Here is a 57,671-nt window from a genome sequence, read left to right as displayed (position 1 = left end):
GACTTCATCGAGTCGACGGTCGACCTGGTCAAGTCGCAGCGCGTCCTGGTCCTGCTGCTCACTTCCTACCTGCCGTGGGGCTTCCTCGGCCTCGGTGTGCTGCTGCTCGCCCTCTCGCTGTGGCTGGAGGCGCGCAGCCGGCGTCCCGGTGAGCCGGAGGAGACGCCGGTGACCGAGCCGGAGCCCGACCCGGTCAGCGTCTGAGGCGGGCGTTCGTGTGCCGCGTGGGCTCGGCCGCCGCCGGGTCCTCCGGCCACGGGTGCTTGGGGTAGCGGCCGCGCAGATCGGCCCGCACGGAGCGGTAGCCGTCGCCCCAGAACGAGGCCAGGTCCGCGGTGACGGCGGCGGGCCGCCCGGCGGGCGAGAGCAGATGCACGAGCACCGGGACCCCGGCCACGCGCGGCGTCTGTCGCAGCCCGAACATCTCCTGCAACTTCACCGCGAGCACGGGCTGTTCGGGATCGGAGTAGTCGAGCCGCACCCGCGAGCCGCTGGGCACCTCGAAGCGCTCCGGCGCCAGCTCGTCCAGGCGCGCTGCCTGGCCGCCCGCCCACGGCAGCAGCCGCCTCAGGGCCGACCCGGCGTCGATCCGCCCGAGGTCCGCCCGGCGCCGCGCCGCGCTCAACTCCGGCTCCAGCCACTCGTCCACGCGCGCGTGCAGCGCATCGTCGCTCACGTCCGGCCACGGCTCCCCGACGTGCCGCCGCAGAAAGGCCAGCCGCTCCCGCAGCGCCACGGCGTCCTTGCTCCACCGCAGCAGCCCGAGCCCCTCGCGCCGCAGCCCTTCGCGCAGAGCGTCCCGTACGAGGCCGGGGGCGGGGCTCTTGAGGGGGCGTACGGCGAGTTCGACGGCGCCGAGCCGGGTGACGTGCCGGGCCACCAACTCGCCGCCCGCCCACGCCACTTCGTCGCCCTCCTGGAGCAGTGACGCGGCGGCCCGGCGCGCGGTCCCCTCGTCCACGACCGCGCCGAGCCGCACGCGCGCGTGCCCGGCCCCCACGGGCCGGTCGGCGACGGCGACGGCGACCCACTCGGCGTCCCGCAGGGCGGACCCGTCGGGAACGTCGGCGCGGGTGCCGGACACCATGAGCAGCGAGCCGCCGGTGCGGCGGGCGACGCGCTCGGGGAAGGCGAGCGCGGCGACGAGCCCGGCCACGTGGTCGTCGGTGCCGCCCCGGCCCCGGTCCGTCCCGGACTCGCTCACGAGCCCGGAGAGCCGCCGTACCTCCTGACGCCACCGGGCCGCGTAGGCGTCACCGCCGCGACGGGCCGCGCGCAGCGCCCCGCCCAGGTCGTCCCCGTAGTCGCGCGGCGGCTCGTCGCCGAGCAGCGCCACCACCTCCGCGGCCCGCCGCGCGGACACGACGGGCGCCGCGTCCACCAGCGCCCGTCCGAGCCGTGGATGCAGCCCGAGCCGCGCGAGCCGCGCACCCCGCTCGGTGGCCCGGCCCGCGTCGCCCTCGACCGCTCCGACCGCTGTCAGCACGGACCGCGCCGCCGCCATCGCCCCGCCCGGAGGAGCGTCGAGCAGGGCGAGCCCCGAGGCGTCCGGGTCGCCCCAGCACGCCACTTGCAGTGCGAACGCCGTCAGGTCCGCCACCTTGATCTCGGGGGAGGGGAAGCGCGGCAGCCGCCCGTCCTCCGCCTCGTCCCAGCACCGGTACACCACACCCGGCGCCTCACGTCCGGCCCGCCCCGCCCGCTGGGTCCCGGCCGCCCGGGAAGCCCGTACGGTCGTCAGCGCGCTCAACCCGCGCGCGTGGTCCACCCGCGGCTCCCGCGCGAGCCCCGCGTCCACGACGGACCGCACCCCGGGCACGGTCAACGACGACTCGGCGACGGCCGTGGCCAGCACGACCCGCCGCCGCGGACCCGCCGAGAGCACCGCGTCCTGCACGGCGGCCGGCGCCCGCCCGTGCACCTGAAGCACGTCCACATCGCCCAAGGCGCCCAACTGCCCGGCCACCCGCGCGATCTCGCCGACGCCCGGCAGGAAACACAGCACGTCCCCGTCCCGCTCGGCGAGCGCACGGCGCACCACGGACGCCACATGTGCGAGCAGCGCCGGATCCACCCGCATCCCGTGCGGCGGCCGCACCGGACGCGCGGGCGGCGCCCACACCACGTCCACCGGATACGAGACGCCCTCGGCCTCGACGACCGGAGCGCCCCCGAGGAGCGTCGCCCACCCCTCGGCGTCCGTGGTCGCTGACGCCGCGACCAGCTTCAGCTCCGGCCGCAGCGCCTCGCGTACGTCCCACAGAAAGGCGGCCACGGTGTCCGCGTCCAGGTGCCGCTCGTGCACCTCGTCGAGCATCACGGCATCGACGCCGCGGAGTTCCTGATCCCGCTGCAGCCGTTGCAGCAGCACGCCCGTCGTGACCACCTCGACGCGGGTGCGCGGCCCGACGACGCGCTCGCCGCGCACCGTGTAGCCGACCCGCTCCCCCACCTTTTCGCCGAGCAGCCACGCCATCCGCCGCGCCGCGGCCCGGGCCGCGATCCGCCGCGGCTCGGCGACCACCACACGGCGATCCGGAGCGTCCTCGTCGAGCAGCCCGGCGAGCACCAGCGGTACGAGGGTCGTCTTGCCGGTGCCGGGCGGCGCCACGAGCACCGCGGTCCCGTCACTGTCGAGCGCGGAGCGCAGCGCGGGCAGCGCGGACCGTACGGGAAGGGCCCGCAGAGCGTCGTCACGCACAGAAGAAGGGGGTGAGGTCACACCTTCAGTCTCGCTCGCACACGAAGATCGACGTCCCCGGGATCAGGTTCCCGCGCAGCGGCGACCAGCCGCCCCACTCCTGCGTGTTCCACTCGGGCCACTCGGGCTCCACGAGGTCGACGAGCCGGAAGCCGCCCGCCACCACGTCCCGCACCCGGTCCCCGATGGTCCGGTGGTGCTCGACGTACACGGCCCGCCCCTCCTCGTCCTGCTCCACATAAGGAGTGCGGTCGAAGTACGAGGCGGCGACGGACAGGCCCTCGGGGCCCGGCTCGTCGGGGAACGCCCAGCGGATCGGGTGCGTGACGGAGAAGACGAACCGGCCGCCGGGGCGCAGCACGCGGTGCACCTCGCGCAGCACCTGCACCTGGTCCGCGATGAAGGGGAGCGCCCCGTACGCGGAGCAGGCGAGGTCGAAGGAGCCGTCCTTGAAGGGGAGCACGCTCGCGTCCGCCTCCACGAGCGGCACCTTGCCGCCGTCGATGCGCAGCGCGTGCTGGAGCTGGCGGTGCGAGAGGTCGAGGGCGACGGGGCGCGCGCCCTGGGCGAGCAGCCAGCGCGAGCACTGCGCGGCGCCCGCCCCGATCTCCAGGACGTCCTTGCCGGCGAGCTCGTCGAGCGGGCCGAGCAGCTCGACCTCGATCTCGTCGAGCCCCTCGGGGCACCACACGAAACGGTCGTCGCCCAGAAACGTGCCGTGCTCCACCTGGTAGTCGTCCGCGTTCCTGTCCCACCAGCCGCGGTTGGCCCGCGCGCTCTCCGTGGTGTCCGAGTCCCGGCGGGTGGCCGTCGAGTCGTCGTCGACGGTGGAGGGGGAGTCGTGCGCTTCCATTGGTCCGGACTCTTGGATGATCGGCTCCCTCGTAATAATGTGCGGTCCCTGCGGCGCCAGTGGCCTCGTGCGACAGGTTTTGTGCCGGGTATGCGGCGTTCGCCCCGGGTGTGCGCCTTCGCGCATTGACCCTGTCGTGCTGCCCCCGTATGCTACAAGTTGCGCTGCGGGCCTGCGCACCTCAGACATAGCAGGCTGTGCTCGCATCTGTTGCATGTCCCCTCGGTTATCGAGGCGCCACCGGTTCCTTACGGAAGTCCGGATTCGGCGCTTCCTGGGCTGTCCGGCTTCTTCGGGTGCGAAACAGGTCCCCGGCGTAGCAGTACCCCCCGACTTTCAATGTCCGCCGGAGCCCTTTCCCACATGACGAGCAGCACCGAGACCACCGCCACCACCCCGCAGGTTGCGGTCAACGACATCGGTAACGAGGAAGCATTCCTCGCCGCCATCGACGAGACGATCAAGTACTTCAACGATGGCGACATCGTCGACGGCGTCATCGTCAAGGTTGACCGGGACGAGGTTCTCCTCGACATCGGTTACAAGACCGAGGGTGTCATCCCGAGCCGCGAGCTCTCGATCAAGCACGACGTCGACCCGAACGAGGTCGTGGCCGTCGGCGACGAGATCGAGGCCCTGGTTCTCCAGAAGGAGGACAAGGAAGGCCGCCTCATCCTGTCCAAGAAGCGTGCTCAGTACGAGCGCGCCTGGGGCACGATCGAGAAGATCAAGGAAGAGGACGGGATCGTCACCGGTACCGTCATCGAGGTCGTCAAGGGTGGTCTCATCCTCGACATCGGCCTCCGTGGCTTCCTGCCGGCCTCCCTCGTCGAGATGCGTCGTGTCCGCGACCTCCAGCCTTACGTGGGCAAGGAGCTCGAGGCCAAGATCATCGAGCTGGACAAGAACCGCAACAACGTGGTCCTGTCCCGCCGTGCCTGGCTCGAGCAGACCCAGTCCGAGGTCCGCCAGACGTTCCTCACGACCCTGCAGAAGGGTCAGGTCCGCTCCGGCGTCGTTTCCTCGATCGTCAACTTCGGTGCCTTCGTGGACCTGGGTGGCGTCGACGGTCTCGTCCACGTCTCCGAGCTCTCCTGGAAGCACATCGACCACCCGTCCGAGGTTGTCGAGGTCGGCCAGGAAGTCACCGTCGAGGTCCTCGACGTCGACATGGACCGCGAGCGTGTCTCCCTGTCGCTGAAGGCGACGCAGGAAGACCCGTGGCAGCAGTTCGCCCGTACGCACCAGATCGGCCAGGTCGTTCCCGGCAAGGTCACGAAGCTGGTTCCGTTCGGTGCGTTCGTCCGCGTCGACGAGGGCATCGAGGGCCTGGTCCACATCTCCGAGCTGGCCGAGCGCCACGTGGAGATCCCGGAGCAGGTCGTCCAGGTCAACGACGAGATCTTCGTCAAGGTCATCGACATCGACCTCGAGCGTCGCCGCATCAGCCTCTCGCTGAAGCAGGCCAACGAGGCCTTCGGCGCCGACCCGTCGGTCGTCGAGTTCGACCCGACCCTGTACGGCATGGCCGCGTCGTACGACGACCAGGGCAACTACATCTACCCCGAGGGCTTCGACCCCGAGACCAACGACTGGCTCGAGGGCTTCGACACCCAGCGCGAGGCCTGGGAGACCCAGTACGCCGAGGCGCAGCAGCGCTTCGAGCAGCACCAGGCTCAGGTCATCAAGTCCCGCGAGGCCGACGCTCAGGCCGAGGCCGAGGGTGCTGCGGCTCCCGCCGGTGGCGCGGCTCCGGCCGCCTCCTCCGGTGGCAACAGCGGCGGCGGCGGTGGCGGCGGCTCGTACTCCTCGGAGACGGCCGACAACTCCGGCGCGCTCGCCTCGGACGAGGCGCTCGCCGCGCTTCGCGAGAAGCTGGCGGGCGGCCAGAGCTGAAACGCTCTGCGCTAGCAGGTAGTTAGCGGTTGGGTCGCACCTTCTGGTGCGGCCCAACCGTTTTTTTGTGCGCCCTGGGCAACGGATGCCTTTCCGGTCGTCCGAAACTTGGGGGATACATCCAGTGGTGCTGGGGCGTAATACGGGGGTGCCACGCTCTGCGGGTCGTTCATGATCTCGTGCGATCCGAGGGAGCTGGGCACCGTGGCAGCAGTACAGGCAGGGGTCGGGGGCAGTCGGCGGGCGTTTCTGCGGAACGTGGGACTCACCGGGGGTGCGGGGGCCATGTTCGCCACTATGGGGGCCCTTGGGCTCGCACCCAGTGCGCAGGCGGCTCAGCGTGAACTGCCGTATCGGGCGCCTCGGTCGGGGGACTTCTCGCTGAGCGGGCGCGGGGCCGCGAAGGTGGTGATCGTGGGTGGGGGCATCGCCGGGCTCGCCACCGCCTACGAGCTGGGCAAGGCCGGCTACGACTGTACGGTCCTGGAGGCCAGGGGCCGCGCCGGTGGGCGCAACTTCACGGTGCGGGGCGGGGATTCGACCGTCGACACGTACGGGAACAAGCAGACCGCGCGGTTCGGCGACGGGCAGTACATGAACGCGGGACCGGCAAGACTTCCGCAGTGGATGGTGACGCTCGACTACTGTCGCGAACTCGGCGTGCCCATCGAGGTGTTCACCAACACGAACGCCGACGCGTATCTGTTCAACGAGGGCGCCGGGATGACCGAGCCCGTGCGGCACAGGACCGCCAAGGCCGATGTGTACGGATACGTGGCCGAGCTGCTCGCCAAGGCTTCCGACAAGGGGGCACTGAACAAGGAGTTGACGGCCGGCGATCAGGAGCGGCTCGTCGAGTTCCTGAAGGACTTCGGGTCCCTCGGGGACAAGCTCACCTACGAAGGGTCCGACCGGCGCGGGTACTCCACCGTGCCCGCCGCGACCGGGACGCCGGGCGTGGTGCTCGGCGGTGTGCCCTCCGCGTCCGAGGTGTTCGCCAGCGGGGTCGGGCGGTACTTCTCCTTCGAGTTCGGCTTCGATCAGGCCATGTTGATGTTCCAGCCGGTCGGCGGGATGGACCGGATTCCGCAGGCCCTGGCGAAGGCGATAGGGGCGGACCGGATACGTACGGGGGCCGTGGTCGGGAAGATCATGGACAAGGAGGACGGTGTTTCCGTCACCTATACGCAGGGTGGGCGGACGCGGGTCGTCGAGGCGGACTTCTGTGTCGGGGCGCTGCCGCCCAACATCCTCGCCAAGGTTCCGCACAACCTCGGCTCCGGCGTGCAGGGCGCCCTGGAGGCCATCAAGCCGCAGTCCGCGGGGAAGATCGGCCTGGAGTACGGCAGCCGCTGGTGGGAGACCGACCACCGGATCTACGGCGGCATCACCGAGACCGACATGGACCTCAGCCACATCTGGCACCCCTCGTACGGCTTCCACGGTGAGCGCGGGGTCATGATCGGCTACTACAACTACGACGGCGATGCCGACGCGTACGCGAAGCTCACGCCCGCGAAGCGGGAGGCACGGGCCGTGGCGCAGGGCGTGAAGATCTACGGCGAGAAGTACCGGACCGAGCTGGCGTCCTCGTTCTCGCACCACTGGCGGCAGACGCCGCACCTGGAGGCGGCCTGGCACGACACCCCGGGCGGGCCCGACGACCCCCGCTACAAGCCGCTCAACGAGCCGACGGGCCGCGTCTACTTCGCCGGGGACTGGCTCAGCTACACCGACGCCTGGCAGCACGGGGCGTTCACCTCCGCCCGGAGGGCCGTGACGAAGCTGCACGCGCGCGTGATGGCCAACTGACATGGGCTGATGTGCTGCTTATCCGCGTAAGAGACTGCTGAGAAACGGTGCGGGCGGGAATGCCCGCACCCGCTCCGTGCGTTCTTGTGGTGGAACACGAGGAGGAGCGGTCACTGTGCTTGATCCGCAGGATTTGTACTCATGGGAGCCGAAGGGGCTCGCCGCCGTGGACATGGCGCTTGCCCAGGAGTCGGCCGGTTTGGTCATGCTCTACCACTTCGACGGATACATCGACGCCGGTGAGACCGGCGACCAGATCGTGGAGCGGCTCATCGACTCGCTGCCGCACCAGGTGGTGGCCCGCTTCGACCACGACAGGCTCGTGGACTATCGGGCACGTCGCCCGCTGCTCACGTTCCGGCGCGACCGGTGGACCGAGTACGAGGTGCCGGTGCTCGAGGTACGGCTGGTTCAGGATGCGACGGGGGCGCCGTTCCTGCTGCTCGCCGGGCCCGAGCCGGACGTCGAGTGGGAGCGTTTCGCGGCCGCGGTGCGGCAGATCGCGGAGCGGCTCGGGGTGCGCCTCGCGGTGAACTTCCACGGGATCCCGATGGGCGTCCCGCACACCCGCCCCGTCGGCCTCACCCCGCACGGCAACCGCACCGATCTGGTGCCCGGGCACGCCAGCCCGTTCGACGAGGCGCAGGTGCCGGGGAGCGCCGCGGCCCTCGTCGAGTACCGCCTCATGGAGGCCGGGCACGACGTCCTCGGCGTCGCCGCACACGTCCCGCACTACATCGCCCGCTCCGCGTACCCGGACGCCGCGCTGACCGTCCTTGAGGCGATCACGGCGGCGACCGGCATGGTGCTGCCGAGCGTCGCGCACGGGCTGCGCACGGACGCGCACCGTACGCAGACGGAGATCGACCGGCAGGTGCAGGAGGGCGACGAGGAGCTGGTCTCCCTGGTCCAGGGCCTTGAGCACCAGTACGACGCGGCCGCGGGGGCGGACCAGCGGGGCAACATGCTGGCGGAACCCTTGGACATCCCGTCGGCGGACGAGATCGGCCAGGAGTTCGAGAAGTTCCTGGCGGAGCGCGAGGGCGACGCCTGAGTACGGCCCCTGGGCGTTTGTTGATTTCCTGACGGAACGCCAAGGCGATCGCCGATCTCAGGGCCTAAGCTTCCGCTTATGTTGAAGGTGGGGCTGACCGGCGGAATCGGTGCCGGCAAGAGTGAGGTGTCACGGCTGCTCGTGGAGCGGGGAGCCGTGCTGATCGACGCCGACAAGATCGCGCGGGAGGTCGTCGAGCCCGGGACCGAGGGGCTCGCCGCCGTCGTGGAGGCGTTCGGCGACGAGGTGCTCGCCCCGGACGGCAGTCTGGACCGGCCGAGGCTCGGCTCGGTGGTGTTCGCGGACAGCGACAAGCTGGCCACCCTCAACAAGATCGTGCACCCGCTGGTCGGCGCCCGCTCCGCCGAGCTGGAGGCCGCCGCGGGCCCCGACTCCGTCGTCGTCCACGACGTGCCCCTGCTCACCGAGAACGGTCTTGCTCCGCTCTACGACCTGGTGATCGTCGTCGACGCGAGCCGCGAGACCCAGCTCGACCGACTCACCCGGCTGCGCGGCATGAGCGAGGAGGACGCGCGGGCCCGGATGTCCGCGCAGGCCACCCGCGAGAAGCGGCTGGAGATCGCGGACATCGTGATCGACAACGACGTACCGCTGGAGCGGTTGAGGGAGCGGGTCGACGCGGTCTGGGCGGAGTTGGCGCGCCGGGCGCGTGCCGCGACCGCGTGATCGTCCTCGCCGCCTGCACCGCGCTCGGCGGTCTGGTGGCGCTGGTCGCGGGGGCGTACGGACTGCAGCGGAGCCGTCGCGTCCAGGCCGCGGGGAACATCGCGCAGGCCCTGGTCAAACCGCCGCAGCCGGGATCCGAGAGGCCTCTGCTCCAGTTCGAGACGGACGACGGGCGGGTCGTGGAGGTCGTCTCGCCCGTGCCGCCGAGCAAGCGTCGGCCGCTGCCCGCCGGCGGGGTCGTCAGCGTCGCGTACGACACCGAGGACCCGCGCGAGACCGTGCTGCTCGGTGGCGAACGGCCCGGCGTGGACCGGGCCTTCATGATCGCGGGGGCCCTTCTCGTGCTCGTCGGCATGGTGCTCACGGTGTCCCTGAGCCGCTCGCGCTGATCGCGCCGCGTGTTCCGCGGACGGGCCGCGGGAAGGAATAGCCCTCACGGTCCACGGTGTTGACCTGGTCGACACCAAGAGGAGGTTCGTCGTGCCCGAAGCCACGCCGGAGACACACGTCATCGACTATCGCGCCGCCGAGCAGCTCCTGGCCGCGCGCGATCCGCGCGGAGCGGTGAAGCTTCTGGACGACGTGCTCGCCGTCTACCCGGAGCACACGGCGGCCCGGCTGCTCAGGGCCCGCGCCTTCTTCGCCGCCGCCCAATTGCGGGCGGCCGAGCTGGAGTTCACGATCGTCCTGGAGCGCGAGCCGGACAACGCGTTCGCGCATTTCGCGCTGGCCAGGACGTACGAGCGGTGGGCGCGCCCGCAGCAGGCCCGGCGGCACTTCCGCCTCGCCGCCGCGCTCGACCCGCAGCCGGATTACCTGGCGGCGGCGCGCTTCGACGAGTAAGCGCTGGTCCGGGCGGACACGGCCTAGCGGGCCCTGCGGTACGGCGGGACGTCCCGGCCCGGCTGGTAGTGCGGGCCCTGGCGGATGTGCCGCAGGATCATGAACAGGTCGACCGTCGTGACCAGCCACAGGACCCCGCAGGCCAGCGCCCACCACGGGCGGTGCGCGAGCAGGAACGCGACGGTACCGAAGACCGTCCACACGAGCCCGAACAGCGCGAGGCCGAGCCGCAGGCGCAGCGGGCTGCGGGCGGTGACCGGCTCGTCACCGGTGCGGACGAAGTGCGGCGGGTGTGGCGGGTGCGTCGGGCGCATGGTCACCATCCCCTCGGGTGCGGCACCTTCCAGGATGCCACTCACGGGTGAAGTGGCGGGCGGCGGGAACGGGGCCGGTGGGCGGTTCGTTGGGCCTACATGGGTCTTGAGATGCGTACGGGATATGAGGGCACGGGGCCGGGCGCCATCACGCCGGACGGCTGTGCCGTGGAGCTCTACTCGCGGCTCGTGGTCGAGGACGAGCCGGATGTCGTCGCGGGCGCCGTGCCCGCCGGTGCGACCGTGCTGGAGCTCGGCTGCGGGGTCGGGCGCGTGACGCACGGGCTCGTCGAGCGGGGCTTCCAGGTGACGGCGGTGGACGAGTCGCCGGAGATGCTGGAGCGGGTCAGCGGCGCGCGCACGGTGCGCGGCGCCATCGAGAGCCTCGACCTCGGCGAGACGTTCGACGCGGTGCTGCTCGGTTCCATCCTCGTCCACACCGGGGACCCGGAGGTGCGTGCGGGGATGCTCGCCGCGTGCCGGCGTCATGTCGCCGAGGGTGGCAGCGTGCTGATCCAGCGCGAGCGGCAGGGGGCGCACGAGAACCTGCCGCGGGAAGTGACCGGGCCCGGCGGTGGGTTCACGATCCGCAAGCTCTACTCGGAGCCGGTGGGCGACGGCGTGCGCTCGGTGAAGGTCGAGTACGAGTTCCCGGACGCGGTGTGGACGCAGACGTACCGGGTGTGTCCGCTCAGTCCGGCGGAGTTCGAACAGGCTCTGGCGCAGGCGGGGTTGGCGGTCGACCGGGTGCTGACGGAGGACGGGACGTGGGTGCGGGCGGTTCCCGTGTGACGGTGCGGTTGGCGTGACGGCGTGCGGTGCGGCGTCCGCGGTTCCGTTGCGGGATGCCGCTCCCACGCCACGGGGCTCCGCCCCGGGCCCCGCGCCTCAATCGCCGGCGGGGCTTGATTTGCGCTTGGTATTTTAAGCCCCTGCGGCGATTGAGCAGCGGGGTATGGGGCAGAGCCCCAATCCTTCGCCCCGGGGGGGGGCCGGGCCTCAGTCGTCGGTCGGGCCCTGGCCGAAGATGCCGCGCAGGCGTTCCAGTTCCCGGCGGTCGCGCTTCGTTGGGCGGCCCGTGCCGCGGTCGCGGATGCCGACCGGGGTGATCACCTCGCGCGGGGGCGGCGGCGGGGAGTTGTCGACGTAGGCCTCCGCGGCGACCGGCGCCCCGACCCGCTTGCGGATCAGGCGCGTGACCTTGACCAGCCGCTCGTGCTCGCCGGGCCTGCGCACCCGCACCTCGTCCCCGATGCGCAGCGCGTGGGCGGGCTTGACGCTCGTCCCGTTGACCTTGACGTGCCCGCCCTTGCAGGCGGCGGCCCCCGCCGAGCGCGTCTTGACCAGGCGTACGGCCCAGATCCAGCTGTCGACCCGCACGCTCCCGCCGCCGCCCGTCCCGTCCGGCGCCTGTGGTGTCCCCGGTGTCTGCGATGCCATGCGTCCGACGATAGTCCCGCGCGGGCCGCGCCCCGAACCCGTTGTCGCGGCCCTCGGCGAGCCCCGGCCGAACTGCCCCCACCCTGCCCGGATAATCCGGGCGAAAGGAGCGTATTCGACAGCGAGGGGTGCATGAACACATGGACGGCACGGATGCCATCGACCCGAACGGCGACCCGCGGGCCGCGGTCGACCGACTGATGGACGGGCTGCGGTCCGACCTGGAGCGGCTGGCGGCCATCCCCTCCATCGCCTTCCCCGGCTACCCGGCGGAGCCGGTGCGCGAGGCACACGATCTGCTCGTCGGGCTGCTGCGGGGCGCGGGCGTGGAGCACATCGAGACGCTCGACCTGCCCGACACCGCGCCGGTGATCTTCGGCGAGATCCCGCCGCCCACGCCCGACGCCCCGACCGTCCTGCTCTACTCCCACTACGACGTGCAGCCGCCCGGCGACGAGAGCCTGTGGAAGTCGCCGCCCTTCGAGCCGACCGCGATCGAGGGCGGACTGCGGGCCCGTGGCATCGCGGACGACAAGTCGAACGTCATCGCGCACCTCGGCATGCTGCGGGCCTTCGGAGGCCGTCCGCCCGTCGGCGTCAAGATCGTCTTCGAGGGGCAGGAGGAGTACGGCAGCCCCTTCGACGCGTACCCGCCGACCGACCCCGACCGGTTCGCCTGCGACGCCATGGTCATCGCCGACCTCGGCAACCTTCGCCCCGGCACCCCCACCCTCACCACAGGGCTGCGCGGCGCCGCCGAGGTCACCGTCGAGGTCCGCACGCTCGAAGAGGCCCGCCACAGCGGCGAGTTCGGCGGCGCGGCCCCCGACGCCCTGCTCGTCCTCCTCAAGGCCCTGGCCACGCTCCACGACGTGCACGGGGACGTCGCCGTCGAAGGGCTGCGCCGCGACCCGTGGACCGGCGCCGGCTACACCGACGAGGAGTTCCGCGAGCTCGCCGGCGTCGAGGAGGGCCTCCCGCTCCTCGGCAGCGGCACCCTCGGCGAACGCCTCTGGAGCGGCCCCGCGATCACCGTCATCGGCCTCGACGTGCCGAGCGTGGCGGGCGCCGCCTCGGCCGTCGTCCCGCACGCCCGCGCCAAGCTGAACCTGCGATTCCACCCCCAGCAGGACCCGCGCGAGGCCCAGGACCTCCTCGTACGGCACCTGCGCTCGCTGCGCCCCTTCGGCATCGCGCTCACCGTCACCCCCGGCGACACCGGCCCCGGATACGAGGCGTCGACCGGCGGCCCCGCCTACCGCGCCGCCCGCGCCGCGCTCAAGGAGGCCTGGGGCACCGACGCCTCGTACGTCGCGACCGGCGGCTCCATCCCGCTGGTCAACGGCCTCGCGCAAGCCGCGCCGAACGCCGAGGTGCTGCTCTTCGGCGCGCAGGACAACCTCTGCAACCTGCACGCCCCCAACGAACGCGTCCTGTTCTCCGAGCTGCACGCCACGGTCGTCGCGATGTGCGCGTTCGTGCGGGAGTACGCGGCCGACTTCCGGAGTGGATCATGAGCACCGCCGACACGACCGAGGCCCCCGAACAGCCCCCGGCGAAGAAGAAGTTCACCTTCCCCAGCGCCCTCACCGTCCTCGCCGTCGTCACGATCGCGATCTGGCTGCTCGCGTTCCTGATCCCGTCGGGGGAGTACGACAGGAACAGTGACGGTGCCCCCGTCGAGGGCACGTACCAGCGCGTCGACTCGGGGCAGTCCTTCGTCGACCGCCTCAACGACCTCTTCCTCGCCCCGGTCAACGGCCTCTACGGCATCCAGGACCCGAAGACCGCGCTCGTCTCGCCCGACAACTCCGGTGATCTGTACGGCAGTGCGGGCGTCTTCCTCTTCGTGCTCGCCATCGGCGCGTTCATCACCGTCGTCTTCGCGACCGGCGCCCTCGACCGCGGCATCGGCCGCCTCGCCCACCGGCTGCGCGAGCGCGGGGCGCTGCTCATCGCGGGCGTCATGGCCGTCTTCTCCGTCCTCGGCACGGTCGAGGGCTTCGCGGAGGAGACGCTCGGGTTCTACGGGCTGATCGTGCCGCTGATGCTCGCGCTCGGCTACGACCGGATGACGGCGGTCGGCGCGATCATCCTCGGCGCGGGCGTCGGCGTGCTGTGCTCGACCGTCAACCCGTTCGCGACCGGCGTCGCCTCGTCGGCCGCCGACATCTCGCTGGGCGACGGCATCGCGCTGCGGTTCGCGATGTGGATCGTGCTGACCGCGGTCACCATCGCGTACGTCATCCGCTACGCGAAGCGGGTGCGGCGCGACCCGGAGCACTCGATCTCGGGCTTTCTGCCGGGGGACCGGGACCTCGACGAGACGGCGACCGAGACGGCCGAGGTTCCCGAACTGACCCGGCTGCACAAGGGAGTTCTGGTCGCCACGGCGCTGGTCTTCGCCTTCATGATCTTCTCGGTGGTGCCCTGGGCGAGCGCCCTGACCGGCGACGCCGACGCGAGCCCGTACGGCTTCGAACTCGACTGGTCCTTCCCGCAGTTGGCGGCGCTGTTCCTGGTCGCGGCCGTGCTGGTGGGGATCGTCGCGCGGATGGGCGAGCAGAAGCTCAGCTCGACGATCATCCAGGGCGCCGCCGACTTCGTCTCGCCCGCGCTCGTCATCCTGCTGGCCCGCGGTGTCACCGTGATCATGAACAACTCGAAGATCACGGACACGGTGCTGCACGCGATCGAGGGCGTGGTGAAGGGCACCTCGTCCGGCGTCTTCGCGATCATCGTCTTCCTCGTGAACCTGCCGCTCGCCTTCCTCATCCCGTCCACGTCCGGGCACGCCACCCTCGCCATGCCGATCCTCGCGCCGCTCGCCGACTTCGCGGGTGTCTCGCGCGCGGTCGTCGTCACCGCGTGGCAGGCGGCCAGCGGCTGGATGAACCTGTGGGTGCCGACGACCGCCGTCACCATCGGCGGCGTGGCCCTCGCCAAGGTCGGCTACGACCGGTACCTGCGGTTCGTCTGGCCGCTCCTCGCCATCCTCTTCATCCTGATCTGCGCGTTCGTCGCGCTGGGGGCCGCGTTCACGTAGCCCCTATCGTCGGATGCATGGACGGTCTCGGTGAACTCGACGAGCGCATCAGCGGGTGCCGGGCCTGCCCGAGGCTCGTCGAGTGGCGGGAGGAGGTCGCGCGCACCAAGCGCGCCGCCTTCGCCGACTGGACGTACTGGGGGCGCCCGGTGCCCGGCTTCGGCCCGCACGACGCGCCGCTGCTGATCGTCGGCCTCGCGCCCGCCGCGCACGGCGCCAACCGCACGGGCCGCATGTTCACGGGGGACCGGTCGGGCGACGTCCTCTACCGGGCCCTGTACGACATCGGGCTCGCCTCCCGGCCGGACGCCGTCAGCGCGGACGACGGGCTGACCCTGCACGGCGTCCGGATCACTTCGCCCGTGCACTGCGCGCCGCCTGCGAACAAGCCGACGCCGGCCGAGCGCGACACATGCAGGCCCTGGCTCGTCCAGGAGCTGCATCTGCTGCGGCCCACCCTGCGCGCGGTCGTCGTGCTCGGCGGGTTCGGCTGGCAGGCGGCGCTGCCCGCCTTCGCCGAGGCCGGCTGGGCGGTGCCGCGCCCGCGCCCCGCCTTCGCCCACGGCGCCCGCGTCGACCTCGAAGGGACCGAAGAGGCCGAAGCGCTGGCTCTCTTCGGCTGCTTCCACGTGAGCCAGCGCAACACCTTCACCGGCAGGCTCACTCCTCGGATGCTGCGCGGCGTGCTGCGGGACGCGGCGGGCGCGGCCGGGTTGCACCCGTTCGGCCCAGCTCAGGAGGACCGGGACGCCCCCGCTTCCTAGCGTGGCGGTGTGGCAGCACAGACAGCGCAGGAGACGACGTCCAAGCCGCCCGCGGCGGCCTATCGCAACCTCATCGTGGCGACCGTGGGCTTCGCGCTCACGTTCTGGGCCTGGAATCTCATCGCCCCGCTCGGCAGCGCCTTCGGCGAGTCCCTGGGACTCAGCTCGTTCGAGCAGTCCTTCCTGGTCGCCGTGCCGGTGATCGTCGGTTCGCTGGGCCGGATCCCGGTCGGCGCCCTGACCGACAAGTTCGGCGCCAAAATGATGTTCCCGCTGGTCACCGCGGCGACGATCATCCCCGTGCTGCTGGTGACGGTGGCCAGGGACTCGTACCTGGCCATGATCCTCGTCGGCTTCCTGCTGGGCCTCGGCGGCACCACGTTCGCCATCGGGGTCCCGCTGGTGAACTCCTGGTTCCCGCCAGCCAAGCGCGGCGCGGCGGTCGGCATCTTCGGCATGGGCATGGGCGGTGTGGCGCTGTCCGGGTACTTCACGCCGCGCATCGCCAAGCACGGCGAGAACCTGCCGTTCTACATCGTCGCGATCGCGCTCGCCGCGTACGTGGTGATCGCCTGGCTCTTCATCAGCGACCACCCCGGCCGCACCATCCCCACGACCTCGCTCGGCGAACGCCTCGGCGAGGCCGGGAAGCTGCGGGTGACCTGGGAGCTGTCCGCGCTCTACGCGATCGGCTTCGGCGGCATCGTCGCGTACGGCACCTATCTGCCCACGTACCTGAAGACCTGGTACGACCTCGACCCCATCGACGCGGGCACCAAGGCCGCCGGGTTCGCCCTCGTCACCGTCATCTTCCGGCCGCTCGGCGGCTGGCTCTCCGACCGGATCCACCCGGCGGTCGTCACCGCCTGGGCGCTTGTCGTCGTCGCGCTGTTCGCCATCGTGCAGGCCTTCAATCCGCATATGGCGCCCGGCGGCACGATCGACCTGCTCGTCATGGGCGCGGGCCTCGGCACCGCGAGCGGCAGCGTCTTCGCCCTGGTCGCCCAGGTCACGCCACCATCCCAGGTCGGCTCGGTCACCGGCATCGTCGGCGCCATCGGCGGCCTCGGCGGCTTCGTTCCGCCGTTGGTCATGGGCGCGATCTACAGCGCGCAGAACTCGTACTCCATCGGCTTCATGCTGCTGTCCGACCTGGCGCTCGCGGGCTGTGTGTACGCGTACGGGCGGATGCGCAGCATCAACGTGCACCAGCAGTAATCCGGAGGCGGGGCGCGGCGGGCCGGTAGTAGGTTCGCCGGATGCCTCTGTACCCGCCCGCCGAACCGTATGCCCACGGCCTCCTCGACGTGGGCGACGGCAACCGGATCCACTGGGAGACCTGCGGCAACCCGCACGGCAAGCCCGCCGTCGTGCTGCACGGCGGGCCCGGATCCGGAGCCACGCCCTTCGCCAGGCGCCTGTTCGACCCGGAGCGCTACCGGATCGTGCTGCTCGACCAGCGCGGCGCGGGCCGTTCCACGCCGCCGGCGAGCGCGTACGGCACCGACATGAGCGTCAATACGCTGCCGAAGCTGATGGCCGACCTGGAGCTGCTCCGCGCCCATCTCGGCATCGAGCGCTGGCTGGTGTGGGGCGTGTCCTTCGGGTCCGTCCTGGCCCTGCGGTACGCGCAGACGCACCGGGACGCCGTCTCCGAACTCGTCCTGACGGGCCTGGCGACGGGGAGCCAGGAAGAGGTCGACCTGTTGACGCGGGGCCTCGGCAAGGTGTTCCCGGAGGCGTTCGCCGCGTTCCTCGACGGGCTGCCCGAGGGGGAGCGGGACGGCGATCTCGCGGCCGCGTACAACCGGCTTCTGGAGTCGCCCGACCAGGCCGTGCGCGAGCGGGCGGCGCTGGCCTGGACCGACTGGGAGACGGCGTGCGTCTCGCAGCCGCCGCGCTCCGTGCCCCGCTACCAGGACCCGGACTTCCGGTACGGCTTCGCGCGCACCGTCACGCACTACTTCTCCCGCAACCACTTCCTGGACGGGCCCGACACGGTGCTGCGCGACCTGCCGCTGCTCAAGGGGGTCCCGGCGGTGGTGGTGCAGGGGAAGGTGGACCTGGGCAATCTGCTCGGCATCCCGTGGCGGCTCGCCCGAACCTGGCCGGACGCCGAGCTGATCGTCGTGGACGACGCGGGGCACAACGCGGGGGCGCCTGGCATCACGGATGAACTGGTCGCGGCCCTGGACAGGTTCAGCGGCCCGGACCGGTTCAGCGGGAGCGGCGCCGTCTGACGCGCTCTCCCTGCGCCTCGATGAACTGCAGCTCCAGGGCGATCGGAGCGGGCGCCAGGCCGGGCCCGCCGGCCTCCGCCCACGCCAGGACCTCGTCGGTCGCGTCGTCGCCCATCGACCAGCCGATCCACGCGGCCTTGCCGCCACGGGCGCGGCCCTGGGCGGAGGGCTGGAGGACGACGACGTTCGCCTGGTCGCACGGCCCGAGACAGTCGACGACCCGCACGGCGAACCGCCCCCGCGAGGCCCGCGCCGCCGCCTGCCAGCGCTCCAGCTGCCAGTCGTGGTCGTAGCCGGGGTACTTGCGGGCGTCGCCGCAGCAGCAGCCCCGGCACACGACGAGGGTGCAGGGGCGGGTGCGGGCGGCGCCGATGAGGGTGGGCACGGGGGTGGGGCTCCTGGGTTACGGGTCGGTGGTTACGCGGTGGGGGCGTCGTCGAAGAGGTGACGCACGGTCGAGCGGTAGTTGGTGCGGACGTGGGTGAGGGCCATCGACCGCGCCCGGTCCGTGTCACCCTCGGCCATCGCCTCGTACAACTCCCGGTGTTCGGCGAGCTGTTGGGCCCACTCCTCGCCGCGCCGGGTCAGCCACCGCAGCCGTCCGCTGACGGGCTGCATCACGGACACGATGAGCTCGTTGCGCGCCATCTCCAACAGCCGGTCGTGGAAACGGGTGTTGACGTCGGTGTTGGTCTCGGCGTCACCCTCGCGCGTCGCACGCGTGGCGCGTTCGAGCAGCTCCGCCAGCTCCGCCAGGTCGTCCTTGGTGGCCCGCTCGGCCGCGAGCCCGGCGGCGTAGACCTCCAAGGCCTCGCGCAGTTCGTAGAGTTCGGTGACATCGGTGCGGGTCAGGGTGCGCACGACGGCCCTGCGGGGCGTCTCGTACGTCACGAAGCCCTCGGCGAGCAGCGCCCGGATCGCCTCGCGGACGGGGACCCGGGACACCCCGAACCGCTCGGCGAGGTCCCGCTCGACGAGCCGGTCGCCCGGTCGTCGGCGCCCGCCGATGATGTCCTCGCGCAAGGCCGCGAGTACGCGCTCGCGCACCGCGCCCAGGGGCTCCACCGATCCTGCCGTCGTCATGGGTCCATCTTCGTCGATGTCCCCGAGGGGCAGGGGAAGTGGGGTGGGTTTACGGAGATGTAACCGCACGGACATTGCCGGATGGGGTCGGCGGCGGGACGATCGCGCGGTATTGGTATACCAAACCTTCTCGCCGGAGGACCGCATGTCCGTGGCCGAGCCAGTGCACTCCAAGACCACCACCCCCGTGCCGCCCGATCCGCGCCTGACCAACGAGGACCTGGCGCCGGCCCATGAGCGTAAATGGAAGGTCTACGACCTCTTCGCCCTGTGGATGTCCGACGTCCACAACCTCGGCAACTACACGTTCGCCGCAGGCCTGTTGGTGCTCGGCCTCAACGCCTGGCAGGTCTTCACCTCGCTGCTCATCGGCTTCGTCCTGATCTACATCGGCTGCAACGCGATGGGCCGCATCGGCCAGCGCCACGGCGTCCCGTTCCCGGTCGTCAGCCGGATCAGCTTCGGCGTCTGGGGAGCCAATATCCCGGCCCTCATCCGGGCCGTGATCGCCATCATGTGGTACGGAATCCAGACGTACCTGGCGTCGGTGGCCGTGAACGTGATGATGCTGGCGGCGTTCCCCGCGACGAAGTCGTGGACGGAACACTCGTTCCTCGGCCTGCACGCGCTGGGCTGGGCGTCCTTCCTCACCCTGTGGCTGATCCAGTCCCTGATCATCACGCGCGGCATGGAATCGGTCCGCAAGTTCCAGGACTTCTGCGGCCCCGCGATCTGGGTGGTGATGCTCGCCCTCGCGATCTGGGTCTGGGCGAAGGCGGGCTGGACGATCTCTCTGACCTCGACGCCGCACCCGGTGTCGACGGGCGAACAGTTCCGGCAGTGGTTCGGCGCGATCGGCCTGATCCTGGCCACCTACGGCACCCTGATGCTCAACTTCTGCGACTTCTCGCGCTTCGCGCCGGACTACCGGACCGTGCGCCGCGGCAACTTCTGGGGCCTGCCGATCAACTCAACTGCCTTCATCGTGCTGTCTGTTGTGGTGACGGCGGGCAGCGTCGAGGTCTTCGGCGAGGCGATCACCGACCCGGCGCTGCTGGTGGCGAAGATCGGCAACACCTGGGTCCTGGTCTTCGGCGCCCTGACCTTCGCGGTCGCCACGATGGGCGTGAACATCGTCGCCAACTTCGTCTCCCCGGCGTACGACTTGGCGAACGTCTGGCCGCAGAAGATCACGTTCAAGGTGGGAGGCGCGATCTCGACGGTCCTGGCCCTGCTGGTCACACCGTGGAACCTGTACTCGAACCCGGACGTCGTGAACTACTTCCTGGGCGGCCTCGGCGCGTTCCTCGGCCCTCTCTTCGGCATCCTGATGCTCGACTACTTCTGGGTGAAGCGCGGGCGGGTGGACACGGAGGCGCTGTTCGACGCGCGTCCGGGCTCTCGCTACTACTACCGGCACGGGGTGAACCCGAAGGCTCTGGCGGCGTTCGTCCCGTCGGCTGCGCTGGCCGTGGTGCTGGCCCTTGTCCCGTACTTCGACTCGGTGGCGGCGTATTCGTGGTTCATCGGGACGGCGGTGGGGGCGGGGTTGTACGGGGTGGTGTGCCGACGGGAGCGGGCGGAAGCCCTGCTCTGAGCGGGCCCGGAACTGCTCACCATGTCTGGCCCGGGCAATGGTGAGCAGACCGCGCGTCAGGCCGCCAGCAGAGGTTCCAGGAATCGGCTGGGCGTCCCGTGCCAGAAGATCGCCAGTGAGTCGCGGGACCGCGTCGCCGCAACAAACAACAACGAACGCGCACGAAGCAATTCGCGCTTGTAGCGCAGTGTGTCGGTGCGCTGAAGCCGGATCACCGCCTGCCGGGGGACGAGGCCTTCGCTCACACCGGCAATGATCATGCGCTGGTATTCGAGGCCCTTGAACCGGAACATCGTGCCGATGTGAACGCCCTCGCTCCCGCGCGGCCCGTCGGGGCCGATCTCGACAGCCCGGATGCCCGCGTGGGCAAGCGTCACCGCAACCTCCTGTGCCATCTGGTTGGTCGGCACGCAGATGGCGATCTGCTCGTGGGGGATGTCGTCCCACGTGGCGATCAGCTCGGCGATGGCATCCCGCTCCGATTCCCAGTCCTTGCTCGCGTGCAGTTCAGGGCGTCCGCCGCTGAGCACGGAGCGATAGCCCGCAAGGGTTTCGGAGTTCCCGTCGAGGTCGTCGAAGGACTCGCCCTCAAGTACCTCCAGCGCCTTCTCGAGGATCTGCCTGGTCGTCCGGTAGCTGAGGGTGAGTCTGGCGCTGCGGCCGCGGATGTTGATGCCGAGGCTGCCGAGCGTCACCTGTTGCTTGTAGATCCGCTGGTGTGTGTCACCGACGAGGAAGATGTCGTTGCGGTCCCGCGCGACCATCGACCGCAGCATCTTCCAGTGACCGGGCTGCAGATCCTGTGCCTCGTCCACCACGATGTGCCGGTAGCGGTATCGCAGCCATGCCGCCGACCCGTCCTGGAGATGGATGTTGTCCAGGCCGCCGGCCTCCTCCCGCTGCCGCTCGATGGCCTGGATGCGCTGCTCGCGGCCCATCTCCAGGCGTGCCGCCCGTTCGGCGACCTGAGCCCATGTCTGGCGTCCGAGCCGGTCGAGTCGTTGGGTGAACTTCTCGGTGAGCTGCCAGATGTCGGCACGCTCTGCACGGTTGACGTTGCGGCCGCGGCCCGCGCGCCGTGCGCGGAAGTACTCAGTACGGGACACGACGGCCTGGCCGAGAATCACCTGGGTCCACTCGTCGTGCAGGAAGTCCGCGTCCCAGCCCGATTCGCCGAGCTCGTCGAGCATGGCTCGCCACTCCCGCAGGGCCTGATTGTCGTCGATGGTCTGCTTGCTGCTGCCGGGCTCCGCCTCGCGGACGACACGCAGGGCCAGCTGGTCGACGTGGCTGATGTCCACCCGGGACACCAGGGCCTCACCGCCGAGTTCGAGGAGACGGGCCCGCAGGTCGGCCGCGAGGTTCTTGTTGTACGTCGTCAGCAGTACCGGCTTGGTCCGTCCCGGAGGTAGCTGGTCCACCAGGTGCTTGACACGGTGCAGCGCGACAATGGTCTTGCCCGTGCCGGGGCCGCCGCCGACCCGGGCGGGGCCGGAGTAGTCACGCTCGACCAGCTTGGCCTGGGTCGGATGCAGGAAGACCTTCCAGCGACCGAAGCTGCCCCCTTCGAGCGCTTCGCGCAGCGCCTCGTCGGTGGTCGTGACCATCGTGGCCGGGCGTTCGGCGGCTGCCTGGAAGTCCTCGGTGTCGACCGGCTCGGAGGCAGCGACCGGGGCCGTCACCTGCTCGAGGACGTCGTTGTAGGACTTGCCGTCGACGAGCCACAGGAGGACCTCGCCGGTCAACTGCGGTGCGTACTCGATGAGTCCGAGCAGTTGGTCCTCGGTGGTGAGCGTACGGATCACGGGCACCAGCGGCTCGGCGACACCCAGGTCGGTGAGCTGCTGGTCGGTCAGGTGGCCGAAGAGCGGTTCGGACTGGGCGGGCCGAGCCGTCGGCGGGGCCGGTTCGACTGCCGGTGGCCGCGGGGGAGCGGCTCGGCGCAGCACGCTCTCCTCGACCACTTGCAGGTCGACGTACTCGATACCGCCCGTGATCTGATTGATGCCGTAGGTGAGGCGATCGAGGTTCTCGTAGACCTCTTTGCGGTGCTTGACCGAGACGATCAGCCAGTCGCCGTCGGCGAGCCGCAGAAGCAGCGCGCGGTACTCGTCATTGACGCGGGCGGACCAGAGCCTGCCCTCCCCCTTCAGCTGTTTCAGCTGGAGGCCTGTGGCCTGTGGGTTGGCCTTGAACTTGTGCTGGAAGTCGTAGAGCGCGCCCTTGACCGTGCGGGGGAGCTTGAGGATCTCTTTGTCGGCCTTGTCGAGCAGACGCAGCGTCACACTCGTGTTGTTCATCGGTGCTGCTCCCCGTGGGTGTCTTCGTCGTCCTGCTGTTCACGATGCTGATTGGCCGCCGATAGTTGCGCTGTGAGTCGATCCTCCAGAGCCTGCGCCGACCATGCACCCGGGGGCCGGACATCCCAGCCCGCGGCGGCGAACGCCTGGTCGCGGTCCGCGGCTTCGTAGTCGGGTTCGAGGCCGTCGAGCCGGTGTGCCAGGACCACGCCCACCTTCGCGTCGGGCCAGGCCAGTTCTGCCATCCAGCCATGGGTGTTCAGTTCGAAGCCGTCGATGGGGGCTGCGACTCTTCGGGCGGCGAGTTCGGCCGCGAGTTCCTGGAGGCCGGGTTCCTCCGGGTCCAGATACTTCAGTACGTCCTCCCATGCGGCCGACGGGGCAGAGGGAGCCGCCGACTCGGTGACGGGGGCGGAGGGCGTGGCCACGACGGGAGCCGGGTCCGGCACGGGATCCGGTGTGGACAGCTTCTCGCCGATCTCGATGCGCGTGGACGCCAGCCACCCGGAACCGCCGGTCACGGCCAGCACGTCGACTGCGAAACCGTCGACGAGGCTGGTGGTCAATTGCGCGCTGTCCCCGCCACCATGCTCGAGGAACTGCAGCAGATTGCTCCAGAACAGCCAGGCCCGCCAGCGCAGTTTGTGGGCGTCGGTGTCTGCGACGGCGGCGGAAGAGTCGTCGAGGACGGTCAGTGCTGTCCAGGCCGGTGGCTGATGCCGGCCGTCCGCCACAGCGGTGACCGGGCACTTCGAGTCGTCGACGGCGGCGAACAGCCGGATCGGTCCGCTTTGCCCGCTGAGCGGTGCGTCGCGCAGCGCGGCGGCGAGTTCGGCGCCCACGGTCTCCTCTGTCACGGCCGCCGCCTTGAGTGCGCGTGCTCTGGCCAGACCGGCCAAGGCCGCTTCGGCGCGCGCCAGCCATACGTCCGTGTCCGGTCCACGCAGGTAGGACAGCAGCAGATCGGCGGGATTGACCCACACGTGGTCGGCCAGTTCCCCTGGTAGCCTGCCGCGCGACTTGGCGTAGTAGTCGCGGGCGGGCCGCTGACCGTCCTCTCCGTACGGGAACCAGACCTGGCGCGTGGGACTGGCCGCCGCGTACCCGGTGTCACGCACGCGAGTACGCCACTCCTTCACGTCGTAGTACGTGAGTTGGAAGACCCGCAGTCCCTCGGAGCGAAGCCGCGTGCGCTTGGTGGCGTCGTCGGCGAGCCGGTTGTGCTTGCTGCTGGCGTGGAACTCGTACCCGTCGAGGTAGAGCGCGATACGGGGACCCGGAGCGTCCAAGCGCTCGAAGAGCACGTCGGGCCGGGTGCCGTCGAGGACCCGCTGTTGCGAGACCCGCCAGCTCACGGTCGCGCCGCCGGGAGCGCTGAGCCGCAGGTCCAGTGAGTACGTTCCCGCAGCCGTCGTGTAGGCGTCGGCGCTCGCCTGTGCGTCGGGCTGCTTGGCCCATTCCTTGAGCGTGTCTATGAACATGACCTCGAGGTCGCTCTCGGCCTGACGCTCCAAGGGGATGGCGTGTGTCGCGGTCACCGGTGACGTCTTCCACGCCTCTCCGGCCTTTCCCAGCAACTCGTCGAGCATCTGCCGTACTTCGCTCCGGCTGACACGGTCGTAGTCGCCCGCGGGGACGCGGCGCAGCAGGCAGCGGTGGCAGCCGTCCAGGCCCTTCTCGATGCATGGGCAGTTCTCGATGACGTCGCGTGCCTTGAGGAGGACTTCGCGGAAGCCCTCCGGAGACGCAAGCCGGTGCAGGTATCCGGTGCCGCCCGGCAGCCGGTCGTACACCACGAGAAAGCGCCGCGGCCAGTCTGCGTCTCCGCTGTCGGGCATCGAGGCCGAGGCGATGTCGATGTGGTCGGGGTCGCCGCCGTAGCGCGCGGCGATGCCGACGAACAGGGCTGCTGTGAACGAGGCGAGCCGTTGCTTGGCGCGTGCGACGGATGCAGGCAGCAGGATGCGGACTGCTTCCGTGACCAGCTCGTGGGCGAGCAGCAGCGGGAGGTCCTCCCCCTTGCCCTGCTGCTCGCCTCCGGCCGCGCGTACCTTGCGGCGCGGGCACCACAGGAGGTGGTGCGCGCTGGCCTTGGCGCTCGCGGCCAGGGACTCGGTGAGCGCGTTCGCGGCCTGCTCGACGACGGGGCGCCCGTCGGCGGTGGCGCCACCGCAACTGGTGCACACCAGGAAGGGGTTGAGGCGCACGTCATCGCCGGCGACGGGAACCGTACTGCTGCCGTCCTGGCGGTCGATGCCCAGATTCAGGGTGCGGATGGTGGCGCGACGCGTGAAGTCCACCCCGAAGATGGCCGTGTCATGCCGCCAGGATCCCGACGCGAGGTGGTCGGGATCGATGTCGACGGACGTGAGCAGGGAGAAGCGGCGACGGTCCCGCTCGTCCTTGTCGTCACGGACCCGGGCGTCGTCGCGCTTGTCACGGGCGATGACCCGCCGGGGTTCGAGTACGTACTGCACGCAACCGGCGTCCGCGATCTCCCGCCCGCCGCAGCGAGGGCAGGCGGATGTATCAATCTTCGCGTTCTCGGTTCGCACGTAGCCGCACGCGGGGCACAGCCGCCACACCGACCAGGAGCGGCGGTCCGGACTGCCGATGTCCAGGGCGCGCACGACGTGCTTGTAGCCGTTGACGTAGAAGCTGTTGCCGGGGGCGAGTTCGGTCAGCGCCAGCTTGCGGGAGCGCTCGTAGTCACGTGACTCACTGCGGTATGTCTTCTTGGCACCTTCGGGTGCCTCCGTGCCGTCGGCCGGTTCCTCGGTCCAGTAGAGCGTGGCCTCCAACTGCGTGGTGGTGTCGGCGAGGCTGTAGTTCGGCAGCAGACCCAGGTCGACCAGTGCGCCGTGGGCGCTGGTCTGGCTCAGATCACGCAGCAGGTTCCCGGTCGAGCGGCGCTCGGCGAGCAGCTGGCGGTGTTCCTTGTCCTGTTCGGGGTCGGAACGGACGAGCCCGTCCACGGCGGTGTCGATCGCCGCGATCCGGCGCCGCAGCTCCTCGCGGCGTGCGGTCCATTCCTCCTCCGCCTCCTGCAACGCGCGGACGATGCCGTCGGTCGCGTACGCCCGCAGCTCGGAGGCGGCGTGCTCGGACACGTCGGCCTCTTCGGCGCCGTCGGTGGGGAAGAGGGCGAGGAACTCCTCGACCAGGGTGGCGCCATGGGTCTGTGCGGCGTCCGCCAGGTCCTGGCACCAGCCGGTCGTGCCGAACAGCGCGGACACCAGACGGGGTACCGCTTGCAGCCGCTCGCCGTCCGCGGTGGTCAGGGCTCCCCGCGCGGCCAGATCGAGAAGATGGGCCGTGTACTGGCGGCGCAGGATCTCGACGGCCGACAGGTAGCAGCCCGGCGGGACGATGTCCCCGGCGATCATCTCTCGGGGCTCGTCGAGGTAGTAGAGGTCGCGGGCACGCCGTCCGCCGAAGGCGACCACGAGCGCGTTGCCCGTCTTGCGGCCCGCGCGACCGGCACGCTGCACGTAATTGGCGGGCCCCGACGGCAGGGACCCCAGGAGGACGGCCGACAAGTCGCCGATGTCGATGCCGAGTTCGAGGGTCGGCGTGCAGGACAGGACGTTGGGGTCGGTGTAGTGCGTACCTTCTCGGAAGGTGCGCTCGACACGTTCGCGCTGCGGCCGGGTGAGCATGCCCGTGTGTTCCGCAGTCACGACCCGGAACGTACCGCCTGTCACATACAGGCGCCGGTAGTAGTCGCCCCGGTAGTCGCGCTCCTGGGACCCGCCGAAGCTGTCCGTGACACCGACGACGTCGGCGGACGGACGCAGCATCCCCTTGCAGCGGTAGCGCGGACAGGGGTGCCCGTACCAGCGCGTCCTGCGCTCCGGCAGCACCACCTGTTCCCAGCCGCAGTCGCCGCAGCTGACGAATGCCTTGTTCACGGCGCTGTCGTCGAGGAGCCGTACGGAGATGTGCCCGGGTTGAAGGCCGTACACCCGCGTGGTCCTGTCCTGGGCGGTGCGTACCGCGAGGACACCTTCCTCGGCGAGAGCGGGCAGCAGTCGGCGCAGGTACTCACTGGCGCCCGCCGCGTCCAGGCCCAGGCACCGCCGTGTCCAGTCCTGGTACCAGCCGAGCCGTCCTGTCGCCTGGTCGAAGGTGGACCGCTCCTTGGGGCTGTCGAGGAGAAAGCGCGGCGCCGCCATCCCGTCGGGGAAGGCGGGCATGCCGTCGGGCCGGCCGCCCCAGATCTTGAACCGGGTCACGCCTGCGTCGCGCATCCACGGTTCCAGCCAGCGGTGCCGCACGCCGCCACGCGTCCGCACACGCTCCAACAAGCCACGTACGAAGGCCAGATAGCGCTCGGGCGTGGGCAGTCCGCCGGCCCCTGTCACCAGCTGGCCGGGCAGCGACAGATGCAGGTCCCGGGCGAGCGCGGTGATGCGGTCGGGATCCTCGATGTCCACCTCGGCGGCGGCGGTCCGGGTCAGTTCAAGCGTGCGCCCCTGCCGGGAACGCAGCCCGAACTCCATCACCGTGGCGAAGGCAAGCCGCTCACCGATGAGCTTCCACGTGCGGGCGTCGCCGGTGCCGCGCCCCGACAACAGCCTGTCCACGCCCGGTTCGTCGTGCAGGTCCGGCGGGACGACCGCGGCGAGAGCCTCCGGATCGTCGACGGAGTCGAGCACATTCCCGATGAGGTCGTTGAGCGGCGAAGGCGCCCCGGACTCGTCGAGGTTGTGGGCGAGCAGCGAGCGCAGCGAGAACTTGTACGAGGCGTTCGCGACGTACCCCGCACGGTGTGCGGCATCCTGCGTCGAGTCGTTGAACAGCAGCGTCTTGCGTTCCTCGGGGACGAGAGCGATGTCCCCGCCGGTGAACAGCTGCGTGACGGTGGCGGAAGCGAGCGCGGCGAGGGCCGTACCGAGGAAGCGGATCCCGTTGTCCGTGTTGCAGGCCGGGCAGCGGTCGTCGACAGCCGCCTTGTCCGCGGACTTCTTGTCGGTGATGGCGAGGGTGAACCAGCCGTCCTGAAGCTCGTCACGGTCCTCGGAAGTCGGCAGTCGGTACGTTCCCTGCGCGCCGTCCAGCACCACGACCGAGAGCGGGTCCACGCCGCCCGAGGAGGGCTTCGCGCCGGTCAGCGCGTTCAGTGCATCGTCGCGCTCCGCGGCGGTGGCCGCGATGAAGTAGCGGATACGCCGCTTGTCCCGCCCGACCCCGGCACGCCACACCTTGTCCTGCGCCATGACGAGTTGCTGCGGGTCGGCCTCCGGTGACAGCGCGGCCCACCCCGACCGTCCGCAGTTTCGGCAGTAGACGGCGGGCAGATGCGCCGCCGCGGGGCGCATCGCGGTGTCCGACCCCGGCTCGGGTTCGGCCCGCAGGGCGTTCCCCGACGGCCAGTTGCCGGACGACCCCTCGTCCTCGCCTCCGCCTCCCGCCGGGGGAGCGGCGAGCGCGGCCCTGCGTGCGGCAGTCCTGTCGTCCTCGTACCAGCGGAACTCCGGGCTGGGCCCGACCCCGCGCAGCACGCGCGTGACGGGCCGTACCCACAGGTGGGCCTCGATGTGGAGGAGCGGGCGAGGCCGCTTCTCGTCGGAATCGGGGTCGTACGCGGCGGACAGCAGGGCAACGAACCGCGACAGCGCCTGAAGAACCAGACGCGGGTTCTCTCGGGCGGCCCGCCCCCAGGCGTAGCCGAACCGGCTCATCCGGTCCCGCAGTTCCCACTCGCTCAGCGGTTCCCCGTCGAGGAGGGACAGGACTCCGTGCGTGAAGTCGTGCCGCTTGAGGAGGCGCCCGATCCGGAACGCGTCCAGGCCGCGCCGTCCGAGCAGCCGCTCGGCGAGCCCGTCGAGATCCAGGAGATCCGGCCGGGCCTCGGCGTCGGGCCCACCGGAGCAGTCGACGACCTCCTTCGGTGACGGCGGCTCTGGCAGCTCGTAGTCCACCTCACCGGTGAACTGTCCGGCGGACATGCGTTCTTCGCCGATGACGGCATCAGCAGGGAAAGGTGTTCCGAAGACCTGCGCCGCGACATCGAGGATGCCGCGGTCCTGTCCGCTGCCTTCGCCCAGCGTGGCCGACGTGGCCACGGGACAGATCGTGCCGAGCGGCTGCCCGGGCCGGCTCTGCCCGGTGGCGGACGCGAGCCTGCGCAGCAGCATGGCGACGTCGGTGCCCTGCGCCCCGTCGTACGTGTGGAACTCGTCGAGCACGACGTACGCGATGTCCGCGCCCTGCCACAGCGGCTGGTCCTCGCCGCGCTGCAGCAGCAGGTCGAGCATCTTGTAGTTCGTGACGAGGATGTCCGGCGGCGAGACGCGCATCTCCTCGCGCCGCGTCATGACCCTGCGGAAATCGGTGTCCGGCCGGTCCCCGATGTACAGACCGGCGGTCAGCTGGGCCAGCTCGCTCTGTGCGAGGTACTGGCCGATGCGGCCCGCCTGGTCGGTGGCGAGCGCGTTCATCGGATACAGGAGTACGGCCTTCACGCCACTGCGGCCACGGGCCTTCTCCCGCCGACAGTGATCGAGGACAGGGATGAGGAAGGACTCGGTCTTTCCGGAGCCGGTTCCGGTGGTGACCAGCGTCGGCCGCGCGGGCCCGTGCAGGGTGCTCAGGCGTTCCCACGCCTTGGCCTGGTGCTGGTACGGCGGAAAGCTGGGTTGCCACTCCAGGTGCCGCTGCCAGCTGTCGTCCGCTTTGTGGAACGGCGTACGAATCCGCAGGTAGGGGCCACGGAAGATGCCCGTCTCCGGGTGCCCGAGGAAGCGCTCAAGCGCTGCGCGGGTGGTCGAGTCGGTGAGGGCGTACGTCGTCGTGAGGTACTGCGTCAGACTGCCGCGGATCTGGGCGGCGGCCAGGGTGGGCCTCACGTCGTGCTCCCTCGTACGTGCGCGGTGTTTTCGGGTCTGTGAGCTGCATCAACCGTATAACTGTGGCCTCTCCATCGTCCTCCGAATCGATGTTGGCGCGATGTAAGTGCTGGCCGGAGCTGCGCTCTTACGCCACTGGCTGGCACGAGTCACCCTGCGACCAGGACGTTCTCGCGGGGAGACGGGAGCCGTTCGACATGGCCCGACCGATGTATGTGCCGGTGTTGGGGGTCAGGCGGAACACCATGGCCGCTTTCGGGGAGCTACCCGTGCGCGTTCGGTCGCGGATCATGCCGCTGTGGACGGTGGTGCCGCGTGTCGGAGAGCGGGCCCGCGGCGTGTGGCCCGAGAGGGATCCCGACCCGGATCCGGTCGCACTGGACAACTGGCTTGCGCCGAAGGTCGACCACCTCATCGATGTGATGGACGGACGGCCCGGCTGGATCGACGCAGGGCATGTGGAAGCGCAGACGGAGGCGTCGGCCGCAGCGGTGTGGCACGTGGCGATGCGCAGCCGACTGCGTCTGGTGACCGAGCTTGAACGTCCGGCACGACTTCAACGTTACGCCGCGGACCTGGCCTTTCTCAGCGGACAGGGGCTCGGTATACGTGTGCTGCTCGACGACGCGCCCGGCGAGCGTCGGGCCGAGGAACTGCACGCTCTGATCCGTCGGCTGTGCCTGCCCGCGGCGCGACTCGATCTCATCCTCGACCTGGGACCGGTCGCCGACGCCCAGGCGGCGTCCAAGACCGCGCTCGCGGCGGTGGACCTGCTGTCCTCGCTGCTGCCCTGGCGCGCCGTCATCCTGGCCGCCGGGGGTTTCCCGCAGTGGTTGGAAGACCTCGACCACAACCCACGCCAGTACGTGCCGCGCCTCGACTGGCATGTGTACGAGGCAGTGCGGACAGCGCGCCTGACGAGCACGCGCAACCTTCTCTACGGGGACTACGGGGTCGAGCAGGCCCTGGCGGCGAACCGCCCGCGTGTGGAGAAGCCAGGGCCGCCATGGGGACTCATGCGTTACACGACCCCCGAGACGTTCCTCGTGGCCCGGGCCCCTACGCGGGGCACGGACCGAGCGACGGAAGTCCGCGCCGTGGCACAGGGGCTCGTGGACGATGCGGCATTCCGAGGCACCGAATACAGCGAAGGCGAGCGGTGGTTGTACGACTGTGCCCACGGCCAGGGGCGCAACGGCTCGGGTAACCCGGAGATCTGGACCAGGACGGGGCATGTGCAGCACATGACGTGGGTCGTGGACCAGTTGTCGGGGTGGCGGCCTCCGAGTGGGGCCTGAGGTAATTGATGGCCCTGTGATTGTCATGTGTGGATTGCGTGTGCGAAGCTGCGGCTCTTCCGCCGCAGGGGAGCGGCGTTTCAACTGGGGGATTCACCGCACGTGAATGTTCGCGCCACCATGCGCCGCTGCGTGACCGGCAGCGCCGCACTGGTCTTCGCCGCGGCCGCGCTGTTCGCCGGCGCTCCGACCGCATCCGCCCATCGGGACGGCTGCCACCGCTGGCATTCCTGTCCTTCCGACACCGGCTCGTACGTCTGCGGAGATCTCGGCTATTTCTCCGAATGCGGCTACAGCAGCCTGCCTGGCTCGGGTTCCGACTCGGGAGCGGGCGCCGATGACGGGCAGGAGACCGGGGACTACGAGCCGCCCGAGGCTCCGTCGGCCAGCAGTCCGAAGGCCGGGGCCGGGGGCAAGGTGACTGTGACGGCAAAGGCTGAGCGTGGCTCGCGTATCGAGGTGCGGGAAGTGGACGACCCGGATTTCCCGGAGGACGGCAAGAGAGTCGCGAAGGCAACGGCGACCGGCGCATCCCAGACCGTCGGCTTCACCGCCGACGACGGCGAGCACACCTACGTCCTAATGGCCGTCGACGCGGCCGACAACTCCAGTGATCCGAGCAAGGAGTTCACCGTCGATGTCGACGCCGAGGGGCCGCCCCTCGACGACCTTGAGGTCGGCGACCCGGACGGGGCGACGGGTGCGGTGGAGCTGTCCTTCATCACCGACCTGGGAACGGACTACGACATACGCGTGGCAGGCACGTCGACCCGCTGGCGCGGCACCAGCGAGGACGGTGACTTCAAGGAGTCGCTCTGGCTGCCCAACGGTACGCACGCGATCACCGGCTCACTCCGCGACAAAGCCGGGAACGTGACCAAAGTCGGGGCGGAGGCGGTCGTGGACCTCAAGGCCCTGACGCCGAAGCTCGAACCCGCGCCCGACTCCCACGACGAAGACACCCGCTTCACCATCACCGGCCCGCGCGCGGCCCGGGGAACGCTCGACGTCGGCACGCAGAAGCGGAAGGTCACCCTCGACGACAAGGGCCACGCCGAGATCGCTCTGCACCTCCCCGACGGTTCGTACCTCCCGAAACTGGCCCTCACCGACCCTTTCGGCCGCGCCGCCACGAACGAGGGCCCCAAGACCGTCGTCGACACCAAGCCACCGAAGGCCACGGTCTCGTACGACAAGGAACGCGCCCGCCACCAGGAGCTCGTGCTCACCATCACCGGTGAAACCGGAGCGGCGGTACACATCGAGGCTCCGAAGGCTCTCGCGGGGAAGTTCACGCTGCACGACGGCCGGCGGACTGTACGGGCGTCCGTTGCGCCCGGCGATCTGTATGTCACGGTGTCCGTGACCGACGCCGCGGGCAATACGAGCCAGCGCACGCTGACCGTGCACGTCGCGGACGACTGGACGATGGCGCAGATCGTGGTGGCGCTGATCCTGTTGCTGCTCGTGCTGGCTGTCGCCGTACTGATCTGGCTGCGACGGGTGCGCATCGCCGCGTGGATGAGGGCCCGTCGACGAGCCCGAGTCGCTGCTGCCGTGGAACGTGACATCCAGCGCCAGGCGGCGCAGCGTGCCAGGGAAGAGCAGCGCAGGGAGCAGGAGGCTCTGCGCGCCATGCAGGCGTACGAGCGTGAACTCGCGACGTGGAAGGCGGAACGGAATCGGCTCACGGCGCGTGTCGACATGGCGCGCGACATGAAGGCCGGTCGCTTCACCGTCGCGGAGTGGCGCTGGGGCAAGCGACGCAAGGGCGAGGAAGTCCTGGCGGTCACGGCGACGGCGAAGCTGGTCGAGGTCCGGCAGCGACAGGGGCACCAGTACAACGAGCGAACCGATGCGGGCGAGCTCGTGATCACCAACTCCCGCGTCTTCTTCGTCGGTTCGACGAAGAAGCGCGACTGGGACTATGCGAAGTGGCTCAGCCACGATCACCAAGCCCCCGGCCTGACGATGATCCTCGTGTCGAACCGCCAGAAGACCTCGGGTGTCGACTACGCGGGCCCGGACGCGGAGCGGATCAGGACCGCCATCGAGGTCGGCCTCAGTCGACACCAGGGGACGTGGTCAGCGCTGCTCGACCGCCTCCGAGGCGACGTCGAGAACCATGCGCGGCTTCGCCCGGACCGGCCGGAAGCGCCGGGCGGGGGTGTGGTGTTGGGGAAGCCGGTGGGGTGAGTCCGGTGTCCAGGCACCGTGCGGCGGGCAGTGGCAGGGGAGTCGGGGACTGTGACGTGGTATCGCGGTGTGTCCGCGATACCACGTCACAGTGACTCGGTCTTGCGCTGATGTTGTGCTCGCCGGGCTGCCGAGTGCCCGTGCTTGCGCGGTCGACCCAGCGGTTGGCGGGCGCAGAAGGGTGCCGCGTCGCGGCATACAACAACACGCCGAGCCAACGGTGGCCGACGCCCTACTCGGTGACCTTGGGGTGGCCGGTGCCCGCGTAGGTGATCCAGGCGATGCGGTTCGGCTCGTCGACGAGGTACCAGATGCGGCCGCCGCCCGTCACCTCGAACTGCCAGCGTTCCATGGTGTCGCCCTTCCAGATGGCGCTGCCCAGCTTGCCCTTCAGACGGTGGTGACGGTCCGGTTCGTCGAGCGCACGTGGGTCGGCGCGGATCTTGTCGAACGCGCGGCGGAGATTCCCCGTCGCGTGGCGGGCCAGGTGTTCCCAGCCGGTGGCGGCCTCAGTGTTCGCGAAACGCAGGTCGTACTCGCCGCCGATCGGTGGGGGTGCGGCCCGGTCTCCGCGTTTGGGGCTCACTCGGCCGCCTGCGGGGCAGCCACCGGGCCCAGGTCACCGTCCGGCTCCCGGGTGAGGGCGGCGTGCAGTGTTGGATCGGCGTAGACCTCCGCGCTGTGTCGCCACTGGGTGAGCAGCAGGGCGATCGGGGCGAGGTTCTCCAGAGCGGCGGCGCCTCGGGCGGTGTCGGTGAGCTCGGCGAGCATCGTCTCGACGTCCTCATCGGGAAGGAAAACCGACCAGGGCAACGCGTCGGGCAGCAGCTCGCGCAATATGGCCAGATTGCCGGTGCTGACCAGGCCGGCCAACAGGCGGGCGGTGAAGTCGATCACTGTGGCGTCTCGCTCCAGCTGATCGGCGCGGATCAGGGCGAGATCGCCCGCGTCGCGGCGACGCAGCCGAAGGGCACGTACCGCATCAAGGCGCCGGGCGGTGGCTGCCGGGTGGTGGAGCAGCTCGCTGAAGGGAACATCCTCGTACGCTGTCGCCATGACATCCACACTACTTTGGATGTGGGTGGGTGGGTAGTGCAGCGCGAGAGGTTCGAGACCAGGACTGACGCGCAGGGGGCACTGGATCGGGCGGTCGCACGGCCTCGCCGATCCGTGGGTCGGCCACGTGCAGCACATGACGTGGGGCGTGAACCGGTTGTCGGGGTGGTGGTCTCCGGCACGGCCCTGAGTGCGGGTCGCCCTGCAGCGACTGTCCGCCCTGCGGCCGGGGCGGCTCCGGTTCCCGCCAGGGGCATGGCGCGAATCAGACCCTGCCTGTGCAGGCCCTCTTCCCAGCGCGGAGGTATGACGCCGACCCTGTTCCCCACTCAGGGGAGGGCGACGGGGCGAAGGCCCCAGATGGGCGGAGAGGATGGGTCTTGGTGCCGACTTCGAGCAGGACACGGATGCTCCCGAGGGGCACTCGCATTTCCGTGAGCGAGAGAGGGTCCCGGTCCCCGAAGTCCCGCTGCCCCGTCCTGCCGGAGCGGAGCAGAGGCATCAGGGGTACTCCGATGTGACGGAGTGGCTGTGTGCGGCGGCCTATACCCGCGACGACCATGTCAAGAAGGTTCTGGAGGCGCTCGACGCCTTCCTGAAGGAGTTTCCACGGCTGCTGCTTACGGCCTTCTGGTGGCTCATGCGAAGGAGACGGGCAGAGGAACGCCGACAGACTCTCGATGCCGCGGGGCAGGAGAGTCTGCAAGCTGCTCAACCAAAGGTGGTTCTCGGACACGAGTACGTCAGATGGGTCCGGCGTCGCATATCCAAGGGGCACCCGGTTCCGCCTCAGGGCTTCTTCCTCACGCCCGTGCTGGAGACCTGCGCGTCCGCGGAGGCGTTGACCCATGTGCGACGCCTGCTGCTCCTGGGCTGCCTCGTCGTGGGGCCTCTCGTGGCAGTGGCGACGGATCTCGGCCTGGGGCGTGTTCTGTTGCTCATGCTGGTTGCCGCCTGGATGGTCTGCTACGTCGACCGCCTGTTTGCCTTCCGGCGGATTCGGGGCATGGCGTGGCGCCGGACCAGTGGACGGATGTGGTGGGTCGTTCCCTGGCGCCGCCGCAGCCTGGCGCGCGACCGGGCGAAACGCAAAGGCCTGATCGTGCCCTACACGCCGCAGGTAGGCCGTGGGACGGTCGTCGGTTACCACTTCATCGGCGCGGGGGCGGCGTGGTCGGAGCAGCCCATCGAGATCGATGTCGCGCCACCACTCGCCACGGAGAGCGAGGGCGAAGACGGTCAGTCGAACGACGAGCGCCAGATGCGGGAGGTGTTCCGCAGCGTCGAGGAACTGATCGGCGCCGCGCACGGCAAGAACGGCGTCACCCCCTTCACGCCGGACGACCTTCATGAGTACGTCGCCGGCGAACTGCGCCGCCCGTTCGACCCCAAGCCCCAGTTCAACCCGGACAACCGCTTGGACGTCTTCGATGTCGCCGCCACCTCGGGCGAACGCTGGAAGGACATCACCAAGGACCGGTGGCACGCGCTGATGATTCTTGCGCGCAAGGGAGTTGAGGGCAGCGGAGCGAGCGCGGAGACGAAGGAAGCCCGCCGCTTCTTGTGCACCCGAATCGTCTCGTGGGACGGCGAACTCGTGGCGTCCGTCTACGTGAGCTTCGCCTACGAGCACCACTATCTGCGTGTCGTCGCCCGCCCTCATGTCATCCATCCCGTGCACATGACGCTGCGCACCGCCGTCCGCAGGGCGGTCGAGGCGGGCTTCTCATGGCACGTCAGGGAACTGGCCAACGCGTTCCTTGACCTCCCCTCCCTGGTGAACTCCCTTCGCAAGCCCTTCAGTTCACGGAGACCGGACGCCGACCCGGGGAAGGGGCCCGTGAGTCTGCGGGAGATCTACTCCTCGCCGTACATGGACGACATGCTCCAGTACGACGATGCGCGTCGCTACGTCGGCTGGATGGAGCGCCGCATCTTCGGCGCGGTGGCCGAGTTCCTCGTCGACCACAACGTCGAGATCCAGGGGTACATGAAGCAGGCGACCGTCATCCTCCAGAACTCCGGTGTGATCGCAGGATCGATCGGAGGCGACGTACAGAACCAGCCAGGTTCGACCGGGTCCACGATCCACAAGACTCAAGTCCCGTCAGCGGAAGGGCAGAAGTGATGTTCGGCAGGAAGAACAGCAGCGCGTCGCACAATTCGGGCGTCACCGTCGGAAGCGGTGGAGCCATCGGAGGAGATGTACAGAACCAGCCGGGGGCTGTCGGCTCCCACATCTCCAAGGTGACGGTGGTGAGCCCGCAGGCGACAGAGGACTGGTCGGCCAGGCTGAACCGCATCCGCACAGCCCTCGACGAGGAACAGCAGTCTGTCAGGGAGTACGAGCAGTGCCGCATGCTCCTCGACCTGGCAGGACAGCAGCGGCTGGACGATCCGGGCGGCCGTGGGTCCGCCGAGACGATGCTGAGCCAGGTGCTCGACAGGTGTGGAGGGGCGCCCGGGGTTGCTTCGTTGGTGAGCTCGGCGCTGTCGTTCATCGCGACATTGGCTGGGTGACGGGCGCCGGCTCGGCACTTCTGGTTCAGCGGGAGCGCTGCTGCTACGAGGAGATCCGTACCGCGGTGGCCCAAGGTGTGGCCCGGGCCGGACCACGTGCTCGCGGATGGTGAAGACCTACTTCAGCCGTCGCCCTGTCGGCACAGTCGACTGTGCCGACAGGACTGTCGGAGTCGGCCTCCGGCAGGGCGGCCAGCGTTTTCCGGGTGTGTCCGAAGGTCCTCAGTACGTCGTCGAGAGAGGTTCGATGTCCGGGGTCCGTGAGGCTGCGTGCCAGGACCAGGGCGAGATCGTCGAGATCGGACGCTGCGTTGCTTCGCGGCGCCCGGTCAGCCGAGTACAAGTGACTCGTCCCCGAAGTCGGCCACGAGCCTGAGGGTGCCGCCGAGCACGGCGACGTAGGCAGCGACGGTCTCGACCTCGGACCGGGTGAGCTTGCCCTTCTCTATGGCCGACACGCGTCCTTGCGTCACGCCGAGAGCTTCGGCAACGGTCGCCTGCGTCATGTGCTGGCGCTTGCGGATCTCGGCGAGACGGTAGGCCCGGACCTCGGACAACAGCGCGGCCGTGCCCTCGCGAATCTCCTCCTGTTCTTCAGGGGAGAAGTCGAGCTCGTCCTTGAGGTCGTTCCAGTCGATGGGGTTCGCGGATTCCGGCTTCCTCTGGTTCATGACGACTCCTTCACGTACACCGCGTACGCCTCTTCAGCGGCCTTGATCGCCGACCGGCACCACCTGGACCAGTCGCCAGCCTTGTCACCGCCGACCAGAATCACGGCGTTCCGCTCCACATCGAATGCAAAGAGTAAGCGCACCTCGGTGGTTCCGGACGAGCCGGGGCGCAGTTCCTTGAGGTTGGGCAGCGCCGAATGGGCGATGCGGTCGACGAGCGGACGCCCGAGGGCGGGCCCCTCTTGTTCCAGCACGTTCAGGGCCTGAGCGATTTGGAGGAGTGTGCCCCTGTCGCTCTGGCGGAGGCTGTGCAGCCAACTGCAGGCCGGTTCAACCACGACGATCTTGTAAGGCATGGGCTCCCCATCCCGCGTCATTACGTCTGCATGATATCACTTCTGTGTAATGTCTGGAGGTGGTGGCGACGGCTGGGCGTGACAGCTGGCCGTCGCCCAGACGGTCTTACCGGGGTCACCGTCCAGCCGGGGCGCGCAGCCCCAGTCGTCGGCGAGGGCGGCTACGAGGAGGAGGCCGCGGCCGGATTCAGTGTCGGGGGTGCCGGGGGTGGTGTGGGGGCGTCGTTCGGCTCGGGTGTCGGTGACTTCGATGCGGTACGTCTCCGGGGTCGGCTCCGTGAGTTCTGTCAGGCGGAGGTGGAGGTCGCGGCCGGGGACGTGGCCGTGGTGGACGGCGTTCGCGGTGAGCTCCGCCGCGATCAGGGTGAGGGTTTCGTTGGTGTCGCTCGTGTAGAGGTGGCCCCAGTCGTTCAGGCGGTGGGAGACGAGGCGGCGAGCGAGGCGGGCACCTCGGGGTGTGGAGGTGAAGCGCATCGCGAACTCGCGGGTCGCGGCTGTGGGGCGGGGAGCGGCTGTGCTGGTCATGAGGTCGAGCGTGGGGTGGTGGGGGCGACGCCGGTAAGGGGGCGCGCGGTGACGCTGGGTTGTTGTACGTGGTGGGGGTGGGGTTGTACGTGGCGGGCGGGGCGGCGTCGTGAACTGCCGTTCGGGTCGCGTGCGTTGATGGATATGCCGGTGTGGGGGTGTTGGGGCGGTTCCTGGGTGTGGCGGGGGGTGACCGTGCGTAGCGTTGAGCGGGTGAGACGGGCGAGTTCTGTACGCGTTCGGGGGTGAGTTGTACGTGGTGTGCGGCGTGACCGCGGTGTGCGGAAGGGGAGTTGTACCGGGGAGGCGATCGGGAGAGGGGGACGGTATGGGCGTGGACCTGGGCGTGGGTGACGGTGAGGTCGGTGGTGGCGGAGGGGAGGAGGTGGGTGGCGAGGATGTCGGTGGGGTGCTGCTGTCGTTCGGGCGGCAGTTGAAGCGGTTCCGGGAGTGGGCCGGATTGAGTCGGGGCGAGCTGGGGGAGCGGGTCGGGTATTCGGCCGCGACCATCGCCTCGTTCGAGCAGGGGCGACGGATCGCTCCGGCGCGGTTCATCGGGTTGGCGGATGACGTGCTCGGGGCGCATGGGATTTTGCGGGAGCGGGTGGAGGAGGTGGAGCGGGCGCAGTATCCGGCGTTCTTCAGGAGTGCGGCGAAGTTGGAGGCGCGGGCGGTTGAGCTGCATGTGTACGCCACGATGGCGATCCCTGGGTTGTTGCAGACCGAGGAGTATGCGGAGGCCGTCTTCCGCATGCGCCGACCGCTGTTGGGCGAGGACACGGTGGCGCAGCGCGTAGCCGCCCGCTTGGGGCGACAGAAGATCTTCGCCCGCGCTCCGATGTCGACCATCAGCTTCGTGATCGAGGAAGCCGTGATTCGGCGCCCGATCGGTGGTGAGCAGGTCATGCGAGGGCAGCTGGAACAGCTGCTTCTGTGTGGACAGCGGCGCAATGTGGAGATCCAGGTGATTCCGATCCAGCGTGACGAACACGCCGCTCTGGGTGGGCCGTTCACCTTGATCGAGACGACGGACGCGCGCAGGATCGCCTACGTAGAGGTGCACAAGGAGAGCCGCCTCTTCACGGAGCGGAGTTCGGTCCGTGAGTTCGAGGAGCAGTATGGAATCCTCAGGGCTCAGGCGCTCACGCCGAGTGAGTCGCTGGCCCTCGTGGAGCGGTTGCTGGGAGAGACATGAACGTCGAGAAGTCGATGCCGGGCGTGGCTGAGCTGGCGTGGTTCAAGAGCAGCTACAGCAGCGGTGAGGGTGGCGAGTGCGTTGAGGTCGCCGCTGATGGCGCGGCGGTTCACGTGCGGGACACCAAGGGCCGGGACCGGGCCATGGTGGACGTGGCGCCGGGGGCCTGGACGGCGTTCGTGGGGTTCGCGGCGCGCGGCTGACGCTGGGGGAGAACAAGTGGGTTGCCCTGCCATCCAGTTGAGGTGGATGGCAGGGCAACGTTGGTTGGTCGGCTTGGCCACGGCAGCGGTAGTTGACGCCCGCTGTTGCCCCGCCCACCGGCTCTGTCAGGTGAGGCGCCTGCCCATGCGGGTGGACGCGCGCTCCGTGTCCTTCGTGTGCCACCAGTCGAACAGGTTGGTGAGTACCAGAAGTTCAAGGGTGTGCATCGACCCCTCGGTGAGGTCCCCGCTCACCAAGCTCGCGTCGGGCCCGTCATAGGCGAGCGAGACCCGCCAACGCTCCTCGGAAACCTTGACTTCCACCTGGACGTGCAGTGTTGGATGGACCGAGGGAACGCGTAGCGCGAGCACTTCGATGGGAACGCCCGGCCCCTGCCGCTGCACTCCGGAGATCCGCTGGATCAGTTGCTCTTGTACCTGCTCCGCCGTGGCCATGCCAGCCTCAACAATTCATTGCTGCGAAAGTGGTGTATTCAACGGTGGCGGTAATGATGCCCTGCGGGCTGACTCTTGCGCCAGGACCACCGTAGGGGCCCTGGTTGTAAACCACCTTGAAGTTTCTGGTCGGCCTGGGCCGACAGGAATTCGAGGGCTTGTAGCGATAGACCACGCCCGGCGCGGCCCGGTAGCCGTTCCACAGGGTGTCCGAGATCTTGTTCTTGAATCTCCCGCTCCACCGCCCCCGTGCCGCGATGTGCTTGTACCCCCAGCTCGCGGTGCCGCATCTCATGATGACCTTGGACGGTCCGCGGTAGAACGTGTAGGCCACCTTGCGGTAGCTGTCCCGCCTGCAGGGATTTGCCGCGGCAGCAGACTGTGCGGGTGCGACGTGGGTGGCGCGGTCGACCGTCCCGGCGGCTGCCGGGACGGTGGTCATTAAAGTCGCGCTGAGCGCTGTGGCCAACAGGGCGACCGACGTGTGGCTGTTCTTCTTCACTCGCATGATTGCCTCGATATCACGGTCCCGAATTCACTTGAAGCGGATGTGTCCGCAAAGTGGTCGCATCCGCGAGACGGATCCTATGGCGGGTGAGTGTGGAGGAATGCGGGAGTCGCCCATGACAAGAGTAACTTCCGGTGAATGGAACCTAGTTACCGCGGGTTCCATCTACTTGGGGTAGCGGCCATTTAAATTGAATTCGCGACGTCAGGGTGAAGGGGGTGGGGGCATTCCGGGGTGAGGGCAATGGTCCGGTTTCGGCTCTGGCTCGGGGCGGCTGAGACCGAGGGCCTTGAAGTCGTGGTGGCCAGCGAGCCGGAAGCCGATGGTGCGCCGCGTGGACAGCGCCCCATTGCTTGAGTGGGTCTGGGCGGCGGCGTTCGGGGTGGTGGGCGGCTTCCTGCGCCCGCACCACGTGCCCCCCCCGTCGCCCCCACGTGGGCCGCCCAGGCGATGGCATGAGCCAACTCGCCGGCCAGGATCTACTACTGCCGGGTCTGTCGGGGCTCGGGAGGCGTCCAGCGGCCGAGGCGAATTTCCTCGTCGAGGCGGGTCTGGAACGTGGCGTGGGCGGCCCGCATTTCGGCTTCGCGGTCGGCCTTGTAGAAGGGGGCCGTGTAGCCGGTGGGGGGTGGGGTGGTTTCGGGGTTTTCGAGGTGGTCGAGGAGGTCTAGGTAGTCCTGCTTGGTTTGGCCGTGACCGTAGGTATTGAAGTCGGCTGCGATCTTGCGGCCGTTGGCGTCGAACCAGGTGGCCGACTCGTAGTCGTACAGCTGCGGGTAGCGGGACTTGAAGATGGTTGCGAGCTGGTCGGCTGTGATGCCGAGCCAGACGGACACGAGGGCGTCCAACTCGACAAGCGCGGCTCGACGTTCGTGTTCCGTGCGGAGTGGGGTCTTGTACCCCCAGGCGGCCTTGAGGTCGGAGGCGAGAGGGTTCAGACGGGGCCAGTTGGGGTTGGCCCAGTCTTCGTAGCCTGCCCAGCGTGGGTCGAAAAGTTCTGCCCAGAGGGGTGCGTAGTGAGTGGTGAGGGCATTCAGACGAAGGGAACGCAGCAGGAGGGCGGGGGCAAGGGGATGTCCTGGGCTGGGGGCGGGCATGTTGCGGGCCTCGCTGGTCTGGAGGCTAGCCCGACCCGTGATCCGCAACAGGTAGTCCAAAGGGAGCGATGCCCAGAATCCTGCGTTGAGGGTGGTGAGTTGATTGCTTTCGAGGGCCATGGAGTGCACGGTGTTCACATGGGCGGGACCTGGAGGGATGAGGGCGGCGTGAAGGCTCCGGCTTGTATTAAAGGCAACCATCCTTCTCCATGCCACTCTGAAATACGAAGTGGATGGCGCTCCATGCCAAGCTTGTTGGTGTGCGATGTATTCTGCCTCGTCGGTGGCGCGCACGTAGTTGCTGACTGGGATATATGTTTCGGGGAGGCTGGTTAGGCTCGTTGTATTCCAGTCTCTGTTACTTCGGCAGGGGATTCTCGGCTCCTTGGAAAAGGGGAGTGAAGCTGCGAAGTGTGGCCCTTGGAGGATGGCGTCCGAAAGTTTCGGGACTGATTCGTTTCCCCACCGAATCAACCCCTCCCTTTTGGCGACACCTTCATCGAATCCGATAGTCATTAGTGGATGGTAAGTGTCAAGATTTTCTGAGTAATTTGCTAGCGCCTCAATGGCGCCCTGCTCAGTCATTGCGATCGGGTATAGAATGGGTGTTTGGGAAACATCTCCTTTTGAGCTGCTCAGAGCTTTCCAGCTCGCTAGCAAATTTGCGTCAAGATGGACTACCCGTTCGCGATGGGGGCGGGTATCCCATGAGCCATTGTATTTGATTCCGGGCGCTTCCCCTTGTCCATCATGGTTGAGTGACTCAGGGAGGACCTCGGCGCTACGGAGTCCGCTGATGTGCAGGAAGTCTGGTTCCTGTGAGGTGCCATAAATGTGCATCCCGAACTCCCATCCGCGGTCAAGGTCTTCGAATGCCCAATTTGCTGAGTTGACAAAGTGTGCATGGACTCGAAGGTGTCTGTACGCCGCGGAGCGGATGACGCCTTCGTGTACGCCACCGAGATGCGTGTCCGGGTGGAGAAGGCCTGCGATACCGTTGCGCATCATGTGCCTCCAAACCTGAGTCATGAACGCTCGGTAGAGGTCACCCTTCGTTCCCACAAGCATCGGGTAGGCAAGTGGACTGCGGAGAGTGGCCACGATCCCCGTGTTAGCTGCCAGCTCATGGAGGAAGTAGTCGGTGTTGTCTTCTGGCGTCCTGAAGACTTCCTCTTTACGTAGGCGCCACTCTGCCGCGCTCGGCTTTTCTGTCAGGGTGAACCAAGGCTCGCGCTCCGCCAGAACCTGGTCCTCTCGCCATTGAGGCTGAACCCAAGGCGGATTCCCCACCTGCAAATCAAACCCGCCCCGCCCCGCGAACACGGACGCGTACTCCAGCTCCCAGTGGAAGAACCCCTGCCGCTCCGCAACGTCCCCCGCGACCGCAGCCCAAGGGAACCTTCCCTCCAGCCAGTACGACCGATCCATGCCCATCCAGTCGGGCAGCTCGTCCTCGTAGCGCTCAAGGGCGTCCAGCGAGTCGAACGACGACACCAGCGACTCCGCCGGCACATCGTGCGTGCCCAGCAGGGACTCCGCGAAGTCCAGCCAGTCGTCGAGCTCGGCCAGCGGAATCACGTTCCGGCGCTGCCCCGCGAACGCGCCCTGGCCCTTCCGAGCCCCCTTGCGTCTCTTGTCGATGTCGCCGCGCTTGACTTCCTTCACCGTGACGTTGCCGAGGAAGTCGACCTCCTCGTAGGTCCGTACGACCTCGGACGCGTCTGCCGCCAGCTCGCCGCCCTGCACGGCAACGTCACCAGCCCGCGCGTACCGCTCATCCGAACCATCAAGCAGCCCCGCGCCCTGAACCGGCCAGAACCACAGCGCGCACCAAGCATTCATCAGCGTCTTCAGGCGCCAGTACGGGGTATCGACCGCCTCCAGGTCCGCCAGCACCTTCTCCCTAGGTACCGCGTTCTCCGGCGCCCGGACCCAGCCCTCCTCCGCGCCCCATACATCAATCTTCCGCGAGATCTCCTGCTCCGAGATCTCCAGGCGGCGCGTCACGAGACCCCACAGGTACTCGGCCCGCCGAGCCAGCCCAGCCAGCCGAGCAGTCTGCTTGGTCGTCGGTGACTTCGTGATCGACTTGCGCCACGCGCCCAGCGCCTTCGCCTCCTCCGGCGCCAGCGCCTTGGCCTCCTTCTCGGCCGCGACCGCGCCCCACTCCTTCGCGGGGAGAAGGAAGTGGTGGACGGCGCCCTCCGGCAGGGCCCCTTCCTCCAGCGGGATGCGCTCAGGCGTCGTACCCAGCCACCCACCCTTCTTCAGGCGCTCAGCCGCATACACCTCCCGGCGCCCGCCGATCAGCGAGTTGCCCCGCCGCAAGTGCAGGCCGAACCACGGTGCCTCCATGCCGGGGTGCATCGTGTTCAGCCACAGCGAGACCTCCGCCAGCTCCACCGCCGTCGAATTGAGGTCCACGCCATAGGAGTTGTGCAGTGCGATGTACGCCTTCGCGCGCTGGAGCTCGACCGCGTAGCGCTCCGTGTCGATCGGCGTACCCAGTTCGTCCTGGCGGCGCCGCAGGTACTCCGCCGCCACCTGGTTGATCGCCTCGTTCAGGAACGCACCCGAGCCCAGCGCCGGCTCGCAGATCTTCCAGTCCAAGAGTTCGCGCGCCTCCGTCACCGAACCGTCCTGGTCCAGGCGGTGCTGCAATGTCAGCTGCACGGTGACCTTCGTCAGCGACTCCGGCGTGTAGTACGACGCCGACGTCTGGCGATCGCGGCCCGACAGGCGGTAGACGAAGGAGCCAGGGCGGTAGCGGACCCGAACGTCCTCGCCCGTCTCCTCGTCCTTGCGGTGCACGAAGACCGTGTCCGGGTACTCGTCCGCCTTCGACGCCGGGACCAGCCACGAGCCATCCTTCGGATCGCCGCCCTTCGCGACCTCGTACAGTTCCTCGCTCGCCACGAAGCCCGAGTAGGACATCAACCCCTCGTAGACCGCACCGAGTTGGTTGATGCCGAGCTGTGCGTACGAGATGAAGCCGCCGCGCTCACCCTTTTTCCCGCGTGTGAGCATCAGCAGCCGCAGCACGCGGTACAACGTGGCGTTCCTCAACCGGGTGTCCACGTACCGCGCGCCGCCCGACTCGTACTCGTCGACGCGGGGGTCGGTCACCGACTCCTTGCCGATGAGGCGGATCGAATCCGGTTCGAAGAGCGTGGAGTGCAGGGCCTCGAAGCGCAGGCCGATGTCCTCCGAAGAGGTCTCCGCGGCCGCCGCCTCGCCGTGCGTGCGGCGCGGGCGGTAGCCCTCCTGGACCTTACGGAACAGCAGGTCCAACGACTCGTAGAGGTAGACGCCCTCCCGGGCCTTCTCGCCCACCAGGTCGCGCTCCGCGACCAGCTCGCCGAGGCGTCCGAGGCCGTACCCCTGGTGGTACTCGGGGTAGTCCGACGGCACGATGCCCAGTTCCGGCCGCGCCTCCGCGTACAGCAGGAAGAGGATTCGGTACAGGTACCGGAGGGACTCCCTCGTCAACTGCCGCGACAGGTCAGGGAGGTCCGCTACGTCCTCCGGCTTCAGGCCTGCATCGCGCAGCCGCTCAAGGACCTCGTTCGCGATCATCTCCACCGACAGGCGCAGGCCGTCCCGCAGTTCCGACGAGACGCCCACCGCGTGCTTCGTCGACTTGTCCACCAGCGTGGCGAGGGGGTTCTCGCCGCCTTCCTCCGGCGTACGCAGAGAGTCCGCGCCGAACAGCGCGGCCACGGTGTCGAGTTCGCCGCCCGCCCGTACGTCATTCCGCTCCAACGCCGCGTCCAGGGACGCCGCGAGGTAGCGACCCTCTCCCCACGCCAGCCGGTCCGCCAGGACGATCACGCCGCCGATCAGCAGCAGAACGTAGCGCGGCGGCTCCTCGCACGCGAACAGGAACGACGCCAGCTTCGAGCCAGTCGTGATCGACGAGGAGCCGTCGAGACGCAGCTCGCTCAGCAGCCGGCCCGCGCCCTCCGGGTCCAGTGCCGCGTCCGGCTCCGGCGCCCAGCCGCAGTCCAGTGCCACCAAACCGGTCTCGGAGTGCGCCACTTGGACCTCGTACGTGTGGTCCGCCCGGTCCACCGTCAGTGTCTGCGGCTTCGCGTCGTAGCCGAGGGCGCGTAGGACGGACGTGTTCAGTGCCGTTGCCCGCTCGTGCCACTCCGGGGCGTCGTACGTCGTCGCGTCGTCCGCCGTGGCCGCCGCCTCCGCGAAGAACGATCGCGCTTTGAAGTAGTCGCGGCGCAGGCCACGCAGGCCCGCGCGCGGGGTGACCGGGAGGGCCTCCTCGGTCCCGCCGGACTCCTCGGCGCTGTCGGCGGCGTCAGCGGCAGCCTTCGCCTCGTCCTCCCGCTCCTTCCACGTGGCGAGCAGGCCCGACTTGAGGTCCTTCGGAAGGATCTCCGCCAGGTAGTGCGCGGAGAAGTAGTCGCCCTGGTTGACGAGGGAGTCGTACGTCATGGCTGTCTCAGAACCTCAGCTGGTCAGGGAAGTTACGCGGACGCGGAGTCGAGGACGGCCAAGACCCGGAGCATCGGGCGGCCGGTGGTGAGGAGCGAGTCGGCCAGGTCGGCCAGGGCCGCCTTGGTGTGTTCGCCCGCCAGGGTCGGCTGTTCCCAATTACCCAGGCGCCGCTTGTAGTTCTCGATGGGTTCCAGGAGCGCCTTGTCCCACTCCGCGCTGTGCCGGCGCAGGAAGTCCTCCGCCGCGTCGAGCGCGCCAGGGATGCCGGACGTCAGGAGGTCCCGGTCGTGTTCGTGGAGCGGGTTCGCCATGGTCGGGCCCACGCCCGCCGCGCGCAGTATGCCGACCATGTCGTCCGTCACCTCGGGGCCCGCCGCGCCTGCCGTCACGGCCATCCACTTGACCACCGTCGGACGGCCCAGCGCGTTCGAGAAGATGCCCTGGACTAGGTACGTGGGCGCCGGGACGTCCGCCGTGATCACCGGGGCCTCCTGACGGCCCAGGCGGACCAGGACCTTGTCCGTCAGCCACTCCACCACCGGGTGGAGGTCGGTGAGGAGCGAGATCTCCGGCCACGACGACGTCGACGACTCCCGCGCCCGCGTCAGCGACAGGTCGGCGAGCTTGCGGTTCAGCGTCACCAATAGGCGTTCGTGCAGGCGTTGTTCGCGACGGTAGTCCGGCGGTAGCGCCTTCATGCGGTGCGTGAGGTCCTTCGGCGGCTTGAAGGAGATCAGGCCGGTGTCCTGGTCCTGGTCGAGGTCAAGTTGCTGCTGTGCGTCCGGGTAGACCTCGCGTACCGCCTCGTCGATGAACTCGCGAGTGCCCGTGAACAGGCGCGGTACGTCGGCGGGCGCCGGCGGGGCCTCGCCGTCGAGGATCTCCTCAGGGTCGTCGCCCACCGCGCCGAAGAAGTCCGCCAGGAAGTCCCCGCCGGTCTCCTCGTCTGCTGCCGCCTGCGCCGTCGCATCGAGGGACTCGTTGACCGAGCGGCCGCGCAGCAGGTCCTGGATGAGGGACTTCTCCTCCGCCTCCGCCCTGTACAGACCCGAGACCGCCTCCGCCGTGCCCAGGCTGCGGTGTGCCTCGTCCTCTCGTTCCAGGAGGCGCTCGGCGACCGTGCGGTCGTCCTTCGCGTTCTCCGTCTCGCTCGTGAGGATCAGCGCGCGGAACTGGGGCTGGTGGGACTGCCCGTAACGGTCGATACGGCCGTTGCGCTGCTCGATACGGATCAGCGACCACGGGACGTCGTAGTGGATCAACTGGTGGCACTGCCGGTGGAGGTTGACGCCCTCGGAGGCCACGTCGCCGGTGAAGAGGATGCGCACCGGGGCGTCCGCCAGGCCGAAGTCCTCCACGCACTGCATCTGCTGCTCGTCGGAGAGGCCGCCGTGCATGACGCGGGCCGCTTCGTTGAGCGCCTTGCCCTTGAAGCCGAGTGCGGCGGGGACCGTCGCACGCAGCCACTCCAGCGTCTGCACGCGCTCGGAGAACACCACGACGCGGGTTTCGCTGCGCGGGCCGACACCGATGTCCTTGAGCTGCTTGACCAGCGAACGGAACTTCGACGAGTCCTGCTCCGTCAGGACGGCCGTCAGTTCCTTCAGGCGTTGCAGGGCCGCGAGTTCGGGGCCGGCCGTCGACTGGTCGTCCTTCTTCTCCAGGGTCTTGATGCGGGCGTTCACCGTGGCGCGCAGCGCCGTGTACGAGGAGAGGAACGACTTGAGGAGCGTGTACGGGAAGAGGGGGACCTCGCTGACCGACTTGCTGCCGTTGGTCGGCAGCCAGACCTGGGACAGCTCCTTGAAGATCCGCTCCTCGGCAGGAGTCGCAGCACAGTGCACCGACTCGCTCGGGCCGCGGTCCGCCCACTGACCCTTCATCTGCTCGCGGACCTCGGAGCTGACCTTCGTACGGCGGATGAAGAGATGCTTGATGTCGTCCGCGTCATAGCGGTCCGGGTCGCGGATCGCCGCCGGGTCGAGGAGTGAGATCAGCTCGGCGAAGGAACGGGCGTCGCCGTTGTGCGGTGTGGCCGACGCCAGGATGAGGGCGTCGGTGCGCGGCGCGAGGAGCTGGGCGAGCTGGTTGCGCAGCGAGCCGCGGTTGATCAGGTTGTGGGACTCGTCGATCACGACGGCGTCCCAGGCGATGCGCTCCAGGTGGTGCTTGTACTGGTCCGTGTTCTTGAGCGTGTCGATGGAGACGATGACGCGCTTGAAGTACGTGAACGGGTTGCGGCCCGCCGGGATCTCCCGCTGCACCTTCTCGATGCCCGCCGAGTCGAGACGGATGAGAGGGATCGCGAAACGCGCCCACAGTTCGTGCTGGAACTGCTCCAGGACGTGCTGCGGGGTGACGACGAGGATGCGCTCGCCGCGGCCCCGGCGGATCAGCTCCGCCAGGGTCAGGCCGATCTCCAGCGTCTTGCCGAGGCCGACCACGTCCGCGATGAGCATGCGCGGCCGCAAGTTGCCGCCGGAAAGAGCCAGTTGGGCGGGGCGGTGCTGGTACGGGAGTGCGTCGAGCAGGAAGCTGTCGGCCAGAGCCAGGCCGCGTTCCGACTGGGGCAGCGGAGTTTTGCGGAGGATCGCTTCCAGGAACAGGCGGCTGCGGCGGAAGTTCGGGGAGTCGTCGGGCGTCAGCTTCGTCTTGCGCGGGTCCATCAGCTCCACGTCGTCGAGCGCGGTGAAGAAGACGGCTTCCTGGTCGCGTACGAACTCGGAGATGCCCACGGCCTCGATGCGGTCGCCGTCGTCGTTCGTGCGCGTCACGTTCCGTACGAGCCACTCCTCGTCGCGGACCTCGATCTGCGAACCCGGCGGGTACTTGGCCTCCGCCGATTCGCCGTCCGCGGCGGCGGAAGTGGTCGGTGCGACGTCGGCCTGGTCGACGGTCACGTGCGGTGCCTCCTGCTGTGATGACTGTGTTCCGCGTCCCGCGTCCCGCGTGGAGCGGTGCCTCGCGTGTTGTTGTGGTGGCCCCGGAGTGGCCTCGGGCAGGGTCAGAACTTCGCGTGCTGCGCGTAGGTCTCGCGCAGCTGCTGCGCGACCCGCTTGGCCTGCGCCGAGTGGAGGACCGGTTTCGCGCGGCCCGGGGCCGACCGCTCCTTGCTCCGGGACGACACGGGAGGTGCTCCGGGGGGTGCCGTCGGCCGGGCCGGCGGTGCGGTGGGAGCTGAGGGCCCGGGACGCACCTTGACGGTGGGGGTGTACGCGGCCGGGGGTGTGTCGGCCTCCGGCAACAGAACCGTGGGCGCCGTCGGCTGCGGCGTGGTGACCGTCGTGCGGTCGGCGAGGGTAGGGGGTGGGGGCTCGGTCGGCGCGTCCTGGATTCTGGTGTCGGTGATGTGCGCGGTGAGGCGGCGGCGGGCCTGGGCGATCTTCATGCCCTGGCCTTCGACCACGGCCCGGCACTGCTTGACGACCTCGGGCAGGGTGGGGCGGTCCCCGGCCTTGTGGGACAGCATCGCGGTGAGGAGCGGGACCAGCTCGTCCGGGGCGCCGCCGAAGTCCGGCCTGCTGTCGTCCCTGACGATCAAGTTGAAGAGCGCGTGGATGTTGTCGGCCCTGAACGGATAGTGCCCGCTCGCGGCGAAGAGCAGGACAGCCCCAAGGGCGTACACATCCACACCTGGACTGAGTGGTTTCTCGCCCATGGCCTGCTCGGGAGCCATGCACGCCGGTGTGCCGAGCACCGTATTGGGCGCGGTCAGCGACGCGCTCGACTCGGTGAAGACCGCGAGGCCGAAGTCGATGACCTTGGGGCCGTTCTGGCCCAGGAGAATGTTGGCCGGCTTGAGGTCACGGTGCAGCAGACCCTGCTTGTGCACGACGTGCAGAGCCTCCGCGAGCGTCGCGCCGAGGGACGCCGTCAGCACAAGGGGCAGCGGGCCGTGCGTGTGGACGTGCTTGCGCAGGTCGGGACCGTCGACGTACTCCGTCGCGAGCCAGGGCTGCTCGGCATCTGCGTCGGCATCCAGGAATGCGGCGATCCGGGGGCCCCAGATCGTCTTGAGGACCTCGATCTCCTGGGCGAACCGCAGCCGGGTCTCGGAGTCGACCACGGACGGCTTGATGACCTTCACCGCTGCGGGCTCACCGCCGGGGGACTCGCCCAGATACACCTGGCCCATGCCGCCGTGCCCGATGCGGCCGAGCAACTCGAACCCCCCGAGCTCGGTCGGGTCCTCGGGGCTCAGCGCGGCCGCGTTCACGTGGGTCGTCCTTCCACACTGGTCATCATGTGAGTCCCAGTAACGGTAGTTCAACGCGATGAGGAACGTAGCCCCTCTTCGGACAGCCGCACGGGGACCTGTTCGGGCCTGGACTTCAGGCTTTCGAGCTCAGGACTTTATGCTGGGCGAGAAGAGTTGTTTCGGCCGTGTCGATACCGGCCTTCTGGTACATAGCATGATACGGCGCCGCCTGGGCTCAATCGGGCGGCGTCCGTTGTGCCAGAGCCCCGCCCGTGGAGGTACCCCGATGCACCCCCAGCCGACCACCGTCCGCCCTGTTGTTCCTGACCCGGGCGCCGACCGGTTGCGCGCCTCGCTCGGGGAATGGCGTGACGCCCTGCTCGACATGGGTGGGCGGAACAAGTTGCTGAACTTCCGGCACACCAGGACCGCCACGCTGGAGCTCGAGGCGCCGGGGATACAGGATGTGATCTCGGGGCTCGGGCGGGGATGGGACTTCGCTCCCGTCGATGAGGCCGAAGGCATCAGTCTCGACAAGGGGGCCGCCCCGCGTACCGCCGGGCTCGTTACGCAGAAGAAGACGCAGGCCACGCTCGACAGCGCCCTGTACCGGCTGCGGCAGCAGTCTCGACAGGCCTTCAACGACTATGGCCTGTGGGTTCTCTGGCTCGGCGTCGGAATAGTCGACTGGAAGGAAGGCGACGTACAGGAAGGGACCAGCGCGGCGCCGCTGGTGCTCGTGCCCGTGGAACTGCAGCGGGACGGGCAGGGGCGGACCCGGTTGCACAGGGCCGATGACCAGGAAGCCGTGCACAACCCGGCGCTGGCCGTCCGGCTCGCCAGGGCGGGGATCGACTGGTCGGGGGTGATGGACGGCGCCGACCCCGAGAATCTGCCGGCCGTGCTCGAGGCCGCCCGGCGCGTGGCCGAGGAGCAGGACGGCTGGAGTGTCGGTGAGCGCATCGTGCTCGGGCTCTTCCAGTCCCACAAAGAGGCCATGTATCAGGACCTCAAGGATCACGAGGAGCTCATCCTCGGGCATCCGCTGATCCGTGCCGTCGCGCTGGGGCCCGATGCGGGGCTCCCCGACGACCTCATAGGCTTCGAGCCGCCGGAACTCGACCGCATCGACGAGATCCAGCTGCCCGAGCGGACACCGCTCGTGCTCGATGCGGACGCCTCGCAGCGGCAGTGCATCGCTGCCGCGCTCGACGGACGCTCCTTCGTGATGAGCGGTCCGCCCGGTACGGGCAAGAGCCAGACCATCACCAACATGATCGCCGCGTTGATGCATGCCGGGCGCAGTGTGCTGTTCGTGAGCGAGAAGGCCGCCGCCCTCGATGTCGTACGCAACCGGCTGAGCGGGGTCGGGCTTGGTGACTTTGTTCTCGCTCTGCACAGCGGGGACACCACCAAAAAGGCCGTTGCCACCGAGCTGGGGAGGGTTCTCACGACCCGGATACCGGCCAAGGGTGCAGCCGACCACGAGCTCGACCGGGCGCGTCGACTGCGCGAGGAGCTCTCTGCGTACGCTGCCGCGATGAACGTCGCCAGGGAACCGCTCGGGCGCTCTCTGCACGACGTTCTCGGGCGGATCGTTCTGCTTGAGCAGGGTGGCACGCCGCAATTGATGCTGCGGCACGTGAGCGCTCAGCGGATCGGCGAGCTGAGTGCCGCGGCGGTGCAGGAACTCGTGACGGCGGCGCGAGCCGTCACTCGCGCCTGGCGGCCCGCCAGCGAGGGGGAGTCCTTCGCCTGGAGAGGGCTGGACGGTGACGCGCCACTCGGCGTGCTCGGCGAAGCCGTTGACGCATTGGAAAGCCTCCAACATGCCGCGTTGCGTCGCCCTCTCGCGCGCTCGGACGCGGCAGTGCCGCAGAACGTGCACGAAGTTCGACAAGCCGTGCAGGAACTGCGGGCCGGTTTGCCCGGACGCGAGGTCTCGGTCGGCACGACACTCCCCGAGGACCCGTCCCTGCTACTCGCTCAACTCGCCGACAACCTGGGCATGCCCAAACCGGGATCCGCACGAGAAGCCTTTGGTCTGTGCGAGCTCGCCGACCTCGCCACGGCCGAGCATCGGCCGCTCGCCGACTGGTTCGACCCGGAGTCGCTGCGCCAGGCCGGCGCCGTCACCGAGGAGCTGCGTGGCGCCGTCGGTCGGGAGGCCCAAGCACGGGACGCGGCCGGGGACATCTTTGGCGACCAGGTGCTGACGGCATCCGAACTACCGGCGCTCATTGAGCGGTTCGACCAGCAGCACCGAGGGCTGATGGCGCGCTTCTCGGCGCAGTTCAAGGCCGACCGGAACACCCTCTGCGAGCTCACTCGCGACGGCGTTTGGGACAAGGGCCGCGTGGCACGTCTCGGGGACGCGCTGGCCTGGCAGCAGGCCACCGCCGAGACTTCCCGTCTCGTCGACCAGTACACGACGGTGCTCGGCCGCTATACACCGCGCCGTGCCGACGAGTTCGGACCGCTCGACCGGGCACTGGACGTCGCCCGCCGCATCGAGGAACTCGCCTCCTCCGGACGGCAGTCGGCGACGGGCGGGGCGCAGAACCTCCGGACGGCCGGGCTTGCCGACGGTACGCAGCCGCATCCGTTGCTCGCACTGCAGACTAGTGCCGTCCGCGCCGCGCTCGCCGACTGGTGCGATGTCGCGGAGCGGCGCACGGCCAGCTGGGAAGGCGCGGCCACCCGACTCCTCGAACTCTTCGAGGTGACCCGGCGGACCCGGCTGCACGCCGAGGTCATGGGCACCTTCGAGGAGGCCCGGAAGGCAGTCGGTGAACTGCAGGCCGACCCGCATGGGCCGGAGGAATGGCGGGCGTACCGAGACGCGCTCGTTGAGCTCGACGGCTTCGGCGCCGGGGATCTTGTGCAGCGGTTCGTCGAGCGAGGTATCGCCGCGGACCAGCTGCCCTCCGTGGTCGAGCGTGCGCTTCTCCAGGCATGGGCGGACGCAGTGCTCACCGCCGATGCCCGGCTGCGGACCACCCGGTCGCCGGATCTGGATGCACGGCTCGACGATTTCCGTGCGGCCGACCAGCGTCTTGTCGCAGCGGCTCAGGGCGCCGTCATCGAGGCGTGCAACAGCCGCCGGCCGCGCAGCTTCGGTGGCGGAGCCGCAGCAGTGATCACTCGACAGGCTGAGCTGAAGACTCGTCACATGCCCGTGCGGGAGCTGCTCGGGCGTACGCGCGATGTCGTGCAGAGGCTCAAGCCGTGCTTCATGATGAGCCCCTTGACTGTTAGTCAATTCTTGCCTTCGGACTACGAGTTCGATGTCGTCATCTTCGATGAGGCCTCACAGGTTCGGCCCAGTGATGCCGCGAACTCCATCTATCGGGGCAGGGCGCTCATCGTCGCCGGTGACGAGAACCAGCTCCCGCCCACCTCGTTCTTCGACGCCTCGGTCGGGGACGAGACGGATGAGTACGACGAAGAGGTGCCCGACACCTTCGAGTCGCTGCTGCACGCCTGCAAGGCCGGCGCGATGCGGGTGCTGCCCTTGCGCTGGCACTACCGCAGTCGCCACGAAAGCCTGATCGCCTTCAGCAACCGCTCGTTCTACGGAAACTCGATGATCACGTTCCCCGGTGCGACGGATCAGGGCGATGACGTCGGCGTCCGGTTCTTCAAGACGGACGGGGTCTACGACAGAGGTGGCCGGCGGGACAACCTGAAGGAGGCGGAGGCTGTCGCACGGCGCGTCATTCACCACTTCGACACCCGCCCCGGCCGCAGTCTCGGCGTGGTTGCCTTGTCGCAGGCGCAGGCCTCCGCCATCGAACTCGCCGTGGAACAGGCGCGACTCGAGCGCCCCGACCTGGACCGCTGGTTCACCGAGGACCGGCTCAACGGCTACTTCGTCAAGAACCTGGAATCCGTCCAGGGCGACGAGCGTGACGTCATGATTCTCTCCGTGGGCTACGGACCTGATGAGCACGGCAAACTGAGTACTGGCTTCGGGCCGATCAACCGCGAGGGCGGCTGGCGACGGCTCAACGTGGCGGTGACCCGGGCCCGTTACCGAATGGAGGTCGTCGCCTCGTTCCACGGCAGCCAATTGGCCGAAAGCCAGAACGAGAACGTGCAGCACTTCAAGCGCTACCTCGAATATGCCGAGAACGGCCCGGCGGTCCTCGCGCGCGACGTCGTCCAGGACGAATCCGCGCCGACGGACAGCCCTTTCGAGGACTCGGTGCTCCATGTACTTCGGGAGTGGGGTTACGAGGTGCAGCCGCAGGTCGGCGTCGCCGGGTACCGCATCGACCTCGGCCTGCGCCACCCCGGCGCCCCGGGGGCGTATGCGCTCGGCATCGAATGCGATGGCGCCATGTACCACTCGTCCAGAGTGGCCCGCGACCGTGACCGATTGCGCCAGCAGGTACTCGAAGGCCTGGGGTGGCACTTGTACCGCATCTGGGGAACGGACTGGTATCGCGACCGGGAGTCGGCGGAGCAGCGATTGCGTGCAGCCGTCGAGGCAGCAGTGGCTCAGGAGTCGCCCGGCGTCAGCAGTCCTGCGGCGGTGTCCGCTCCGGAACCCGAGGCGGTAGCGCCCGACGAGCAGCCCGATCCGGTCCGCGTCCCCGTCGACCAGCAGCCGGAGAGAGCCTGGGCCGCCCCCTATCAAGTGGCTCGGGTCCACATGTCACCTACCGTTGAATTGCACACGCCGGACGCCCGGCGACCGCTGCGCCGCCTTCTGATGCAGATCATCGAAGTCGAGGGAGCGGTACATGAGGAACTTCTGGTGCAACGGACCCGGGAAACGTGGGGTGTGGCCAAGGCAGGCAGTCGGATCAGGGACAACATTCGACATGTTCTGCACGCGCTCGTCCATGCCAGGGAAATCGTGCGAGACGGCGACTTCTTCGACCTTGCTGGATGCTCGGACGCGTCGGTGGCCCGTTGGCCCGTTCCGGAGTGCGCCCGCAAGGCGGCGCATATCCCGTCCACCGAGCGTCAGTTGGTGCTCGCCGAACTCGCTGCCGAGTGCCCGGGCATGACCGAAGAGGAACTCCTCAAGCAGGCCTGCGTGTTCTTCGGGTGGAAGCGGCTTGGGCCCGACATCCGGGTCGAACTCACCTCCGACATCAGGGAACTCTTCCGCCATGAGCGTCTGACCGGAACGCTGGAGCGAATCGTTGCCGGAGCGAACTGACGTGAGCTGGCAGGGTTGTGGTCTCGTGTGAGGTGCACCTTGGTCCATGATCCTGAGCAGGCCTGCCCCACGGGGTAGTTCACTCAAGGGCGACAATCATGGGCGTAGCGTGGGCCCATGCCCGAGTTCACCGATGACGACTTCCTCGACCGCCTCGCCGACCGGCTCGACGCCCTGCCCGGGGTGCACGCCGTGACCCTCGGCGGGTCACGCGCGCAAGGCACGCACACCGCCGCGAGTGACTGGGACACCGCCGTGTACTACCGGGGGAGCGAGGGGCTGTTCGAGCCCCGGCATCTGCGGGACGTCGGGTGGGAGGGCGAGGTCTCCGAGATCGGGGGCTGGGGCGGGGGCGTCTTCAACGGGGGTGCCTGGCTGAGCGTCGACGAGCGGCGTGTGGACGTGCACTATCGAGACCTCGATGTCGTCGAGCACGAGTTGAGGGAAGCCGAGGCCGGGCGGTTCCGGGTCGAGCCGTTGATGTTCCACCTCGCCGGGATCCCGTCGTATCTCGTCGTCGCCGAGCTCGCCGTCAACCGGGTGCTGCGTGGCGAGATGCCGAGGCCCGACGGGTACCCGGTCGCCCTGCGCAAGGCCGCCCCCGACGTGTGGTGGGGGCGCGCCTCGATCACCCTGGAGTACGCGAAGGGGAACAACGCGCCCCTCGGCGGGCGCACCGAGGTCGTGGGGGCGATCGCCGGCGCGGCCATGCAGGCCGCCCATGCCGTGCTCGCCGCGCGCGGGGAGTGGGTGACCAACGAGAAGCGGTTGCTGGAGCGGGCCGGGTTGCGGGACATCGACGGGATCGTGGCCAACCCCGCGCTGCCGCTCGAAGAACTCGTCGATCGCGCGCGGGAGTTGATGGCTCGGGCCGTCGCCGGCGCTCAGTAGCCGGGAGGTCCCAGCCGGTACGTGCGGAGGTCGCGCCAGCCCGTCCCCGCCCCCTCCGTCACGATCAGCTTCACCGACTCCACGCGCGCGTGCAGCGGCAGTGCCCCCGTGAACTCCGTCTCCGGGACGTCGTCCGTGCCCGCGCCGCTCGCCAGCGTGAGGTGGGGGTCCAGGCCCTCGTCGCCGAAGATGCCGCGGTACGGGACCGCCTCCGGCCAACGTTGCCGTAGAGCCTTCGTCAGGGCGCGGAGGGGGTCGTCCGGGGCCGGGGGCAGGTAGAGGACGCCCGGCCAGCGGCGTACCTCGGTGAAGGTGAGGGGGAGCGGGGGCGCCGACGCGAACAGCGAGCGCAGCTCCGCGTCTGTCTCCGGCGTGATCCGGTCCAGCGGGAGGAACGGGTAGAGCAGGGTGATGTGGGCCCTGGACGGGGTGCGGACCAGCGCGTCGGCCTCCGGGACGTGGAGCGTCAGGGCCGTGTCGCCGGGGAGGTCGGGCCAGCCGTCGTTGTCCTGAGATGTAGGTCGCGTGGGCACGGTCAAGTGTCACATTCCGGAAACCTCGCTGTTTCCTCCCCTCCAACAACTCCGCTTACTCTTGACAGACCAGTTCAGGCTGGCCGACGGCGTCCGGCACCCCTCCGTATTCGTACGACAGGAGTCTGCCCACCGTCATGCGCCGCCCCCATTCGCTCCCGCCCTGGCTGAGTCACGCCCTGCGCGCCCAGCGCGCGCCCGTGCCGTGGCCCGCCGTCGTGCGCGGGGCCCTGGCCGGCGGGCCGCTGCTGCTCGTCGCCGTCGCCGCCGGGCGGCCGTCCAGCGGGGTGCTGCTCGCGCTCGGGACGCTGCTCGCCGGGGTCAACGACCGGCCGGGGCCGCGGCTCGCCGCCGTCTCGCGTCTTGGCGGGCCCGCGCTCGCCGGGGCGCTGGGGATGACCGTCGGCAGTCTTGTCGGGGGCGCGCTGCCGACCGGGGCGCTCATGGCCTGCGTCTTCGCCGTGCTCGGGCTCGTGGGCGGCGCCTTCAGCGCCGTCGGGCCCATCGCGTCCTCCTCCGGGACCCAGTTCCTCGTCACCGTCGCCATAGGCGCCGGGATGCCGCTTCCGGAGCCCGGCTGGCAGCGCGCGCTGCTGTTCGCCGGGGGCGCCGCGTGGCTGATCCTGCTGCGGCTGCTACTGCCCTCTCCGGTACGCACGAACGTACGCACGAAGGGGCTCGGCTACCTCTACGACGGTGAGCGTGCCGCCGTCGCCTCCGTGTACGAAGCCGTGGCCCGGCTGCTCGACGCCGCCGGCGGACCCGAGGCCCAGGCGCGCCGCGTCGCGCTGACCGCGGCGCTCGACCAGGCGCAGGACGCCCTGCGGCGCGGCCGTTCGAAGGCGTCCCTGCGGCTGCGCCG

Annotated in this window: 41 protein-coding genes and 1 pseudogene (1 of these 42 running past the window's edge); 23 read left to right on the top strand and 19 right to left on the bottom strand. The window is 69.3% G+C overall.

Translation table 11 applies throughout. The features are described from left to right. Nucleotides 1-204, top strand: partial view of a DUF3068 domain-containing protein gene (locus OKJ99_RS18340; RefSeq protein ID WP_326017609.1) — the end only. Its footprint begins 801 nt before the window's first position; 204 of the gene's 1,005 nt are visible here — the last part of the coding sequence; the start codon falls outside the window, past its left edge; its stop codon occupies nucleotides 202-204. On the opposite strand, the gene hrpB is transcribed toward OKJ99_RS18340, so the two are convergent. Then, complete coding sequence (hrpB, locus tag OKJ99_RS18335) at nucleotides 194-2,701, bottom strand: ATP-dependent helicase HrpB (RefSeq protein WP_326017608.1); 2,508 nt, start codon at nucleotides 2,699-2,701, stop codon at nucleotides 194-196. The two genes, OKJ99_RS18340 and hrpB, sit on opposite strands and share 11 nt — an antisense overlap. Nucleotides 2,702-2,726: 25 nt before the next feature. Continuing rightward, nucleotides 2,727-3,554, bottom strand: coding sequence for a class I SAM-dependent methyltransferase (locus tag OKJ99_RS18330; protein WP_326017606.1), 828 nt, complete (start codon nucleotides 3,552-3,554; stop codon nucleotides 2,727-2,729). Between the two features lie 363 nt (nucleotides 3,555-3,917). On the opposite strand from OKJ99_RS18330, the gene rpsA reads away from it, so the two are divergent. The 6 genes from rpsA to OKJ99_RS18300 all read left to right on the top strand — a co-directional run bounded on the left by rpsA (nucleotide 3,918) and on the right by OKJ99_RS18300 (nucleotide 9,846). Next, nucleotides 3,918-5,450, top strand: coding sequence for a 30S ribosomal protein S1 (rpsA, locus tag OKJ99_RS18325; RefSeq protein ID WP_326017605.1), 1,533 nt, complete (start codon nucleotides 3,918-3,920; stop codon nucleotides 5,448-5,450). Between the two features lie 285 nt (nucleotides 5,451-5,735). Continuing rightward, nucleotides 5,736-7,262 (top strand): flavin monoamine oxidase family protein, encoded by a 1,527-nt coding sequence (locus OKJ99_RS18320; protein ID WP_326017603.1) that lies wholly within the window; start codon nucleotides 5,736-5,738, stop codon nucleotides 7,260-7,262. 115 nt (nucleotides 7,263-7,377) lie between these two features. After that, the gene (locus OKJ99_RS18315; RefSeq protein ID WP_326017601.1) at nucleotides 7,378-8,316 is read left to right on the top strand and encodes a PAC2 family protein; all 939 of its coding nucleotides are present in this window, start codon (nucleotides 7,378-7,380) and stop codon (nucleotides 8,314-8,316) included. Between the two features lie 78 nt (nucleotides 8,317-8,394). Beyond that, entirely contained in the window at nucleotides 8,395-9,003 is a 609-nt protein-coding gene (gene coaE / locus OKJ99_RS18310; protein ID WP_326017600.1) for a dephospho-CoA kinase, read from the top strand. Beyond that, nucleotides 9,000-9,392, top strand: a complete 393-nt coding sequence (locus OKJ99_RS18305; protein WP_326017598.1) for a DUF3592 domain-containing protein — start codon at nucleotides 9,000-9,002, stop codon at nucleotides 9,390-9,392. Before coaE ends, OKJ99_RS18305 begins: the two co-directional genes overlap by 4 nt. A 91-nt stretch (nucleotides 9,393-9,483) precedes the next feature. Next, nucleotides 9,484-9,846, top strand: coding sequence for a tetratricopeptide repeat protein (locus OKJ99_RS18300; RefSeq protein ID WP_326017596.1), 363 nt, complete (start codon nucleotides 9,484-9,486; stop codon nucleotides 9,844-9,846). A 23-nt stretch (nucleotides 9,847-9,869) separates the two neighbouring features. Here the strand turns inward: OKJ99_RS18300 and OKJ99_RS18295 are convergent, their stop codons facing one another. Beyond that, nucleotides 9,870-10,160 (bottom strand): DUF6343 family protein, encoded by a 291-nt coding sequence (locus OKJ99_RS18295; protein WP_326017665.1) that lies wholly within the window; start codon nucleotides 10,158-10,160, stop codon nucleotides 9,870-9,872. A 111-nt stretch (nucleotides 10,161-10,271) separates the two neighbouring features. On the opposite strand from OKJ99_RS18295, the gene OKJ99_RS18290 reads away from it, so the two are divergent. Continuing rightward, on the top strand, nucleotides 10,272-10,952 hold the full coding sequence (locus OKJ99_RS18290) for a class I SAM-dependent methyltransferase (RefSeq protein ID WP_326017594.1): 681 nt from the start codon (nucleotides 10,272-10,274) through the stop codon (nucleotides 10,950-10,952). A gap of 207 nt (nucleotides 10,953-11,159) precedes the next feature. Here the strand turns inward: OKJ99_RS18290 and OKJ99_RS18285 are convergent, their stop codons facing one another. Continuing rightward, on the bottom strand, nucleotides 11,160-11,600 hold the full coding sequence (locus tag OKJ99_RS18285; RefSeq protein WP_326017593.1) for an RNA-binding S4 domain-containing protein: 441 nt from the start codon (nucleotides 11,598-11,600) through the stop codon (nucleotides 11,160-11,162). 140 nt (nucleotides 11,601-11,740) lie between these two features. On the opposite strand from OKJ99_RS18285, the gene OKJ99_RS18280 reads away from it, so the two are divergent. The 5 genes from OKJ99_RS18280 to pip are packed head-to-tail and all read left to right on the top strand — an operon-like array spanning nucleotide 11,741 to nucleotide 17,650. Further along, a complete protein-coding gene (locus OKJ99_RS18280) occupies nucleotides 11,741-13,117 on the top strand; it encodes a M20/M25/M40 family metallo-hydrolase (protein ID WP_326017591.1) in 1,377 nt (458 codons plus the stop codon). Next, a complete protein-coding gene (locus tag OKJ99_RS18275; RefSeq protein ID WP_326017589.1) occupies nucleotides 13,114-14,646 on the top strand; it encodes a YfcC family protein in 1,533 nt (510 codons plus the stop codon). The genes OKJ99_RS18280 and OKJ99_RS18275 overlap by 4 nt, the downstream gene beginning before the upstream one ends. Before the next feature lie 17 nt (nucleotides 14,647-14,663). Next, the gene (locus tag OKJ99_RS18270; protein ID WP_326017587.1) at nucleotides 14,664-15,410 is read left to right on the top strand and encodes a uracil-DNA glycosylase; all 747 of its coding nucleotides are present in this window, start codon (nucleotides 14,664-14,666) and stop codon (nucleotides 15,408-15,410) included. A gap of 9 nt (nucleotides 15,411-15,419) precedes the next feature. Next, nucleotides 15,420-16,628 carry an MFS transporter gene (locus tag OKJ99_RS18265; RefSeq protein WP_326017586.1) on the top strand — a complete coding sequence of 403 codons (1,209 nt, stop codon included), beginning with the start codon at nucleotides 15,420-15,422 and terminating at the stop codon, nucleotides 16,626-16,628. Nucleotides 16,629-16,669: 41 nt separating this feature from the next. Continuing rightward, on the top strand, nucleotides 16,670-17,650 hold the full coding sequence (gene pip / locus OKJ99_RS18260) for a prolyl aminopeptidase (protein WP_326017584.1): 981 nt from the start codon (nucleotides 16,670-16,672) through the stop codon (nucleotides 17,648-17,650). Here the strand turns inward: pip and OKJ99_RS18255 are convergent. Both OKJ99_RS18255 and OKJ99_RS18250 read right to left on the bottom strand, forming a co-directional pair. Next, the gene (locus OKJ99_RS18255; protein ID WP_326017582.1) at nucleotides 17,628-18,035 is read right to left on the bottom strand and encodes a (2Fe-2S) ferredoxin domain-containing protein; all 408 of its coding nucleotides are present in this window, start codon (nucleotides 18,033-18,035) and stop codon (nucleotides 17,628-17,630) included. The genes pip and OKJ99_RS18255 overlap by 23 nt on opposite strands. A gap of 32 nt (nucleotides 18,036-18,067) precedes the next feature. Continuing rightward, a complete protein-coding gene (locus tag OKJ99_RS18250) occupies nucleotides 18,068-18,733 on the bottom strand; it encodes a GntR family transcriptional regulator (RefSeq protein ID WP_326017581.1) in 666 nt (221 codons plus the stop codon). A gap of 145 nt (nucleotides 18,734-18,878) precedes the next feature. Between OKJ99_RS18250 and OKJ99_RS18245 the strand changes: the two genes are divergently transcribed. Then, nucleotides 18,879-20,330 (top strand): NCS1 family nucleobase:cation symporter-1, encoded by a 1,452-nt coding sequence (locus OKJ99_RS18245; RefSeq protein ID WP_326017579.1) that lies wholly within the window; start codon nucleotides 18,879-18,881, stop codon nucleotides 20,328-20,330. 56 nt (nucleotides 20,331-20,386) lie between these two features. Here OKJ99_RS18245 and OKJ99_RS18240 read toward each other — a convergent pair whose 3' ends face one another. Further along, on the bottom strand, nucleotides 20,387-22,630 hold the full coding sequence (locus OKJ99_RS18240; RefSeq protein WP_326017577.1) for a UvrD-helicase domain-containing protein: 2,244 nt from the start codon (nucleotides 22,628-22,630) through the stop codon (nucleotides 20,387-20,389). Further along, nucleotides 22,627-29,481, bottom strand: a complete 6,855-nt coding sequence (locus OKJ99_RS18235; RefSeq protein WP_326017576.1) for a DEAD/DEAH box helicase — start codon at nucleotides 29,479-29,481, stop codon at nucleotides 22,627-22,629. Before OKJ99_RS18235 ends, OKJ99_RS18240 begins: the two co-directional genes overlap by 4 nt. A 197-nt stretch (nucleotides 29,482-29,678) precedes the next feature. Between OKJ99_RS18235 and OKJ99_RS18230 the strand changes: the two genes are divergently transcribed. Both OKJ99_RS18230 and OKJ99_RS18225 read left to right on the top strand, forming a co-directional pair. Then, entirely contained in the window at nucleotides 29,679-30,779 is a 1,101-nt protein-coding gene (locus tag OKJ99_RS18230; RefSeq protein ID WP_326017574.1) for a beta family protein, read from the top strand. A 102-nt stretch (nucleotides 30,780-30,881) separates the two neighbouring features. Next, the gene (locus tag OKJ99_RS18225) at nucleotides 30,882-32,975 is read left to right on the top strand and encodes a hypothetical protein (protein ID WP_326017572.1); all 2,094 of its coding nucleotides are present in this window, start codon (nucleotides 30,882-30,884) and stop codon (nucleotides 32,973-32,975) included. A gap of 232 nt (nucleotides 32,976-33,207) precedes the next feature. On the opposite strand, the gene OKJ99_RS18220 is transcribed toward OKJ99_RS18225, so the two are convergent. Together OKJ99_RS18220 and OKJ99_RS18215 are read right to left on the bottom strand one after the other, a co-directional pair. Continuing rightward, nucleotides 33,208-33,561, bottom strand: a complete 354-nt coding sequence (locus tag OKJ99_RS18220) for a hypothetical protein (protein WP_326017571.1) — start codon at nucleotides 33,559-33,561, stop codon at nucleotides 33,208-33,210. Then, nucleotides 33,558-34,031 carry a hypothetical protein gene (locus tag OKJ99_RS18215; RefSeq protein ID WP_326017569.1) on the bottom strand — a complete coding sequence of 158 codons (474 nt, stop codon included), beginning with the start codon at nucleotides 34,029-34,031 and terminating at the stop codon, nucleotides 33,558-33,560. Before OKJ99_RS18215 ends, OKJ99_RS18220 begins: the two co-directional genes overlap by 4 nt. Nucleotides 34,032-34,842: 811 nt before the next feature. On the opposite strand from OKJ99_RS18215, the gene OKJ99_RS18210 reads away from it, so the two are divergent. Continuing rightward, on the top strand, nucleotides 34,843-36,159 hold the full coding sequence (locus OKJ99_RS18210) for a hypothetical protein (RefSeq protein WP_326017567.1): 1,317 nt from the start codon (nucleotides 34,843-34,845) through the stop codon (nucleotides 36,157-36,159). Continuing rightward, nucleotides 36,159-36,551 carry a hypothetical protein gene (locus tag OKJ99_RS18205; protein ID WP_326017565.1) on the top strand — a complete coding sequence of 131 codons (393 nt, stop codon included), beginning with the start codon at nucleotides 36,159-36,161 and terminating at the stop codon, nucleotides 36,549-36,551. The genes OKJ99_RS18210 and OKJ99_RS18205 overlap by 1 nt, the downstream gene beginning before the upstream one ends. Before the next feature lie 329 nt (nucleotides 36,552-36,880). Here OKJ99_RS18205 and OKJ99_RS18200 read toward each other — a convergent pair whose 3' ends face one another. The 3 genes from OKJ99_RS18200 to OKJ99_RS18190 are packed head-to-tail and all read right to left on the bottom strand — an operon-like array spanning nucleotide 36,881 to nucleotide 38,103. Further along, the gene (locus OKJ99_RS18200; protein ID WP_326017563.1) at nucleotides 36,881-37,222 is read right to left on the bottom strand and encodes a helix-turn-helix domain-containing protein; all 342 of its coding nucleotides are present in this window, start codon (nucleotides 37,220-37,222) and stop codon (nucleotides 36,881-36,883) included. Next, nucleotides 37,219-37,578 carry a type II toxin-antitoxin system RelE/ParE family toxin gene (locus tag OKJ99_RS18195; RefSeq protein WP_326017561.1) on the bottom strand — a complete coding sequence of 120 codons (360 nt, stop codon included), beginning with the start codon at nucleotides 37,576-37,578 and terminating at the stop codon, nucleotides 37,219-37,221. The genes OKJ99_RS18200 and OKJ99_RS18195 overlap by 4 nt, the downstream gene beginning before the upstream one ends. A 36-nt stretch (nucleotides 37,579-37,614) precedes the next feature. After that, nucleotides 37,615-38,103, bottom strand: a complete 489-nt coding sequence (locus tag OKJ99_RS18190; RefSeq protein WP_326017560.1) for an ATP-binding protein — start codon at nucleotides 38,101-38,103, stop codon at nucleotides 37,615-37,617. Nucleotides 38,104-38,431: 328 nt separating this feature from the next. On the opposite strand from OKJ99_RS18190, the gene OKJ99_RS18185 reads away from it, so the two are divergent. Together OKJ99_RS18185 and OKJ99_RS18180 are read left to right on the top strand one after the other, a co-directional pair. Next, nucleotides 38,432-39,298 carry a helix-turn-helix domain-containing protein gene (locus OKJ99_RS18185; protein WP_326017558.1) on the top strand — a complete coding sequence of 289 codons (867 nt, stop codon included), beginning with the start codon at nucleotides 38,432-38,434 and terminating at the stop codon, nucleotides 39,296-39,298. Continuing rightward, complete coding sequence (locus OKJ99_RS18180; protein ID WP_326017556.1) at nucleotides 39,295-39,501, top strand: DUF397 domain-containing protein; 207 nt, start codon at nucleotides 39,295-39,297, stop codon at nucleotides 39,499-39,501. Before OKJ99_RS18185 ends, OKJ99_RS18180 begins: the two co-directional genes overlap by 4 nt. A gap of 126 nt (nucleotides 39,502-39,627) precedes the next feature. Here the strand turns inward: OKJ99_RS18180 and OKJ99_RS18175 are convergent, their stop codons facing one another. From OKJ99_RS18175 to OKJ99_RS18155, 5 genes are all read right to left on the bottom strand, one after another. Next, nucleotides 39,628-39,957, bottom strand: coding sequence for a hypothetical protein (locus OKJ99_RS18175; protein ID WP_326017554.1), 330 nt, complete (start codon nucleotides 39,955-39,957; stop codon nucleotides 39,628-39,630). 7 nt (nucleotides 39,958-39,964) lie between these two features. Beyond that, nucleotides 39,965-40,465 (bottom strand): hypothetical protein, encoded by a 501-nt coding sequence (locus OKJ99_RS18170; protein WP_326017552.1) that lies wholly within the window; start codon nucleotides 40,463-40,465, stop codon nucleotides 39,965-39,967. Nucleotides 40,466-40,947: 482 nt separating this feature from the next. Continuing rightward, on the bottom strand, nucleotides 40,948-46,011 hold the full coding sequence (locus OKJ99_RS18165; RefSeq protein WP_326017550.1) for a class I SAM-dependent DNA methyltransferase: 5,064 nt from the start codon (nucleotides 46,009-46,011) through the stop codon (nucleotides 40,948-40,950). A gap of 32 nt (nucleotides 46,012-46,043) precedes the next feature. Continuing rightward, the gene (locus OKJ99_RS18160) at nucleotides 46,044-48,914 is read right to left on the bottom strand and encodes a DEAD/DEAH box helicase (protein ID WP_326017548.1); all 2,871 of its coding nucleotides are present in this window, start codon (nucleotides 48,912-48,914) and stop codon (nucleotides 46,044-46,046) included. Nucleotides 48,915-49,018: 104 nt separating this feature from the next. After that, on the bottom strand, nucleotides 49,019-50,230 hold the full coding sequence (locus OKJ99_RS18155) for a serine/threonine protein kinase (protein WP_326017546.1): 1,212 nt from the start codon (nucleotides 50,228-50,230) through the stop codon (nucleotides 49,019-49,021). Nucleotides 50,231-50,498: 268 nt separating this feature from the next. Between OKJ99_RS18155 and OKJ99_RS18150 the strand changes: the two genes are divergently transcribed. Beyond that, entirely contained in the window at nucleotides 50,499-55,385 is a 4,887-nt protein-coding gene (locus OKJ99_RS18150; protein ID WP_326017545.1) for a DUF3320 domain-containing protein, read from the top strand. A gap of 117 nt (nucleotides 55,386-55,502) precedes the next feature. Continuing rightward, a complete protein-coding gene (locus tag OKJ99_RS18145; protein WP_326017543.1) occupies nucleotides 55,503-56,276 on the top strand; it encodes a nucleotidyltransferase domain-containing protein in 774 nt (257 codons plus the stop codon). On the opposite strand, the gene OKJ99_RS18140 is transcribed toward OKJ99_RS18145, so the two are convergent. Then, nucleotides 56,270-56,809 carry a 2'-5' RNA ligase family protein gene (locus OKJ99_RS18140; protein ID WP_326017541.1) on the bottom strand — a complete coding sequence of 180 codons (540 nt, stop codon included), beginning with the start codon at nucleotides 56,807-56,809 and terminating at the stop codon, nucleotides 56,270-56,272. The genes OKJ99_RS18145 and OKJ99_RS18140 overlap by 7 nt on opposite strands. A gap of 137 nt (nucleotides 56,810-56,946) precedes the next feature. Here OKJ99_RS18140 and OKJ99_RS18135 point away from each other — a divergent pair. Next, nucleotides 56,947-57,671 (top strand): annotated as a pseudogene (locus OKJ99_RS18135) (FUSC family protein); the annotation flags it as partial.

Origin of the sequence: Streptomyces endophyticus (assembly GCF_035798155.1) — a bacterium.
Classification (GTDB): Bacteria; Actinomycetota; Actinomycetes; order Streptomycetales; family Streptomycetaceae; genus Streptomyces; species Streptomyces endophyticus.
The sequence above is the reverse complement of the archived record's forward strand: the minus strand, read 5'-3'. Positions and strand labels throughout refer to the sequence as shown.

Coding starts and splice junctions, on each gene's coding strand:
- OKJ99_RS18330 (WP_326017606.1), bottom strand. CDS start 3,554: ATGGAAGCGCACGACTCCCCCTCCACCGTCGACGACGACTCGACGGCC.
- rpsA (WP_326017605.1), top strand. CDS start 3,918: ATGACGAGCAGCACCGAGACCACCGCCACCACCCCGCAGGTTGCGGTC.
- OKJ99_RS18320 (WP_326017603.1), top strand. CDS start 5,736: ATGTTCGCCACTATGGGGGCCCTTGGGCTCGCACCCAGTGCGCAGGCG.
- coaE (WP_326017600.1), top strand. CDS start 8,395: ATGTTGAAGGTGGGGCTGACCGGCGGAATCGGTGCCGGCAAGAGTGAG.
- OKJ99_RS18295 (WP_326017665.1), bottom strand. CDS start 10,160: ATGCGCCCGACGCACCCGCCACACCCGCCGCACTTCGTCCGCACCGGT.
- OKJ99_RS18290 (WP_326017594.1), top strand. CDS start 10,272: ATGCGTACGGGATATGAGGGCACGGGGCCGGGCGCCATCACGCCGGAC.
- OKJ99_RS18285 (WP_326017593.1), bottom strand. CDS start 11,600: ATGGCATCGCAGACACCGGGGACACCACAGGCGCCGGACGGGACGGGC.
- OKJ99_RS18280 (WP_326017591.1), top strand. CDS start 11,741: ATGGACGGCACGGATGCCATCGACCCGAACGGCGACCCGCGGGCCGCG.
- OKJ99_RS18275 (WP_326017589.1), top strand. CDS start 13,114: ATGAGCACCGCCGACACGACCGAGGCCCCCGAACAGCCCCCGGCGAAG.
- OKJ99_RS18270 (WP_326017587.1), top strand. CDS start 14,664: ATGGACGGTCTCGGTGAACTCGACGAGCGCATCAGCGGGTGCCGGGCC.
- pip (WP_326017584.1), top strand. CDS start 16,670: ATGCCTCTGTACCCGCCCGCCGAACCGTATGCCCACGGCCTCCTCGAC.
- OKJ99_RS18250 (WP_326017581.1), bottom strand. CDS start 18,733: ATGACGACGGCAGGATCGGTGGAGCCCCTGGGCGCGGTGCGCGAGCGC.
- OKJ99_RS18245 (WP_326017579.1), top strand. CDS start 18,879: ATGTCCGTGGCCGAGCCAGTGCACTCCAAGACCACCACCCCCGTGCCG.
- OKJ99_RS18240 (WP_326017577.1), bottom strand. CDS start 22,630: ATGAACAACACGAGTGTGACGCTGCGTCTGCTCGACAAGGCCGACAAA.
- OKJ99_RS18230 (WP_326017574.1), top strand. CDS start 29,679: ATGGCCCGACCGATGTATGTGCCGGTGTTGGGGGTCAGGCGGAACACC.
- OKJ99_RS18215 (WP_326017569.1), bottom strand. CDS start 34,031: ATGGCGACAGCGTACGAGGATGTTCCCTTCAGCGAGCTGCTCCACCAC.
- OKJ99_RS18205 (WP_326017565.1), top strand. CDS start 36,159: ATGTTCGGCAGGAAGAACAGCAGCGCGTCGCACAATTCGGGCGTCACC.
- OKJ99_RS18200 (WP_326017563.1), bottom strand. CDS start 37,222: ATGAACCAGAGGAAGCCGGAATCCGCGAACCCCATCGACTGGAACGAC.
- OKJ99_RS18195 (WP_326017561.1), bottom strand. CDS start 37,578: ATGCCTTACAAGATCGTCGTGGTTGAACCGGCCTGCAGTTGGCTGCAC.
- OKJ99_RS18190 (WP_326017560.1), bottom strand. CDS start 38,103: ATGACCAGCACAGCCGCTCCCCGCCCCACAGCCGCGACCCGCGAGTTC.
- OKJ99_RS18185 (WP_326017558.1), top strand. CDS start 38,432: ATGGGCGTGGACCTGGGCGTGGGTGACGGTGAGGTCGGTGGTGGCGGA.
- OKJ99_RS18180 (WP_326017556.1), top strand. CDS start 39,295: ATGAACGTCGAGAAGTCGATGCCGGGCGTGGCTGAGCTGGCGTGGTTC.
- OKJ99_RS18175 (WP_326017554.1), bottom strand. CDS start 39,957: ATGGCCACGGCGGAGCAGGTACAAGAGCAACTGATCCAGCGGATCTCC.
- OKJ99_RS18170 (WP_326017552.1), bottom strand. CDS start 40,465: ATGCGAGTGAAGAAGAACAGCCACACGTCGGTCGCCCTGTTGGCCACA.
- OKJ99_RS18165 (WP_326017550.1), bottom strand. CDS start 46,011: ATGACGTACGACTCCCTCGTCAACCAGGGCGACTACTTCTCCGCGCAC.
- OKJ99_RS18150 (WP_326017545.1), top strand. CDS start 50,499: ATGCACCCCCAGCCGACCACCGTCCGCCCTGTTGTTCCTGACCCGGGC.
- OKJ99_RS18145 (WP_326017543.1), top strand. CDS start 55,503: ATGCCCGAGTTCACCGATGACGACTTCCTCGACCGCCTCGCCGACCGG.